General features: G+C 68.4%; 54 protein-coding genes and 1 pseudogene. 20 read left to right on the top strand and 35 right to left on the bottom strand.

Annotated elements, in window-relative coordinates; genetic code table 11:
* The first annotated feature begins 94 nt into the window (after positions 1–94).
* Positions 95–1,330 (top strand): NADH:flavin oxidoreductase, encoded by a 1,236-nt coding sequence (locus DIE22_RS34115; protein WP_124498869.1) that lies wholly within the window; start codon positions 95–97, stop codon positions 1,328–1,330.
* A 52-nt stretch (positions 1,331–1,382) separates the two neighbouring features.
* Here the strand turns inward: DIE22_RS34115 and DIE22_RS34110 are convergent, their stop codons facing one another.
* The gene (locus DIE22_RS34110; protein WP_124607147.1) at positions 1,383–2,510 is read right to left on the bottom strand and encodes a 4-hydroxyphenylpyruvate dioxygenase family protein; all 1,128 of its coding nucleotides are present in this window, start codon (positions 2,508–2,510) and stop codon (positions 1,383–1,385) included.
* Between the two features lie 357 nt (positions 2,511–2,867).
* On the opposite strand from DIE22_RS34110, the gene shiA reads away from it, so the two are divergent.
* On the top strand, positions 2,868–4,175 hold the full coding sequence (shiA, locus tag DIE22_RS34100; protein WP_124498871.1) for a shikimate transporter: 1,308 nt from the start codon (positions 2,868–2,870) through the stop codon (positions 4,173–4,175).
* A 211-nt stretch (positions 4,176–4,386) separates the two neighbouring features.
* On the top strand, positions 4,387–5,688 hold the full coding sequence (locus DIE22_RS34095; protein WP_124607146.1) for a UDP-N-acetylglucosamine 1-carboxyvinyltransferase: 1,302 nt from the start codon (positions 4,387–4,389) through the stop codon (positions 5,686–5,688).
* Positions 5,689–5,876: 188 nt separating this feature from the next.
* Here the strand turns inward: DIE22_RS34095 and DIE22_RS34090 are convergent, their stop codons facing one another.
* Together DIE22_RS34090 and DIE22_RS34085 are read right to left on the bottom strand one after the other, a co-directional pair.
* Positions 5,877–6,290, bottom strand: coding sequence for a PIN domain-containing protein (locus DIE22_RS34090; protein ID WP_124607145.1), 414 nt, complete (start codon positions 6,288–6,290; stop codon positions 5,877–5,879).
* Positions 6,277–6,510 carry an AbrB/MazE/SpoVT family DNA-binding domain-containing protein gene (locus DIE22_RS34085; RefSeq protein ID WP_012366057.1) on the bottom strand — a complete coding sequence of 78 codons (234 nt, stop codon included), beginning with the start codon at positions 6,508–6,510 and terminating at the stop codon, positions 6,277–6,279. Before DIE22_RS34085 ends, DIE22_RS34090 begins: the two co-directional genes overlap by 14 nt.
* 166 nt (positions 6,511–6,676) lie before the next feature.
* Between DIE22_RS34085 and DIE22_RS34080 the strand changes: the two genes are divergently transcribed.
* Positions 6,677–7,447, top strand: a complete 771-nt coding sequence (locus tag DIE22_RS34080) for an IclR family transcriptional regulator C-terminal domain-containing protein (protein ID WP_124498875.1) — start codon at positions 6,677–6,679, stop codon at positions 7,445–7,447.
* Positions 7,448–7,462: 15 nt separating this feature from the next.
* Here the strand turns inward: DIE22_RS34080 and DIE22_RS34075 are convergent, their stop codons facing one another.
* The 5 genes from DIE22_RS34075 to DIE22_RS34055 form a co-directional block, all read right to left on the bottom strand.
* Complete coding sequence (locus DIE22_RS34075) at positions 7,463–9,763, bottom strand: ATP-dependent DNA helicase (RefSeq protein WP_124498876.1); 2,301 nt, start codon at positions 9,761–9,763, stop codon at positions 7,463–7,465.
* On the bottom strand, positions 9,760–11,454 hold the full coding sequence (locus DIE22_RS34070) for a VRR-NUC domain-containing protein (protein WP_124607144.1): 1,695 nt from the start codon (positions 11,452–11,454) through the stop codon (positions 9,760–9,762). The genes DIE22_RS34075 and DIE22_RS34070 overlap by 4 nt, the downstream gene beginning before the upstream one ends.
* Positions 11,455–11,559: 105 nt before the next feature.
* Entirely contained in the window at positions 11,560–12,447 is an 888-nt protein-coding gene (locus tag DIE22_RS34065; RefSeq protein ID WP_124498878.1) for a MipA/OmpV family protein, read from the bottom strand.
* Positions 12,448–12,654: 207 nt separating this feature from the next.
* Positions 12,655–12,966 carry a hypothetical protein gene (locus DIE22_RS34060; protein ID WP_034179544.1) on the bottom strand — a complete coding sequence of 104 codons (312 nt, stop codon included), beginning with the start codon at positions 12,964–12,966 and terminating at the stop codon, positions 12,655–12,657.
* Between the two features lie 300 nt (positions 12,967–13,266).
* Positions 13,267–13,578: a hypothetical protein gene (locus tag DIE22_RS34055; RefSeq protein ID WP_124498926.1), complete on the bottom strand. Its 312-nt coding sequence runs from the start codon at positions 13,576–13,578 to the stop codon at positions 13,267–13,269.
* 101 nt (positions 13,579–13,679) lie between these two features.
* On the opposite strand from DIE22_RS34055, the gene DIE22_RS34050 reads away from it, so the two are divergent.
* The 3 genes from DIE22_RS34050 to DIE22_RS34040 all read left to right on the top strand — a co-directional run bounded on the left by DIE22_RS34050 (position 13,680) and on the right by DIE22_RS34040 (position 15,268).
* The gene (locus DIE22_RS34050) at positions 13,680–13,928 is read left to right on the top strand and encodes a hypothetical protein (RefSeq protein ID WP_124498879.1); all 249 of its coding nucleotides are present in this window, start codon (positions 13,680–13,682) and stop codon (positions 13,926–13,928) included.
* 339 nt (positions 13,929–14,267) lie between these two features.
* Entirely contained in the window at positions 14,268–14,699 is a 432-nt protein-coding gene (locus DIE22_RS34045; RefSeq protein WP_124498880.1) for a CBS domain-containing protein, read from the top strand.
* A 68-nt stretch (positions 14,700–14,767) separates the two neighbouring features.
* Positions 14,768–15,268, top strand: coding sequence for a PRC-barrel domain-containing protein (locus DIE22_RS34040; protein ID WP_124498881.1), 501 nt, complete (start codon positions 14,768–14,770; stop codon positions 15,266–15,268).
* A gap of 46 nt (positions 15,269–15,314) precedes the next feature.
* On the opposite strand, the gene DIE22_RS34035 is transcribed toward DIE22_RS34040, so the two are convergent.
* From DIE22_RS34035 to DIE22_RS34025, 3 genes are read right to left on the bottom strand one after another with little or no spacing between them, the layout of a single operon-like run.
* The gene (locus DIE22_RS34035; protein ID WP_124498882.1) at positions 15,315–15,965 is read right to left on the bottom strand and encodes a DUF4142 domain-containing protein; all 651 of its coding nucleotides are present in this window, start codon (positions 15,963–15,965) and stop codon (positions 15,315–15,317) included.
* Positions 15,966–16,020: 55 nt separating this feature from the next.
* Positions 16,021–16,404 carry a transporter gene (locus DIE22_RS34030; protein WP_124498883.1) on the bottom strand — a complete coding sequence of 128 codons (384 nt, stop codon included), beginning with the start codon at positions 16,402–16,404 and terminating at the stop codon, positions 16,021–16,023.
* A gap of 36 nt (positions 16,405–16,440) precedes the next feature.
* Positions 16,441–18,432, bottom strand: a complete 1,992-nt coding sequence (locus DIE22_RS34025; protein ID WP_124607149.1) for an ATP-binding protein — start codon at positions 18,430–18,432, stop codon at positions 16,441–16,443.
* 373 nt (positions 18,433–18,805) lie between these two features.
* Here DIE22_RS34025 and DIE22_RS34020 point away from each other — a divergent pair.
* Positions 18,806–19,842: pseudogene (locus DIE22_RS34020) on the top strand (sigma-54 interaction domain-containing protein).
* A gap of 53 nt (positions 19,843–19,895) precedes the next feature.
* Here DIE22_RS34020 and DIE22_RS34015 read toward each other — a convergent pair.
* Together DIE22_RS34015 and DIE22_RS34010 are read right to left on the bottom strand one after the other, a co-directional pair.
* Positions 19,896–21,695: a methyl-accepting chemotaxis protein gene (locus DIE22_RS34015; RefSeq protein WP_124607143.1), complete on the bottom strand. Its 1,800-nt coding sequence runs from the start codon at positions 21,693–21,695 to the stop codon at positions 19,896–19,898.
* Between the two features lie 245 nt (positions 21,696–21,940).
* On the bottom strand, positions 21,941–22,195 hold the full coding sequence (locus tag DIE22_RS34010; protein WP_124498886.1) for a DUF3562 domain-containing protein: 255 nt from the start codon (positions 22,193–22,195) through the stop codon (positions 21,941–21,943).
* Positions 22,196–22,294: 99 nt separating this feature from the next.
* Between DIE22_RS34010 and DIE22_RS34005 the strand changes: the two genes are divergently transcribed.
* On the top strand, positions 22,295–22,708 hold the full coding sequence (locus DIE22_RS34005) for a hypothetical protein (protein ID WP_124607142.1): 414 nt from the start codon (positions 22,295–22,297) through the stop codon (positions 22,706–22,708).
* A gap of 83 nt (positions 22,709–22,791) precedes the next feature.
* Positions 22,792–23,202 (top strand): hypothetical protein, encoded by a 411-nt coding sequence (locus DIE22_RS34000; RefSeq protein WP_124498888.1) that lies wholly within the window; start codon positions 22,792–22,794, stop codon positions 23,200–23,202.
* Positions 23,203–23,729: 527 nt separating this feature from the next.
* On the opposite strand, the gene DIE22_RS33995 is transcribed toward DIE22_RS34000, so the two are convergent.
* The 4 genes from DIE22_RS33995 to DIE22_RS33980 all read right to left on the bottom strand — a co-directional run bounded on the left by DIE22_RS33995 (position 23,730) and on the right by DIE22_RS33980 (position 27,788).
* Positions 23,730–24,674 carry a universal stress protein gene (locus DIE22_RS33995; protein WP_124498889.1) on the bottom strand — a complete coding sequence of 315 codons (945 nt, stop codon included), beginning with the start codon at positions 24,672–24,674 and terminating at the stop codon, positions 23,730–23,732.
* Between the two features lie 591 nt (positions 24,675–25,265).
* Positions 25,266–26,294 (bottom strand): DedA family protein/thiosulfate sulfurtransferase GlpE, encoded by a 1,029-nt coding sequence (locus tag DIE22_RS33990; protein ID WP_124607141.1) that lies wholly within the window; start codon positions 26,292–26,294, stop codon positions 25,266–25,268.
* Positions 26,295–26,459: 165 nt separating this feature from the next.
* Positions 26,460–26,966 (bottom strand): cupin domain-containing protein, encoded by a 507-nt coding sequence (locus DIE22_RS33985; protein ID WP_124607140.1) that lies wholly within the window; start codon positions 26,964–26,966, stop codon positions 26,460–26,462.
* Between the two features lie 351 nt (positions 26,967–27,317).
* Complete coding sequence (locus tag DIE22_RS33980; protein WP_124498892.1) at positions 27,318–27,788, bottom strand: universal stress protein; 471 nt, start codon at positions 27,786–27,788, stop codon at positions 27,318–27,320.
* 68 nt (positions 27,789–27,856) lie between these two features.
* On the opposite strand from DIE22_RS33980, the gene DIE22_RS33975 reads away from it, so the two are divergent.
* Genes DIE22_RS33975 through DIE22_RS33965 form a run of 3 tightly spaced genes read left to right on the top strand, consistent with a single transcriptional unit; the run spans position 27,857 to position 30,860 of the window.
* Positions 27,857–28,111, top strand: a complete 255-nt coding sequence (locus DIE22_RS33975; RefSeq protein ID WP_124498893.1) for a hypothetical protein — start codon at positions 27,857–27,859, stop codon at positions 28,109–28,111.
* Complete coding sequence (locus DIE22_RS33970; protein ID WP_124607139.1) at positions 28,108–30,216, top strand: PAS domain-containing sensor histidine kinase; 2,109 nt, start codon at positions 28,108–28,110, stop codon at positions 30,214–30,216. The genes DIE22_RS33975 and DIE22_RS33970 overlap by 4 nt, the downstream gene beginning before the upstream one ends.
* Complete coding sequence (locus DIE22_RS33965; protein WP_006755659.1) at positions 30,213–30,860, top strand: response regulator transcription factor; 648 nt, start codon at positions 30,213–30,215, stop codon at positions 30,858–30,860. The genes DIE22_RS33970 and DIE22_RS33965 overlap by 4 nt, the downstream gene beginning before the upstream one ends.
* A 40-nt stretch (positions 30,861–30,900) precedes the next feature.
* On the opposite strand, the gene DIE22_RS33960 is transcribed toward DIE22_RS33965, so the two are convergent.
* The 7 genes from DIE22_RS33960 to DIE22_RS33930 all read right to left on the bottom strand — a co-directional run bounded on the left by DIE22_RS33960 (position 30,901) and on the right by DIE22_RS33930 (position 38,960).
* The gene (locus DIE22_RS33960) at positions 30,901–31,305 is read right to left on the bottom strand and encodes a lysozyme inhibitor LprI family protein (protein WP_124498895.1); all 405 of its coding nucleotides are present in this window, start codon (positions 31,303–31,305) and stop codon (positions 30,901–30,903) included.
* A gap of 270 nt (positions 31,306–31,575) precedes the next feature.
* Positions 31,576–31,905, bottom strand: coding sequence for a DUF4148 domain-containing protein (locus DIE22_RS33955; RefSeq protein WP_124498896.1), 330 nt, complete (start codon positions 31,903–31,905; stop codon positions 31,576–31,578).
* 296 nt (positions 31,906–32,201) lie between these two features.
* Complete coding sequence (locus DIE22_RS33950) at positions 32,202–33,077, bottom strand: PilZ domain-containing protein (protein ID WP_124607138.1); 876 nt, start codon at positions 33,075–33,077, stop codon at positions 32,202–32,204.
* A gap of 78 nt (positions 33,078–33,155) precedes the next feature.
* Positions 33,156–35,711 carry a penicillin-binding protein 1A gene (locus tag DIE22_RS33945; RefSeq protein WP_124498898.1) on the bottom strand — a complete coding sequence of 852 codons (2,556 nt, stop codon included), beginning with the start codon at positions 35,709–35,711 and terminating at the stop codon, positions 33,156–33,158.
* Positions 35,712–35,917: 206 nt separating this feature from the next.
* Positions 35,918–36,925, bottom strand: a complete 1,008-nt coding sequence (gene lhpH / locus DIE22_RS33940) for a trans-3-hydroxy-L-proline dehydratase (RefSeq protein WP_124498899.1) — start codon at positions 36,923–36,925, stop codon at positions 35,918–35,920.
* A 54-nt stretch (positions 36,926–36,979) separates the two neighbouring features.
* Positions 36,980–38,101 carry a branched-chain amino acid ABC transporter substrate-binding protein gene (locus DIE22_RS33935; protein WP_124498900.1) on the bottom strand — a complete coding sequence of 374 codons (1,122 nt, stop codon included), beginning with the start codon at positions 38,099–38,101 and terminating at the stop codon, positions 36,980–36,982.
* A gap of 121 nt (positions 38,102–38,222) precedes the next feature.
* Entirely contained in the window at positions 38,223–38,960 is a 738-nt protein-coding gene (locus DIE22_RS33930) for a FadR/GntR family transcriptional regulator (RefSeq protein WP_124498901.1), read from the bottom strand.
* A gap of 266 nt (positions 38,961–39,226) precedes the next feature.
* Between DIE22_RS33930 and lhpI the strand changes: the two genes are divergently transcribed.
* The 3 genes from lhpI (at position 39,227) to DIE22_RS33915 (ending at position 41,571) form a co-directional block, all read left to right on the top strand.
* Positions 39,227–40,162 carry a bifunctional Delta(1)-pyrroline-2-carboxylate/Delta(1)-piperideine-2-carboxylate reductase gene (gene lhpI / locus DIE22_RS33925; protein ID WP_124498902.1) on the top strand — a complete coding sequence of 312 codons (936 nt, stop codon included), beginning with the start codon at positions 39,227–39,229 and terminating at the stop codon, positions 40,160–40,162.
* A 204-nt stretch (positions 40,163–40,366) separates the two neighbouring features.
* Positions 40,367–40,774, top strand: coding sequence for a response regulator transcription factor (locus tag DIE22_RS33920; RefSeq protein ID WP_124498903.1), 408 nt, complete (start codon positions 40,367–40,369; stop codon positions 40,772–40,774).
* A gap of 17 nt (positions 40,775–40,791) precedes the next feature.
* Complete coding sequence (locus DIE22_RS33915) at positions 40,792–41,571, top strand: helix-turn-helix domain-containing protein (RefSeq protein ID WP_124498904.1); 780 nt, start codon at positions 40,792–40,794, stop codon at positions 41,569–41,571.
* A gap of 18 nt (positions 41,572–41,589) precedes the next feature.
* On the opposite strand, the gene DIE22_RS33910 is transcribed toward DIE22_RS33915, so the two are convergent.
* From DIE22_RS33910 to DIE22_RS33885, 6 genes are all read right to left on the bottom strand, one after another.
* Complete coding sequence (locus tag DIE22_RS33910; RefSeq protein WP_124607137.1) at positions 41,590–41,928, bottom strand: metal ABC transporter ATPase; 339 nt, start codon at positions 41,926–41,928, stop codon at positions 41,590–41,592.
* Positions 41,929–42,089: 161 nt separating this feature from the next.
* A complete protein-coding gene (locus tag DIE22_RS33905) occupies positions 42,090–42,329 on the bottom strand; it encodes a UDP-glucose 4-epimerase (protein WP_124498906.1) in 240 nt (79 codons plus the stop codon).
* A 16-nt stretch (positions 42,330–42,345) separates the two neighbouring features.
* Positions 42,346–42,636 (bottom strand): DUF1488 domain-containing protein, encoded by a 291-nt coding sequence (locus DIE22_RS33900; RefSeq protein WP_124607136.1) that lies wholly within the window; start codon positions 42,634–42,636, stop codon positions 42,346–42,348.
* A 115-nt stretch (positions 42,637–42,751) separates the two neighbouring features.
* A complete protein-coding gene (locus tag DIE22_RS33895) occupies positions 42,752–43,150 on the bottom strand; it encodes a DUF488 domain-containing protein (RefSeq protein WP_124607135.1) in 399 nt (132 codons plus the stop codon).
* Positions 43,151–43,280: 130 nt separating this feature from the next.
* On the bottom strand, positions 43,281–44,483 hold the full coding sequence (locus tag DIE22_RS33890) for an amino acid aminotransferase (protein WP_124607134.1): 1,203 nt from the start codon (positions 44,481–44,483) through the stop codon (positions 43,281–43,283).
* Positions 44,484–44,526: 43 nt separating this feature from the next.
* Positions 44,527–45,912 carry an amino acid permease gene (locus DIE22_RS33885; RefSeq protein ID WP_124498910.1) on the bottom strand — a complete coding sequence of 462 codons (1,386 nt, stop codon included), beginning with the start codon at positions 45,910–45,912 and terminating at the stop codon, positions 44,527–44,529.
* A gap of 319 nt (positions 45,913–46,231) precedes the next feature.
* On the opposite strand from DIE22_RS33885, the gene DIE22_RS33880 reads away from it, so the two are divergent.
* Entirely contained in the window at positions 46,232–46,705 is a 474-nt protein-coding gene (locus tag DIE22_RS33880; protein WP_077219217.1) for an Lrp/AsnC family transcriptional regulator, read from the top strand.
* A gap of 45 nt (positions 46,706–46,750) precedes the next feature.
* Here DIE22_RS33880 and DIE22_RS33875 read toward each other — a convergent pair whose 3' ends face one another.
* Positions 46,751–47,662 carry an EamA family transporter gene (locus tag DIE22_RS33875; RefSeq protein ID WP_124607133.1) on the bottom strand — a complete coding sequence of 304 codons (912 nt, stop codon included), beginning with the start codon at positions 47,660–47,662 and terminating at the stop codon, positions 46,751–46,753.
* 347 nt (positions 47,663–48,009) lie between these two features.
* Here DIE22_RS33875 and DIE22_RS33865 point away from each other — a divergent pair, with 347 nt between their 5' ends.
* Both DIE22_RS33865 and DIE22_RS33860 read left to right on the top strand, forming a co-directional pair.
* Positions 48,010–49,683, top strand: coding sequence for a phospholipase C (locus DIE22_RS33865; RefSeq protein WP_124607132.1), 1,674 nt, complete (start codon positions 48,010–48,012; stop codon positions 49,681–49,683).
* Positions 49,684–49,792: 109 nt separating this feature from the next.
* Positions 49,793–51,211, top strand: a complete 1,419-nt coding sequence (locus tag DIE22_RS33860) for a cytochrome-c peroxidase (RefSeq protein WP_124498913.1) — start codon at positions 49,793–49,795, stop codon at positions 51,209–51,211.
* Positions 51,212–51,235: 24 nt separating this feature from the next.
* Here the strand turns inward: DIE22_RS33860 and DIE22_RS33855 are convergent, their stop codons facing one another.
* The gene (locus DIE22_RS33855) at positions 51,236–51,967 is read right to left on the bottom strand and encodes a class I SAM-dependent methyltransferase (protein WP_124607131.1); all 732 of its coding nucleotides are present in this window, start codon (positions 51,965–51,967) and stop codon (positions 51,236–51,238) included.
* Between the two features lie 93 nt (positions 51,968–52,060).
* Positions 52,061–52,480, bottom strand: a complete 420-nt coding sequence (locus DIE22_RS33850; RefSeq protein WP_124498915.1) for a type VI secretion system amidase immunity protein Tai4 — start codon at positions 52,478–52,480, stop codon at positions 52,061–52,063.
* Positions 52,481–52,863: 383 nt separating this feature from the next.
* Here DIE22_RS33850 and DIE22_RS33845 point away from each other — a divergent pair, with 383 nt between their 5' ends.
* Positions 52,864–53,979: an HPP family protein gene (locus DIE22_RS33845; RefSeq protein ID WP_124498916.1), complete on the top strand. Its 1,116-nt coding sequence runs from the start codon at positions 52,864–52,866 to the stop codon at positions 53,977–53,979.
* A gap of 310 nt (positions 53,980–54,289) precedes the next feature.
* Here DIE22_RS33845 and DIE22_RS33840 read toward each other — a convergent pair whose 3' ends face one another.
* Positions 54,290–55,309, bottom strand: coding sequence for a 2-dehydropantoate 2-reductase (locus DIE22_RS33840; protein WP_124498917.1), 1,020 nt, complete (start codon positions 55,307–55,309; stop codon positions 54,290–54,292).
* A gap of 133 nt (positions 55,310–55,442) precedes the next feature.
* Positions 55,443–55,619: formate dehydrogenase subunit delta (locus tag DIE22_RS33835; protein ID WP_124498918.1), on the bottom strand; the 177-nt coding region annotated here is incomplete at its 5' end.

Below are 55,619 nucleotides of genomic sequence, written 5' to 3'. Positions count from 1 at the left end.
TCGTCGGCCGGCACCGGGTCGTCCACGTGGACGATGCGGCCCCGCGCCGACTCGGGACAATGGTCGCCGTGCCCATTCCCGACGCCCGCCCGACATGGAACCCGCCGCCCTCGATACCGCGTTCAGCCCGCTGCAGATCGGCCCGCTGACGCTGCGCAACCGCCTGATCAAATCCGCGACCAACGAAGGGATGACGCCGAACGGCGTGCCGTCGCGTGCGCTCGTCGGGTTTCATGAGCGCATCGCCGAAGGCGGCGCCGCGCTGACGACCGTCGCGTACTGCGCGATCAGCGACGACGGCCGCACGTTCGTCGACCAGGCGCGGCTCGATGCGCCGACGGTCCGGCAATTCCGCGCGCTCACCGACGCGGTGCATCGCCACGGTGCGGCGGCATCCGCGCAGATCACGCACGGCGGCTGCTTCACGTTTCTGCCGTCGCTGTCGACGAAACGGCCGTTGAGCGCATCGGGCGGGTTCAACAAGGTCGGCGTGATGAGCGGCCGCTTCCTGAAGCAGGCGATGACGCGCGACCAGATGACCGTCGTCGCCGACGAATTCGCGCATGCGGCGCGACATGCGCGCGATGCAGGCTTCGACGCGGTCGAGATCCACATGGGGCACGGTTATCTGCTGAGCCAGTTCCTGTCGCCGCTGTACAACCGCCGTCGCGACACGTACGGCGGCGATGCGGCGCGTCGCGCGGCGTTTCCCGTCGAGGTGCTGCGCCGCGTGCTCGATGCGGTCGGCCGCGATCTTGCCGTGGTCTGCAAGATCGGCGTGACCGAAGGCGTGCGCGGCGGTGGAACGGCCGACGACGCATGCGAGATCGCGCGGCGGCTCGAGGCCGAAGGCGCGCACCTGCTCGTGCTGAGCGGCGGGATGAACGTCGAATCGGTGTGGCAGCTCTTCGGCAGCCCGCTGCCCGGCGATGCGCGCGCGAACGCCGGCAACGCGATCGTCCGCGCCGCGATGGCGCTGCAAAAGCTTGCCGAGCCGAAGATGGGCGCGTTTCGGGAGATGTATTTCCTCGAGCATTCGAAGCAAGTGCGCGCGGCCGTCCGGATGCCGCTCGCCTATCTCGGCGGCGTGCGCTCGCGCGAGAACATCGCGCTGGCGATGCGCGAAGGATTCGACGCGGTGGCGCTTGCCCGCGCGCTCGTGTTCGAGCCGGGTTTCGTCAACGGACTGCGCGACGGCCTGCTCGCGCAGTCGGGCTGCACGTCATGCAACCGCTGCGTCGTGTCGATGTACACGCCCGGGGGTACCGCGTGCGTGCTCAAGGCGCCGAACGACCCGGCGCCGAACCGCGTGCCGGCCGTGGGTGCTTGAGGTCAGGCCGCGGCGAATCGGCGGCCGCAACGACTGCCGCGCGCCCTGCCGTTCAGCCGGCGTCGCGTGCGCGGGCCAGCGCCGCGAGGTTCCCTTCCCCGAATCCGTGGTGCCCCTGCCGCTGCACGATCTCGAAGAAGATCTCGCCGGGCCGGCGCTTGACGAAGGTCTGGAAGAACAGGCGCGGCACGCCGTCGCTGCCGATCTCGCCGTCGACCAGCACCGCGCGGCGGCGCAGCGCATCGAGATCGACGCCGTGCCCCGGCAGCCGCGCATCGACTTCGTCGTAATAGCGCGCCGGCGGCTCGATGAATTCGACGCCGTTCGCGCGCAGCGCGTCGACACTCGCCAGGATGTCGTCGGTCGCCAGCGCAACGTGCTGGACGCCTTCGCCGGGATGGTCCGGCAGATACGCGTGCATCAGCTCGGTGCGCCGCGTGCCCTCCTCATAGACCGGAATCCGCACCGCACCGCACGGCGACACCATCACGCGCGACTCTTCCGACACATGCCAGTGCGCGTCGATTTCGTGGATTTCGCGGAAGTGCAGCAGGTCGTGGTAGAAGTCGAGCCATTCGCGCATGCGCCCCGCGCCGACCGTCTGCGTGAAGTGGTCGACCTGCTGCAGGCCCGTGCCTGCGCAATCGAGATCGGTATGCGCGGTCGCGATGTCGATCGGCCGGAAATCGATGTCGAAGATCGAGATGTCGCCGACGCCGCCGCGCTGACCGTCCCGCCCGCGCCAGCGGTCGACGAAATAGAGGTGCGAATCGCCGATCCCCTGGATCGCCGGAATCTTCAGCTCGCCGACCCCGACCCGCTCCCCCTCGAACGCCCACGCGCCGAGTTCGATCGCCCGCTCGAACGCGCGCCGCGCGCTGGCCACGCGCAGCCCGATCGCACAGACGCCCATCCCGTATTCCTCTGCATAGCGCGCGGCGAACGAATCGGGTTCGGCGTTGATCAGGAACTGCATCTGCCCTTGCCGGTACAGCGTGACGTCCTTGCTGACATGGCGCGCGATCGCCTTGAACCCGAGTTGCTCGAAGCGTTGCGCGAGCGCGTCCGGCACCGGCGCCGCGAATTCGACGAATTCGAGTCCGGCCATCCCGAGCGGATTGGCGGCCGGATCGGCAACAGGCGGCGTATCGCTGGACAGGGGGTGGGAATTGCCGGGCATTCCAGTCTCCGGGGGCATGCAATCGATGGGGATGACACCCGGTGCGGGCGGCATGCCCGGCCGATGTGACGGCCGGACATCCGCCCGATCCGGGCGCGGTTTTGATGGTCCCGATTTTAACCAGATCGTTCACGGCGGCACACCCTGGCCGAACGGGATATCGGCCCCTCGCCTAGTGCAAACCCGAAAATCGTTCGATAATCGCACACAACCGAACGATAATCGCGCAATTTAACCGATCGGCCAATTGCCGTGATGGGGCGCGCGCCCTATTCTCCGTTCACCCTTCGACTTCAATGCAGCATCGGACGCGGCGCCGCCACGATTCCACGATGCGCCGTGCCAGGAGACTTCGCCATGACCCCAACCTTCGACACCCTCGACGCCGCCGCCGGCGCCCGCGCGCGCAACCAGGCCCGCAAGGCCGCGATCGGCAGCTTTGTCGGCGCCGTCGTCGACTGGTACGACTTCCTGCTGTACGGGATCGTCGCCGCGCTCGTATTCAATTCCGAATTCTTCCCGAAGGTCAGCCCGACCATGGGCACGCTTGCGGCATTCGCGACCTTCGGCGTCGGCTTCCTGTTCCGCCCGCTCGGCGGCGTCGTGTTCGGCCATTACGGCGACCGGCTCGGCCGCAAGCGGATGCTCGTGCTGACCGTGATGCTGATGGGGCTGTCGACCGTCGCGATCGGCCTGCTGCCGAGCTTCGCGACGATCGGCTGGTGGGCGCCCGTGCTGCTGGTGCTGATGCGTGCGATCCAGGGCTTCGCGGTCGGCGGCGAATGGGGCGGCGCGGCGCTGATGGCCGTCGAAAGCGCGCCGAAGCAGAAGAAGGCGTTCTACAGCAGCGGCGTGCAGGTCGGCTATGGCGTCGGGCTCGTGCTGGCCACGGGCATCGTGTCGATCCTGAACCATGCGTTCGGCGAGGCCGCATTCAAGGCCTGGGCGTGGCGTGTGCCGTTCGTGCTCAGCATCGTGCTGGTCGCGATCGGGCTGTGGGTACGCAAGAACATGGACGAGTCGCAGGAGTTCGTCGAGAAGGTCGAGCACTCGAACCGCAAGCTGCGCCTGCCGGTGCTCGAAGCGCTGACGCGCCATCCGAAGGCGTTCCTGCTGATCGTCGCGCTGCGGCTCGCCGAGCTGTTCACGATGTACATCGTCACCGCGTTCGCGCTCAGCTATTCGACGACGAACCTCGGCATGTCGCGCGACCTGTTCCTGAACATCGGCCTGCTGGTCGGCGCGGTGAGCTGCGTGACGATCCCGTGCTTCGCGTGGCTGGCGGACCGCTTCGGCCTGCGCCGCATCTACCTGATCGGCGCGCTGATCGGCCTCGCGTCGGCGGTGCCGTTCTTCGTCGCGCTGGAGTCGCGCTCGATCGCATGGATCGTGGTGTTCTCGATCCTGTTGGCCAATGCCGCGCACGACATGGTCGTGAGCGTCCAGCAGCCGCTCTTCACCGAGTTGTTCGGCGCCGAATACCGTTACAGCGGCGCGGGCGTCGGCTACCAGTTCGCGAGCGTCGTCGGCGGCGGCTTCACGCCGTTCATCGCGGTGGCGCTGGTCAGCATGGCCGGCGGTTCGTGGCACCTCGTCGCCGGCTATCTCGCGGTAGGCTGCCTGATCTCGCTGGTGGTCGCCGCGCGGATGCGGGCGGCGCAGTGACGCAATGACCGGATGGCCGGCCCGATACGCGGCCGGCCATTCCCGCACCGGCTGCCATCTCCGGCCAGCCGGACGGGCGCGGCCCCCGCCCAACGTCAAACACGGTCAATCCCGCGCGCGGAAGCCCTTTTTCCCCTCTGAACATCCCACACCGCCCGCCGACCAATGGCATCATAGGGGCCTACGTCAGTCACCGATACGCCCCCATATCATGTCGAATCTCATCGTCCACGGCGGCACCCCGCTGCGCGGGGACATCAAGCCGTCCGCGAACAAGAACGCCGTCCTGCCGATTCTGTGTGCGACCCTGTTGACCGATCAGCCGCTGCGCCTCGTCGGCGTGCCGGACATCACCGACGTGCGCAAGATCCTCGACATCTTCCGCACGCTCGGCAGCGACGTGTCGGTCGACTTCACGACGGGCATCCTCGAGCTCCACCATCGCAACACGACGTTCGACCCGGCCGTTCACCGCCTGCCCGAGGCGATGCGCTCGTCGATCATGCTGATTCCGCCGCTGCTCGCGCGCTTCGGCGTCGCGCGCCTCGAGAACGACGTGAAGGGCTGCACGCTGGGCGTGCGCGAAATCGATCCGCACGTCGAGGTGTTCGAGCGCTTCGGCGCGCATATCGAGCGCACGCCCGATTCGCTGATCGTCCGTGCCGACGGCCCGCTGACGGCCAACGATCACTGGCTCGACTACGCGTCGGTGACGACCACCGAAAACTTCGCGCTGTGCGCGACGGCGGCGAGCGGCACGTCCACGCTGATGAACGCGGCGTCCGAGCCGCACGTGCAGGAGTTCTGCCAGTTCCTCGCGATGATCGGCGTCGCGATCGAAGGCATCGGCACGTCGCGCCTGTGCGTGACGGGTGGCGGCAAGCTCGGCGGCGGCGAATTCCGCTTCGCCGAGGATTTCCACGAAATCGCGACGTTCCTTGCGCTCGGCGCGATCACGGGCGGCGACATCACGGTGCGCAACTCGTCGCCGGAGCATTTCCCGCTGATCGACCGCACGTTCGCGAAGTTCGGCGTGACCGTCACGCACCGCGACGGCTGGTCCCGCGCGGAACGCGACGGCCCGCTGCGCGTGCGCCGGCCGTTCACGCAGAACATCCTGACCAAGGTCGAAGCCGCGCCGTGGCCGTACCTGCCGGTCGACCTGCTGCCGATCTTCATCGCGCTCGGCGTGCGCGCGGAAGGCAGCGCGATGTTCTGGAACAAGGTCTACGACGGCGCGCTCGGCTGGTCCGGCGAACTGTCGAAGTTCGGCGCGCACGTGCTGCTGTCGGATCCGCACCGGCTGATCACGTTCGGCGGGCTGCAACTGACGCCGGCGCGCGTCGAGAGCCCGTACATCATCCGTGTCGCGATCGCGCTGCTGATGGTGGCCGCGAGCATCGAAGGCCGTTCGGAAATCATGAACGCGCTGCCGATCCGGCGCGCGCACCCGCATTTCGTCGAAAACCTGCGTTCGGTCGGCGCGAACGTCGAGTGGACGAGCAGCGAGTAATGTCATGCCGGATGCGGCGCGCATGACGTCCGCGCCGCGTTCGACCCTCCCGCTCTTCACGTTCGATCGGCGGCGACGTGCTGCGCGGATCCAGCTTCAGCCATGGGCCGTCGGCCGTCGTCGGGTTCGTATCGGCCGTCCGCCCTCGTCATTCCCTTGCGCGCCGGCGTGCCCGGAATCGCCGACGTTCAGGCAAACGGATTTCGCAATACCGGACCGCCCGCCACGCGCAAGCCGTCGTGCATGTCCTCGGTGTACAGGTATTCACATCCTTCGATCGAGGCAGTCGCCACGATGCACGCGTCGTGGAAGGACAGGCCGTGCCGCTCCGCCAGTCTTCGCGCGAGGTCGTGTATATCGACCGTGATCGGCACGACATGGCACAAGCGCCTGACCGGCTCAAGAAACTGCCCCACCTCGCGCCAGGGCATCCGCAATTTGCGGCTGCAAACGCTGGCGACTTCGTTCAGTACCTGAACGCTGATGGTCGGCCGTCGAAGGAATAGCGCCTCAGCACGATTCGCCTTGGTTTCGTCCTCCGACAGCAGATAAAGCACGACATTGCTGTCGACGAACGATTTCGCCGATTCAATCCCGCTCATTCGCGTCGTCCCGGCTGAACTTGAAGTCGGCGGGCAGCTTGCCCCTGAAACGCCTCAACCGCTGCAGCAGCTCGTCGGGCCTCGGCTTGCGACTCACCGCGAAAACGCGCGGGCTGTCGACCACGATTTCGATATCGTCGCCTTCACGAAGCTCCAGTGCGTCGACCACACTCGCCGGAAGACGGACCGCCAGGCTATTACCCCATTTCGCGACCTGCATGCGAGCCTCCATAGATATACGTGAATGATTGAATGTCCTCAATGCGAGTCCGCGCAATTGGCCGAATGGGTGGCTCAGGGGCGTCGTATGTCGCATTACCTCGCAGGTCGCGCGATAATCGCCCACGCCCGCGCGAATACCGCGCATCCACCTGTGCGCACCGACGATGAAAAAGCCCGACCTCGACAGACGCGACTGGATTGCCGGCCTCGAAAAAGGCCTGATGATCCTCGAGGCGTTCGACAGCCAGCACGCGCGGATGACGCCCACCCAGGCCGCCGCCCGCACCGGCCTGACGCGCACGGCCGCACGCCGCTACCTGCTGACGCTCGAATCGCTCGGCTACGTGTACACCGACGGCAAGCTGTACGGCCTCACGCCGCGCGTGCTGCGGGTCGGCTGGTCGTACTTCGATTCCGCCCGTCTGCCGCGCACGGTCCAGCCCTATCTGCAGCAACTGAGCGCGTCGCTGAACGAATCGGCGTACGTGAGCGTGCTCGACGGCTGGGAACTCGTGTTCATCGCCCGCAACGGCGTGTCGCGCGTGATGACGACGGGCTTCGTGCTCGGCGCACGCGTGCCGGCCCCGCTGACGTCACCCGGTGTCGTGCTGCTTGCGCATCATCCGGATCGGGAGGCCGTCCGCGCGTGGCTCGACGACACCGAGCTCGCCCCCTTCACCCCGCACACGATCACCAACAAGGCACGCCTGCTCGAACAGGTCGACCATGCGCGCGACGCGGGCTTCGCGGTGATCGAGCAGCAACTGCAGGTCGGCGTGCGCGGCATCGCGGTGCCGCTGAAGAACCGTCACGGCGAAGTCGTCGCCGCGCTGAGCACGAACATGCCGATCGGCGCCGAATCGACGGACGCGGCCGTGCGGCGCGTGCTCCCGCATCTGCAGGAAGCCGCGCTCGCGATGCTCAACGTGCTGTAGGAACGCCGGTGCCGGTCACCCGATCCGCCACCACCTCGGCAGCAGGTCGCGCACCTCCCGCCGCCGGTAACGATCGTCGATCAGATGCACGACGCCCTCGTCGTGCTCGGTGCGGATCACGCGCCCGGCCGCCTGCACGACCTTCTGCAAGCCCGGGTACAGGTACATGTAGTCGTACCCGTTGCCGAAGCGCGCATCCATCGCGCGCCGCATCTGTTCGTTGACGTCGTTGACCTGCGGCAGCCCGAGCGTCGCGATGAACGCGCCGATCAGCCGCTCGCCGACGAGATCCACGCCTTCCGAGAACGCCCCGCCCAGCACCGCGAAGCCGACCCCGCGCCCGCCCGCGTCGAAGCGCGCGAGAAACGCGTCGCGCTCGCTTTCGGCCATGCCGGGCGCCTGGGCCCACACGGGCACGTCCGGATGGCGCGCCTGCATCAGCGCGACGATGCGTCCGAGATAGTCGAAGCTGCTGAGAAAACCGAGGTAGTTGCCGGGCCGCGTCGCGTATTGCGCGGCGATCAGGTCCACGATCGGTTCGAGCGAGCGGTCGCGGTCGCGCCAGCGCGTCGATACGTGGCTTGCGACGCGCACGGTGAGTTGCTCTGCGCGAAACGGTCCGTCGACGTCGAGCCAGCCCGTGCCGGTCGGCAGCCCGAGCGTGTCGCGATAGAAATGAAACGGGCTCAGCGTGCCGGAAAACAGCACGGTCGCGCGCGCGGCTTCGTAGCGCGGCGCGAGAAAGCCGGCCGGAATCACGTTGCGCACGCACAGCGTCGACTGGATGCGGCGCCGGCGCCCGGCCGGCGCGACGCCGTCGAGCCCCGACTGGCGCGGCAGCGGCTCGCCGTGCAGCGTCGCGTCGAAGATCGACGCGCTGTCGAACGCATCGGCGAGCACGCCGAACTGGATCGCCTCGAAATGAAAGCGCAGCAGCGCGTCGCCGTTCGCGCGCGGCGCATCGGTCAGGTGTTCGCCGATCGCCGCGACGAGGTTCTGCACGGCCGACACGATCGGCCCCGGAATCTCGGGGTACGCCGCGTAGCGCCCGGCCTGCGCGCGATTGACCGTGCCCCACGCGCGCGCGAGCCGGTCGAACGCCTTGCGTAGTGCCGCCGGCGCCGCCTCGCGCGCGGCCGCGAACGCGAACGGGTCGAGCGATGCGCTGTACATCTTGCGTGCGCGATCGAGCAGGTTGTGCGCTTCGTCGACGAGCACGCCGACACGCCACTGGTTCTGCTGCGCGAGCGTGTGCAGCATCGCGCTGCCGTCGTAGTAGTAGTTGTAGTCGCCGATCACCATGTCCGACCAGCGCGCCAGCTCCTGCGCGAGGTAGTACGGACAGACGTCGTGCGCGCGTGCAGCCTCGCGCACGGTGTCGCGATCGAGCAGCCCGGCGCCGATCGCCGCGTCGCGCGCGGCCGGCAGCCGGTCGTAGAAACCTTGCGCGAGCGGGCACGATTCGCCGTGACACGCGCGGTCCGGATGCTCGCACGCCTTGTCGCGCGCGACGAGCTCCAGCACGCGCAGCGGCAGCGCCGGCGTGCCGGCGCCGAGCGTCGCCGCCGCCTCGAGCGCAAGCGCGCGGCCGGGCGTCTTCGCGGTCAGGAAGAACACGTGATCGAGCTCGCCCTCGCCGCACGCCTTCAGCAGCGGGAATACCGTGCCGAGCGTCTTGCCGATGCCGGTCGGCGCCTGCGCCATCAGGCAGCGTTCGTCGCGCGCCGCCCGATAGACGGACACCGCCAGCTCGCGCTGACCGCTGCGGAATTGCCCGTGCGGAAACGTCAGCGCACGCAGCGCCGCATCGCGGGCCGCGCGATGCGCGGTCTCGCGCTCGGCCCAGCCGACGAAGCACGCGCACTGCTCGGCGAAGAACGCGGCGAGCGCGCTCGCGCCGAGCGTTTCCGTCAGCACGGTCTCGCGCTCGGACACGATGTCGAAATACACGAGCGCGACGTCGATTTCAGCGAGGCCGCGCGCATCGCACATCAGGTGCGCATAGACCTTCGCCTGCGCCCAGTGCAGTGCGCGATGATTGGCCGGCATCGCCTCGAGGCTGCCGCGATACGTCTTGATCTCCTCGAGCCGGTTCGCGACCGGGTCGTAGCCGTCCGCGCGCCCGCGCACGGTGAGCGTGCCCCAGGTGCCGCACAGTGCGATCTCGGTTTCGTAGCGCGCGCCGCGCTTCGACGTGACGGCGCCGTGGCCGGCGATGCCCTCGAGCGCGGTCGGCGCGGGCGTGAAGCGCAGGTCGAGATCGCCGCGCCGCGCGGTGAACTCGCACATCGCCCGCACCGCGACGACATAGCTCATGCGGACAGCCCCGCGGCTTCGGCCTGCGCGACGTCCGCGCCGGCCCATTCGACATCGACGACACGCACCGGAATCCCGTGCGCGATGCAGTACGCGAGCCAGCGTGTCTGGTTGTCCTGCAGCCGGTCGCCGGGGCCCTTCACCTCGATCAGCTCGTAGCGCCGCTCGCCCGGCCAGAAACGGACGAGGTCGGGCAGCCCCGACCGGTTGCCGCGGATATCCGTGAGCAGGCGCGTGAACCACAGCCGCAGGTGCTCCGGCGGCAGGCAGGCGAGCGCGTCGTCGAGCAGTTCGTCGGTCAGCACGCCCCAGAACACGAACGGCGATTGCAGCCCCGTCTTCGTCGCGAAGTGCCGGCGAATCGTGTCGCGGTACGCGCCCGATTCGAGCTGCGCGAAACAGGCGGCGAACGCGTCCGTGCGACGCACCGCGAAATCGGGCGCGTGCAGGTCGGCCGGGCCCCGCTGGAACGGGTGGAAGAACGCGCCGGGCACGGCCGCGAACACCGGCTCCCAGCACAGCAGCCCGAACAGCGAATTGATCAGCGTGTTCTCGACGTAGTGAACCGGCGCATCGGGTTGCGCAAGATGGTCGCGCACCGCGAATTCGACGCTGACGAACGCTTCGGGGCGCACCAGCACGAGTGTTTCGCGCGGCACGTCAGGCGCGCGGCCCGCGCGTTCGACCCGCTGCCCGAGACGGCGCTGCAGGCGCGGCAGCATCCGCTCGACACGCTGGCGCTCCTCGTCGCTTTCGAAGCCGCCGCGCGCCTCGAGCGCCAGCGCGAGCGCATCGCAATCGCGTCCGCAGCGTTCGAGCACGCGAATGCGCCGATGCCGGCTGCCCGGCCAAGCGCTGCGCGCATACGCGTCGAGCGCGGCGGTCCAGTCGGCGCGCCGCTCGCAGGTCTGCCCGAGTGTGAACAACAGCTTCGCGCGGCGCGTCGCGAGCCACGGCTGCGCGCAGCCGACCGCGTCGATCGCCTGCAGCAGGTCGTCGAACGGCAGCTCGTCGGGCCACGCGTCGAGTGCTTCGCGGCAGGTCTGCAGCGCGAGATACGCATCGACGTCGGCGCGCTGCTGGAACGCGCGCGACGACGGCGCGAACGGCACGCTTTCGTACTGGAACACGCCGAGATCGGCGAGCACGAATTCGCTCCAGTCCTGATGAAGATTGCCGAAGAACATCAGCCGCAGCCGGTCGCACAGCGCACCGACCGTCACGCGCAGCACGCGATCGCCGGCCTGCGCGCACCACGCGTCGAGCGGCTGCGCGACGTCGTGCGCGGGCCGCAACCGGTCGAGCCAGGCGGGCTTGCGCTCGCCCGCGTGCGCGGCGAGCGACGGGAACACCTTCAGCAGATCGGCCTTGGTCGACAGCGCGAACAGCGCGTCGAGCGTGAGCGCGGGCGCCGGATCGACCCAGCCGAGTTCGACGAGCGGCGCGGCCGCGTCGAGCGTGCCGCCGATTTCGTCGTACACGAGCTTGCTCGCCCGGAAGTCGGATCCGCTACGCATCAGCATCCGCACGAGCAACGCGCGCGACGCTTTCGGCAACTGCGCGAACTGCGCGAGAAACGCGTGTTCGTGCGCGTCGAGCAGGTCGTCGTAACGCTCGCCGAGCCAGGCCAGCGCGCGTTCGAAATTGGTCAGGTAGTAAAACGCCGGGGGCGTCGGCGAGGCTGGCGTCACGGGGATCGATCACTGTACGTTTGTACAGGTCGGAATCATATCAAATGTGACGAAGAATGCCGCATGCCGCGCACCGCCCGGGCGCCCCGCAGGGCTGCTGTCCGATCAGAACTGGTAATTCACCGACATGTCGAACACGCCGTTCGTCGACTGCTGCGTGATCGGGCTGCGCCTTGCGCGGCCGACGAGCTGTTCGATCGCGCCGTCGATCGTCACGAACCAGTGCTTGTTGACGAACCACACCATCGTCACGCCGGCGCCGAACGACTTCATCCCTGCGCCCGACGAATAGGCCGGCAGCCCCGAGCGCGCGGACGCTCCCGGGTTCACGCCGAACCAGCCGTTCATGTAGCGCGAATCGGCGAACGACACGGTCGGTCCGGCGAACCAGAAGAAGCGCTCGTTGCTGCCCGGCATCGGCATGTACGCGGAGAAATCGCCGACCCAGCCGTTCGAGCCGCCGATGCTGCGCCGGACATCGGCGCGCAGCACGAGCGGGAAATCCTTCGAGATCACGTAATCGGCCGCGAGCTTCATCACCGGCGCCGCGTTGATGTTGTCGAGCCCGTTCAGGTGGTCGAGATCGTCGGCCGAGCGGCGTCCGAGGTCATAGCCGACCGACACGCTCACGCGCCAGTTGGGCCCGCGCAGCACGTTCGCGCCGAGCCCGTCGCCCGTCGACAGGAAGAACAGGTCGCGATAGCGCACGTCGAAGTTCGGGCCGCCCATCACGCGGTAGCGATCGGAGCCCGCGTAGCGCGGCTGCAGCGTCATCGCGGCGCCGACGCTGACCTGCCACGTGGGGACGGTCGGACTGAACAGCTTCTGCAGCGGGACGCCCGCCGAGTATTGCCATTCGCCGAGCGGCGAAGGCGTCTGGGCCGACGCGTCGCGGGCACCGGCCGCCGCCAGTGCCGCCAGTGCCGCGAAGGCCGACAGGCCGGACACGAACCGGCGGGTGCCGGGTGACAACAACGGGCGGGCAACGATCATCAAGGCGGCCTCCGTCGGTTGCGCGAAACGAACCTGAGGGAAAGCGCGTCGCAGCCCGACCGGCTGCAACGGCAGGCAGCCGACGGTGCGAACGTAGCGTGCGCTGAATTAACGAACATCCTACGCGACGCGCGCGAAGCCGCAAAGCGCCCGTTGAGCACGGGCACTTTGCCGGTTTCAGGAACACGTCGGCGGATGGTTGCGGAATCAGAAACGCTCGACGTGATAGTCGCCGGCGAGCGCGGCCGGACTGCGCGTCGACATCATGCGCGAGAAACCGTCCGCGAGCCGCCCGAGCGCGAGCTGCTTCTGGCTCGCGTCCCAGTGCGTGTAGGTGTCGTAGGCGGCGTCGTCGAACGACACGGTAACGGCGACCGGGCGGCCGCTCGCGCGAAAGCCGATATGCAGCACGCCGCCCGGCAACTCCTCGATGTGATAGCGCAACGAACGCGACTCGAAATAGCGGCCCAGCACCTGAGCGATCGCGCGCTTGTCCGGCGATTGCACGTGAATGTCCATGATGGTCCTCCTTTCAGTGATCGCGCGGCCGGCCGCGGTTCGCTGCGCCCGCCCGGCATCCGCATCGGCGGCGGCCGCGACGGCGGATCGCCCTGCGGCAGGCCCGGCGGCACGGGCGGATCGACCGGATCGTCGTGCTCGGGCAGCGCCGGGTCGGGATCGACGTCGGGCGTCGGTTCGGGACGGTGCAGCATGGATCGCGTGTTCATGTCACTCCTGCGCGGCGGCTCGCGCGTGTCGATTGGCGCGGCGACCGTGCGCAAGCAGCGTGCCTGATCGTCGGTGCAGCCGCTCGGCCGGTCATGCGTCGTAAGCCGCCATCACCCGCCGGAGCGGGCGCCCTTCGGCGGCGAGCCGCACCGCGAGCGCGAACGGATCGGACGGCGCACACGGCGCGACCCGCGCCCGCTGCACGCACTCCGGCCTCGCGTACACGGCATGGTTCAGCGCGCGGACTGCGTCCTTCCCGTCGAACATGCGCCGCTCGGGCCGATAGACCCGCGATTCGCGCTTCCTGGTCGCGAACCGCTCGCACACTTGACTGCGCACGTGACTGACATCGCCGCCGCACACGTTCGCGTCGTAACGTATCCTTTCCTTGGGTGCGTTCATCACGATGCCCTCTCGTCCACGCCGGCGGCTGCAAGCGTCATGCCGCGCACCGGCACGGGTATGGCGCTTGCACCCGTCGTTACCAGCAAGGAGGTCCGAACATGACCGTTTTCGCCACCGGCCGCCGCGACGCCGTGTCACCGGCTGCCGGCCTGCTCCCCCGCGCCGCGCCGCGCAAGCCCTCCGACGACAAGACGGAGAAGCGTATCGACGAAGGGCTCGAGGAGACGTTCCCGGCCAGCGATCCGCCCGCCGTTGGCGGTGCGACCCGTATCGACCCCGCCAGGCCGTCCGGCAAACGCGACCGTCGCGTGCCCGACGCCCCGCCACCGCCCCGCGATCACGGCTGACGGCGGCACCCGGCCCCCGATGCGCGGCAGCGCGGCCGGGCCGGCACAACAGGAGTGAACTGATGAAACGCATGGAACGTGCATGGCACGAGGTCAGCGGCGCCGCGGGCGTCGCGGCGCTCGCCGCGATCGAGAGCGCGCTGGTGCTCGCCATCGTCGTGCTGACGGGCGTCGGCCACTGACATCATCGCTCGCGGCCCGGCCGCGGCTGCCGCCGTGGAAGATGTACAAGCCGACTGGCAAATTTCTCCGTGGCCCGGCCGCGCAGGGCCGGCGCGTGCCGCTTGAACGCGGCACGCGTCCTGCTTCCGGATCGTCTCGCTCACGAAGGAGGCGTTCATGTATCGCGTCAACGAGATCATGTCGCGCGACGTGGTGTGCGTCGCGCCGACCGACACGATTCGCCATGCAGCCGGATTGATGCAGCGATTCGATATAGGCGTGCTGCCGGTCTGCGACGGCACCGAGCTCGTCGCGATCGTGACGGACCGCGACCTCGCGGTGCGTGCACTGTCGCACGGGCATTCCCCCGACACCCCCGTGAAGGCCGTTGCATCCGCGCCCGTGCAGTGGTGCGTCGAGGACGACGGCGTCGGCGACGTCCAGCAGCGGATGGCCGACGTGCAACTGCACCGGATGCCGGTGCTCGACGCCCAGCACCGGATCGTCGGCATCGTGTCGCTCGGCGACATCGCGACGCGCGCGGGCGGCCCGGCCCGCGACGAGCTGGCGAATACGCTCGAGGACGTGTCGTTGCCACGCCGCCGCTGACCGGCTGCCTGTCACCCATGCGGCCCGCGATTCTCGCGCACCGCGCCGCTTCGACCAGGAGATACGCGATGACAACGGACAGACCGTCGCGCACGCATGCGCGCATTGCTGGCGACAGCGGCAGTTCGGCCGGCGGGCCGGGGCCGGACGTGATGGCCGCCGGCACACTGGAGGACGACCACGTGCTGACGATGGACGGCGACGACATCGGCAAGGTCACGAACATCATGCTCGACGTCCGCTCGGGCCGGATCGCGTATGCGGTCGTGTCGTCGGGCGGCTTTCCCGGGATCGGCGACAAGCTGTTCGCGGTGCCGTGGAACGTGCTGACGCTCGATGTCGAGCGCCGCTGCTTCGTGCTGCCGGTGCCGACCACGCGCGTGCGCGAAGCGCCGGGCTTCGACAAGGACCGCTGGCCGGCGATGGCCGATCCCGCGTGGGCCGACGCACTGCACGCATACTACGGTGCGGCGCCGTACTGGCTGATCGAGGAAGGAGAAACGGCGCTCGACGCGCCACCTTACGAGGCGTCGCCCGGTGGCCCGGAGAGCGACACGCGGCGGCACTGACCGACGCGCGGGTTTGCCGCGCGGATCAGTGCGCTGCCTCACTGTCTCAGTGCGCAGCCGCGATCGAATGCTCGAGCGCGCGCGCGGCGCTCAAGTGCGCCTTCAGCGTCGGCAGCGTGCTGGCCGCGAACGCGCGAAGCTGCGGGTCGCGCCCGTCGCGCGCCTCGGCCTGGTAGAGCCTGATCGCTGCGTCCTGCGCGTTCGGTCCCGCCAGCGCGATATAACCCTTGTCGAACGCACGGCCATTCCGGGTGCGCAGCACCGTCACCGCCGGATCGACGAGCATGCGTGTCTGCACGGGCACGCCCTTTTGCGCGCCGAGCCGGCGCAATTCCATGCTCATGCGCCCGTGATCGTCGAGCATCCGGCGCGCGAAGGCCTTCACGTCCGGATTCGACGACCGATCGAGCGCGAGCTGGCTCGCCTGCGCCACCGTCTTGCCGACGATGGCGGCCTTGTCGACGAATTCGGCGTCGATGCCGCTCGGCCGCCGCGTCATGTCCGCCTCGTCGGCGGTCTCGCCGGGGCGGATGACACCCGGCGCGACATGAACGGACGACGCGGGCGGCGCCTGCGCCTGCGCCTGCATCGGCATGAATGCGGGCGCGCCGAGCACCGCGAGCACGCCCGATACCAGCATGCACGCGGTGCCGGCCAACGCGACGACTCGGCGCGGGTTCCCGTCGTTCGCTGTCATCCGGACCTCCGTATCCGTCGACGAACCGGCCCGGCCGAACGCTGCTGCCGGTCCGTCATGCGGGACGATGCGCGGACGTGAGGAAATCGGTCCACGCACCCTCGACGTGCTCGATCGACAACGCACCGAGCCAGAACAGCGCGGCCACGCGGCCGTGAACCTGCACGTCGATGTCGCTGGAGGTCAGCCCGCGCCCGGCGACGCGCGCCGCCCGGATCCGGGACGCGAGGGTCGCATCGCGGATCCAGGCGCCGACGGCCGACGCCAGGCTCGCGAGCTTCGTCCGCACGTTCGCGTCAGCCGATGCGTGGCGAGGCGTCGCGATCCACGCGCACGACAGCCTCGGCATGCTCGCGATCGGCACGATCGGCGGCATGCGCCCGAGGCGCGTCGGCCTGCCGCCGGTGCCGTCGCGCCGCGTATGGTCCGATCCCTTCATCGTGCCTCCTCGTGGGTGTGCGGATGCCGCTGCGGGTCAGCGGCGCCGTCCGGTTCGCGCCGCCGCATCGGCAGACGACACGTCGACGATCACGCCGGCGAGCGTCGGCATGTCGACCGGCTTGCACAGATACGCGTCGAAGCCGGCGGCCATCACGCGGTTCCGGTCCGCCGTGCCCGCATGCGCGGTGACCGCGACGACGGGCAGGCGCCCGCCGCCGCCCGGCAGATGGCGGATGTGGTCGAGCAGCCAGTAGCCGTCGCCGTCCGGCATCGCGAGATCGGACAGCACGACGCTCGGGTGCTGCTGCGCGACCACGTCGAGCGCGTCGTGCCCCGATTGCGCGGTCGACACCTGGGCGCCGAGCGTTTCGAGCGCTGCCGCAAGGCTCGCGCGCGACGTCGCGTCGTCGTCGACCACCAGCACGCGCCGGCCGTCGAGCGCGACCGCCGTGGACGCACCGCTCGGCCGCACCGGGTGGTCGGCCGGATCGTCAGTGCCCCAGTCCACCGGCAGCATCACGGTCACGGTCGTGCCGCGTCCCGCGCCCGCGCTCGTCGCCTCGACTTCGCCGCCGTGCAACCGCGCGATGTTGCGCACGATCGACAGGCCGAGCCCGAGGCCGCGTTTCGGCGACGCGGACGCACCTTCCGGCCGGTTGAACGTATCGAACAGATGCGGCAGGCGTTCCGCGGAAATGCCCTGCCCCGTATCGGCGACCGACAGCCGCACGCGCGCGCCGGCCCGGGTCAGCGACACCTTGATGCGGCCGCCGGACGGCGTGAACTTGATCGCGTTCGACAGCAGGTTCGACAGCACCTGGCGCAGACGCTCGCCGTCAGCGGAGATCACGCAGTTGGACATCGCGCACTGGGTCGACAGTTCGAGACCGTTCGCCTCCGCCGTCGCGCCGAGTTCGCGCACCACCTGACGCACGACGCGCACGAGGTCGACAGGCGTGCGTTCGAGCCGCATCCGGCCGGTCGCGAGCGACGACGCGTCGAGCAGGTCGCCGACCATGCGCGACAGCGACCGCGCACTGCGATCGATCGCGTCGATCGCCTGATGCGCGAGGTCCTGACCGTCGGCGCTGCGCAGCACCTCGACCCAGCCGTAGATTACGTTCAGCGGCGTGCGCAATTCGTGCGACACGGTGGCCAGCAATTCGTCCTTCAGCCGGTTCGACTCGTCGGCCTGCACGCGCGCGTCGCGTGCACCACGCAACGAGCGCAGGTCGCGCCGCTCGTCGCGGCGGCGTTCGTGCGCCTCGCGCAGCGTCATCGACAGGCCGGTGCAGTTGCCTTGCGCGTCGACGATCGGCGACGCCGCGAAGGTCGCGCGAAAGCAGCCGCCGTCGCGGCGCAGGCACAGGATGTCGAGCGGCCCGGCGGGCATGCGCGGGTTCGCGAACGACACGGGAACGGGATGCAATCGCAGCCAGCGCGGCGCGATCAGTGTCGTGACGTCGTGCCCGATCGCCGCCGCCGCATCGATGCCGAAGAGCCGCCGCGCGGCCGGGTTCCAGCTCGTGATGCGCCGTGCGGCATCGAGGCCGATGATCGCGTCGGGCGATGCATCGACCACGCGGCGCAGCAGGATGTCGTCGAGCGAGCGCACCGCGGGCGCCGGTTCCCGGCGCGGCGTGCGCGTGCCCGCATCGTCCGCTTCCGCACCCTCGGCCCCGCGCAGCCGGTCGTTTGCGAACAGCGGCCTGACGGCCATCACGAGCACGCATTCGACGAAGCTGATCGCGATGAAGGCGCCGGCCTGCGCGAGCCATGCAGGCAGCGGCGCATCGCGCCACCACAGCGCGCCGACCACGGCCACGCTCGCGGCGGTCGCGGCCAGGCCGCCGGCGAACGACGTCAGCCACGCCGCGGCCGCGACACCGACGTAGAAAGGCAGCGGCGCAAACGGTTCGTGCACGCCGACGAAGTGAATCGCCCACGCCTGCAGCGCGGACGCCAGCCCGACGGCCAGCACGACCCATGCGCCCTGCCGAAACAGCCCACGGGTAAAGGTCCTCATCATTTCCCTGCATCGCGCCGGCAACCGTCGCCCGACGGGATGCCGCCTCGGCGGTCGGCATCCGTCAAGCGTGCCGCGCGAGCCTAGTGGCTGCCGCAACGCGCGTACCCGCGGTATGACGATTGACGACTTCGCCGCGCAAGCCGCACCGGCAGCCTCGCTGCCGCGTCGCCTGGCCGCGTGCCGCCTGCGCGCGGCACGGGCTTGCAGGCGCCTTTCGATTTTTCATTCGGCGGGTGTAAAAAGGCATCGATGGGCTATGCCGGCCGCGGCATGCCGGCATCGCGATGCGGCGATCGCGTATTTCTTCCGGTGTCGCAGCGGGAATTGGAATTTTCTATATTGCGGCACCTTCCGGGCCCTTCCGCTGTCGATAATAAATATTGCAACGAGGGAATGCGCGATGCCGATTTTCAAAACGGCCCGCTTACGCCTATGGCTGAATCCGCAAACCGTCCGAAGCAACGCGCCGACGCGCGCCGGCTGTCCGGCCGCTCCACGGCGATGCGCACGCTGCTCGGCCGTATCGAGAAAATCGCTCCGACCCGCGCCAGCGTGATGATCGCCGGCGAAAGCGGGGTCGGCAAGGATATCGTCGCGCGACGGCTGCACGACCTCAGCGCGCGCCGCGACGGGCCGTTCGTGCCGGTCAACTGCGGCGCGATTCCGGCTGACATCGCCGAAGCGCAATTGTTCGGTCACGAGAAAGGCAGCTTCACCGGCGCCATCGCGCAGCGGGAGGGGGTCTTCGAAGCCGCGTGCGGCGGCACGCTGCTCCTCGACGAGATCGCCGAAATGCCCGCGGCGCTGCAGGTGAAGCTGCTGCGCGCGCTCGAATCGAACGCGATCGTGCGCGTCGGCGGCACCGAGTCGGTTCCGCTCGACGTGCGTATCCTGTCGGCGACCCGCCACAACCCGGCCGAAGCCGTGCGCGACGGCCGGCTGCGCGAGGATCTGTTCTACCGTCTCGCCGCGTTCGCGCTGTATGTGCCGCCGCTGCGCCAGCGCAACGGCGACGTCGAGGCGATCGCGCATGAGTTCGTCGAGGCGCTCAACGCGCGGCACTGCTCGCACAAGCGGCTGACCGACGCCGCGATCGCCGCGCTATGCGCGTATTCGTGGCCCGGCAACGTGCGCGAGCTGCACAACACGATCGAGCGCGCGTACATCCTCGCGGACGACGGCATCGACGTCACGCTGCCGAAGCCGACGATGCTGCCCGACCAGACGTCGGACGACGCGATGGCGCTGCCGCTCGGCGCGACGCTGCACCACGCGCAGCAGCGCTTCATCGCGGCGACGCTGGACCACTTCGACGGCAACAAGCCGCATGCGGCGAAAGCGCTCGGCATCAGCCTGAAAACGCTCTACAACCGGCTTGCGCTGATGCGCGACGGCGGCCACGCCTGAGCGTCGCCGCGCGCGTGGCGCGCACCTGCCCGACTTGCGTCACCCGGCACGGGTCACGCGACCTTGAACTGCCCGACCGTCGTCGCGAGCGCGTTCGCCTGCGACTGCAGCGCGGTCGCGGCCGCGGTCGACTGCTCGACGAGCGCCGCGTTCTGCTGCACCATTTCGTCGAGCTGCGTGACCGCGCGGTTCACTTCCTGAATGCCGCGCGTCTGCTCGTTCGCCGCGTGCGTGATCTCGGAGATGATGGTCGTCACGTTGGCGACGTTCGACACGATCTCGCGCATCGTGTCGCCGGCCTGGCGCACCTGCCCCGACCCGGCCGACACGCTCGCCACCGTCGACTCCACCAGCACCTTCACCTCGCGCGCGGCCTGCGCGCTGCGTTGCGCGAGGCTGCGCACTTCCTGCGCGACGACCGCGAAACCGCGGCCCTGCTCGCCGGCGCGCGCCGCTTCCACGGCCGCGTTCAACGCGAGGATGTTGGTCTGGAACGCGATCCCGTCGATCACGCCGATGATGTCGCCGATCCGGCCCGACGCTTCCTCGATCTTCTCCATTGTCGCCACCACGTCCGACACGACCACGCCGCCGTGCGACGCGATCCGCGATGCCGCGGCCGCGCGTTCGTCGGCCTGGCCGGCCGCCGCCGCCGACTGGCCGACCGTCGCGGTGATCTCCTCCATCGACGCGGCCGTTTCCTCGAGGCTCGCCGCCGCCGATTCGGTGCGCGACGACAGGTCCTGGTTGCCCGCGGCGATTTCGTTCGCGGCCGTGCGCACGGATTCGCTCGCGTCGCGGAGCTGCCGCATCACGTCGTTCAGCTTGTCGACGAAGCTGTTGAACGAGCGCGCGATATCGGCGACCTCGTCGCGGCCTTCGACCGGCAGGCGCTGCGTCAGGTCGCCCGTGCCCGAGCCGATCGACGCCATCGCCTGACGCACCTGCGACAGGCGGCGGAACGCGGTCGTGGTAATCGCCCCGACGATCAGCGACGCGACGCCGACGATCACCACCAGCGTGATCAGCGACGCGGTCAGCAGCGAGCGCATCCCGGCTGTCGCTTCCGGCTTGTCGAGCAGGACCAGCGCATACCAGTCGGTGCCCGGCACGGCCCGCGCGCGCACCAGCTTCGCGTCGCCGCCGACGCGCACTTCGACCGGCGCGGTGGCCGCGGCCAGCGACGCGGCGCCCATGCCGCCGAGCTCGGGCGACACGTCGGCGACCGGCTTCAGCGTGAGCTTCGCGTCGGGATGCGCGACGACGTGGCCGCTGCTGTCGATCAACATGCCGAAGCTCGCGGGCGTCGGGTGGATCGACTTCACGTTCGCGATCACGCTGTCCATCGCGACGTCGGCCGCGACGACACCCTTCAGCGCGCCGTCACGCAGGATCGGCACCGCGAACGTGACGACCAGGTTGCCGGTGCCCGCGTCGACGTAAGGCGGCGTGACGACCGGCTTGCCGGCCTGCGCGGCCTGCTTGTACCACGGGCGGCCGGTCGGATCGTAGTCTGGCGGGATGCCGGTCGGGTCGGAGAAATGGAACGCCTTGTCCGCGTAGCCCGCGTACACGTTCGTGAAGCCGCCGGCCGCGGCCATCTGCTTGAACACCGGCAGCGGATCGGGCGATAGCGCGGCATCCTGCAGCGACGCGATCATCCGGCTCCTTGTCGCGACCCAGTCGCCGATGCCGACCACATGGCCGCTTGCGACGGATGTCAGGTTGCGGTCGATTGCGTCGTCGTTGTACGCGTGTGCGATGAAGTAATTGATCAGCGTGGTGGCAACGAGCGCGAATACGACGATGGCGACGCACGCCGCAAGGATGCGGGTCCGGATGGACGAGAACATGGCAACGACTCGGTGAGGGAGCGCGAACGCCCGGTGAACGAATTCACCGGGTAAACGGCATCCGCGCCGCTTACTTGAGGCCGTTGCGTCAATTCAACGAAACATGTGAAGAAAAAGGCTGCCGGCACGCAAGCGCGTTGCCGGCACGTGCGTGCGGCGGTTGCCGATGCCCGCTGCACGCCCTACATGGACGAAGCCGGCCGCGGTCCGGGAGCGCCAGTGGCGTTGGCCGCGGCGAGCGTTTCTCACAATCGGTGGCTGGGACTCGTATCCGGCTTCTCTTGCGGCGTGCCGGGCGATGTGTCGCGTTCGAGTTCATCCTGTCTGCGCATCCGCTCGCGCAGGTGACGAATCGCGAATACGTGGATGTAGTCGTGCACGCGGGCATCGGACGACAACGCACGTACTTCGTCGTCGAGCATCGTACGCAACTGGTCGTCGCCGATTGCGCGTTGTTCGGCGACGGCCTTCAAAGATTCAAGCAAATTGTCCTGTGACATCGACGGGCTCCTGACGGTCGAGGAACGAAAGGAAAAGATGACGCTACCGGAAGCTTAGAGACTGGATGGCCGCCCGGCGTGCGATGCGCCGAAGCGTGTTTGCGCGCGATCAACGGCACATTGCGTGCCGCCGCACCGATCCGTCGCTGGATCGGTCCGCGCGCGGAATTCGCGGCCCACATGACCCGCGAACGACTGGAAGGATTGCCGCGCCACCCCGGGGCGCGGCACCACGCGACCGCGCAGACGATTGACCGTCTGCGCGACGCTGATGCATTGACGACGTTAGACCGGCCGAAATCCTGCGTCAAGCGACGCGCGCAGGCCGCAATTCGTCTGCTCGAAGGCACCGGATCGCGGTGCCGGGCATCGCCCGCCGGCCCGCCGCCCCCCCCACCGGCGCGGCCGATCGCCGGTCCGGCGTGTCAGCGGATTCCGATACGCCGCACGCAATGCCTGACAGCGACTTCAGCGCGCGCCGATTGGCAGCGCAGTGTCGCTGACGGATACTGATGTCATGAACGATGCGTTCATACCCGGTCATCGCTCAGCCGGCCGTCGAGCCGGCACGCGGGGTCCGACGCAGGAGACCAATCATGGCTCATCGCAACTTCCCGGCCCGGGACGGACAGCGGCGCACGCGCACGCTGTCCGCGCCCGGCGTGCCGGCCGGTATCCGCCCGCCCGCGGATCTCGACGCGTTGCTCGTGCTCGCGCGCGAATCGGGCCTGCTCGTCACGCTCGACGGGCAGATCGGCCGCGAAAAATACCAGAGCGTCGCGGGGTCGGTGCTCGCGCTGCAGCGGTTCGCCGCTGCCCTCTGCGCGCGGGCCGACGCCAACGTGCCGGTCGTTGCGGGGCCGCGCCGCAAGACGCGCCCCGGCTGGCCGCGGCTGCGCAATCGCATGCCGGGCGGTCGAGGACGGCTGCATGGCGTGCGTCGGCGCGCACGCGTATGCCGCGGCGCCGGCCACCGGCGCGACCAGCGAGCGCCATGCGCCGCGTGAACGCCTGACGGCAGCGCCTGAACACAGCCGACGCGGCACGGGGCCGCGTGATGGCGCGCCACCCGGTCGGTAGCGAGCGCCGCGCGCGGCAACGCATCGCATGCCGCGATCCACGCCGATCCGCGGTCGTGCGATCACGTGTCATCACTGCCGTTCCACACGGCGGCATCGACGGGAAAAATACCTGCGAGGAAAGTAGTCTGCACGGGGCCAGGAAAGCGGACGGGGTGGAATCCACCCCGTCCGTCGTTCCAAGGCAGCCGCCGGCTGCCTACCCTCGTGCCGGAGAGTGCTTGATCGGCTCACGCGCCGCGCGATGCGTGGCGCGGTGCCGGAAATCGGTTGGTCGCACGGCGCCGGACACGTGTCGGTTCGTGCGTCTCGGACCCGACGCATCGCAGCGCACGCCGCGTACGGACGACAGCGGGTCCGCCAAGCGGACGCCGTGTCAGTGTGTCACGCAAGGCGCACGACGTTTCTGATGCAGGTCAACGAAGGTCCGCTTCGCATCCGCCGCAGCGCGATCCTCACGCCTCGCCGCGCACGAGCAGCACCGGCACCTGCGCGAGATGCGCGACCCGGCGCGCGACGCTGCCGATCAGCCAGGCGGCGATGCCGCGCCGGCCGTGCGTGCCGACCACCAGCAGTTCCGCATGCCAGTGCACCGCATCGCGCATCAGCGCATGGGCGACGTCGTCGCTGGTCGGACGGGTTTCGACGATGCCGCGCTTGGTCGGGTTCCCCGTTGCATGGAACAGCGGGCCGATCCGCGCCAGCGCATCCTCGCCCTCCGCGCGATACGCATCCTCGAGCGCGCGCACCGGCACGATATCCGTCAGACGAACCGCGCGATCGACGACATAGGCCGCGTACAGGAGCGTCGTCGGCGCCGCGAAGCCGAGCCCGACGCGTACCGCGTGCAGCGACGGCTCGCTGCCGTCGACCGCGAACATCAGGCGCTGCAGCGGCCCGTCCGACGGCCGCGCGTAGTCGGCGGGCACGATCAGCAGCGCGCAGCGTGCCCGCGTGGCCAGCGTGTCGGACACCGCGCCTTCGACGAGCCGAAGCAACCCGTGGTGCGGATTCGCACCGACCACGAGGACATCGGCATGCCATGCCGACGTGTCGTTCGCGAGTGCATTGGCCACCGTGCCGCCCGTGACCGACGTATCGACGATCACCTGCTCGACGGTCACGCCACTGCCGGCGAACTGTGCGGCGATGCGCTCGAGCGTCGCCTGCGCTTCGCGCATCATTTCCTCGCGCGCCGATGTCAGCAGCGCGTCGACGCGCGGGATGTCGGGCAGCACGAGACGCGGATTGTCGATCGCGCAGACGATGCGCACCCGCATGCCGGGACGCAACAGCGTTCGCGTGTAGCGCGCGGCGGACAGCGACTCCGGCGTCAGGTCGACGGCCAGCGCGATTCGCTCGAGCGGCATGATGATCGGAATGGTCGGGGTGGATTGCATGGCGAAGGTCTCCTTGCGGACGCGTCGTCGCGGCCGACGACCGGAGCTTCGCGCGGCAGCGACACGCGGCGGCCGGACGGCCGCCGCGGTCGCAGGGATCGGCGGATGGCCACGCGAAGCGCGGACAAGCGATTCAGACAGCATATGACGTCCGGCCCGCGCGTGCATGATCGTGATCAAATACCCGTGCGGGCCGCGATGCGCCGCGTGCGCGTGTACGGCGCGCGGCGCGGCGACTTTCGCTTACGACTTCGTCGACGCGGGTGCACCCGCGCGGTTCGCATGGCGTCACTCCGACTGGAATCGCCGTGGATTATCGGCATTTTCCGGAGCAATCCGGAAAACGGACCGGGCCTTTCACGGAATACGCCCGTGCGGCCCGTGCGACGCGGCTGTGCGCGTGGCGGGCTGCAACGGGATCAATCGCTTTCGGCGCGAACGAACGCGCGTCGAATGTGCGCAATCAAGCGCCCGCGATATGGAGGCGGGACTATAAGAATAATCGGAGGTTTGGCGCCAGCCGATTTTGCGCGAATGAGAAGCGTGAAATCGGCGGCGGAATCGGGACGTGCGCGCCATGCCGCGCACGATTTATTTGGACAACGTCGCGCGCACCGTATATTCGCCTTCGATCGCGACGCCGTGGTCCGGCCGCACGAAATACCGCGACGCATCCAGATCGGCCGGCAGCGGCTCGACCGGATAGCCGTGCTTCTCCCACGCGTCGAGCCCGCCCTTCAGCGCGCGGATGTTGTGGAGCATTTTCTTGCGCTGCATCTTCGCGATCAGGCGCTTCGCGGTGGCCTCGTTCGGGCACACGCAATACACGACGATCGGCCGCTTCAGCAGCTCGGGATCGAGCAGGTCCGGCGAATCGAGATCGACCGGCACCGCGCCGGCGATCCGGTACGGCTCGCGTTCGCGAATCGCGCGCGGCCGCGCGTCGAAGATCAGCGGCGGTTCGTTCGACGTCATCATCTCGACGAGCTGCGGCGGCGAGATGCGCACCTGCGCGAGGTAGCGGCGGAACTGCACGCGGCGCACCCAGCGGTACAGCAGGAACGTGATGAAGATCGCGAGGAACGCATCGAGGATCGTGCCGCCGCTTGCGCGCACCCACAGCACGAACTGCACGATCTGGTCATGCACGGCCGCGCCGCCGACGAGCCAGAACGCGGCCCACAACGACGCGCCGGCCAGATCCCAGAACAGGAACACGCCGACGCCGATCGCGGTCGTGCCGAGCAGCGGCGCCGACACGAGGCCGAGACCCGGCAGGAATTTGGAGAAGACGAGCAGCGGCGCGCCGTATCTTTCGAACACATTACGCGCGAAGCGCAGCGTCGTGTCGAGCGACAGCGAGAAGCGCACGAGACCGTTCAGCAAGCGCCGGCCGCGCGTGCGGCCCATGAAGAACCACATGGAATCGGCGAGCATCGTCGCGCCGATCGCCGCCGCGAACATGCTCGCCCAGGACGCCTGCCCCATCGCCGCCATCGTACCGCCGAGGATCAGCATCGGCACGGCCGGCACCGGCACGCCGAGCTGCGTGATCAGTACGCTCGCGAACACGGCCCACGGGCCGAGCGACGAGGGAATCGCAATGGGAAAGTGCCACACGGAGGCGCTCCTGGAAGACATGCGGACCGTGCGACGGAGGCGCCGTCGATACGGCAGGCAGCGATCGCCGCGGCACGCCCGCGGCTGATCCTGCACCACGGTGCATTCTAAACGGGTTTGGCCGGGACCGCGCGGAACGGCCGCCGTCGGAGGCGGCCGCCACGCTCACGCGTCGGGGCGCTGCGCGAGTCCCGCGACGTATTCCGTGTATTCAGGAAACGCGGCGGCCAGTGCCGTCGCGTCCGCGAGCTCGAACTCCGCAAACTCGAACCCCGGCGCGACCGTGCAGCCGACGAGCGCGACGTGTTCGGGCGACGCGCAGCGCGCGCCGAACCAGCGCCCGGCCGGCACGACGGCCTGGAACACCGTGCCCGGATGCGTGAGCGGGTTGCCGAGCCGATGGATCGTCAGGCCGTCGTACTCGTCGAGCACCCACACTTCGAGCGGATCGCCCGCGTAGAAATGCCAGACCTCGTCGGAGCGGATCCGGTGCCACGACGAATACGCACCGTCGCACAACAGGTAGTAGATCGCGGTCGACGCCGCGCGCGGCGCGCCGTCGGCCGGACGCACGACCGTATCGGCCGCGCGGTAGGTTTCCCGGAAATAGCCGCCCTCGGGATGCGGCTGAAGATCGAACTGGCGAATCAGATCGGCGGCGGAGATCGGCATGGCGGATGACGTCGGTGAAGTAGGAAACCGGGCACGCGACGCACGGCACGGCCGATCGGGAATGCGATCGGCCGGCGGCGCGTGCCGCTGCGTCGATCGCCGCGGCCATGCACGCGGCGACTGGATCGCGCGCGAAACGCGGCGCGCGACGATGAAGCGAACACCGGTCGATGCTGCCAGAAGTGCGGGTCACGATGCAACCGTCGCGACGCGGCAACGCCCCCGCCGGGCGGCGGATGCGCGGCACGTCGATCAGCGCGCCGGACGCATCGCTGCCCTCGCCACCCAGCCCGAATCCGCGCGGCAGCCCGCTGCCCGCCACCGCTCACACTTCAGCGCCGCACCGCTTCGTCACGCGGTTGCCGCCGCGGCCGGCTCGTCGTGCCGCACCAGCAGCACGGGCCGGTCGGCCGCGCGCAGCAGCGATTCCGCGACACTGCCGAGCAGCAGCCGGCGCAAGCCGTGCCGCCCGCTCGTGCCCATCACGATCAGATCGGCGCCGGCCTCGGCCGCCGTGCGCATCAGCACCGCGGCAACGTCCTCGCCGTACGCGTCGAGCGCGCGCACGGTGCCCCGCACATGCTGCTGCGCGAGCACCGCTTTCGCGTCGTCGAGCACGGGCGTTGCCGCAGCGGCGGCCGCCGCGTCGCCGTCGCGTTCGGCCGCAAAGCCCGCATCGACGTCGACGAGCTGCGGCCGGTGCTCGACGACATACGCGCATGTGACCTCACCGCCCGACGCCGCCGCGATCCGGATCGCCTCGTTCAGCGCGAGACGCGCGCTCGGGCCGCCGTCGAGCCCGACGAAAATCCTCTTGTACATGGTCCGCCCTCCCACCGGGCACGCGTTGTGCATCGCGCAATCGCGGCCCGTCATCGCAAGCCGGCCCGATGCCGGCTCGCCTGCCGAACAGTCTGCCCCACGTGCCGACGCGCCGCTTGATGCGCGTCAAGCGCGGCCGGCACGCCCGCTTCGTGGCCCGGCCGCTGCATTTTCAGGTGACCCCTATTACAAAAAACGTGCAAAACGCGCACAATTTCATCTTGAAATTTGACATCGCACGCGGCCGGTGCGAGTTTTTACCGGTTTTGCCGCGCTGCCCGCGTGCCACGGGCGGCCCCGACACCAGAATGGCCATCGAATGACCGCCAGTGGAACCCAATCGCGTGACGCCAGAGGGCCCACGCGCTTCCAGACCATGTTACGCCAGCCGCTTGCGGCCGGCGTCGTTACGCTGTTCGCCGGTGCGGCGCTGTCGCTCGGCGTCGCGCTGCTCGTGCGCGAGCAATGGCAAGGCGCCGTCCATACGCGCTTCGAACGCCGCACGACGCACGTGACGGCGATGCTGCGCCACGAGCTGCAAGCCGGCGTCGCCGTGCTCGAAAGCGCACGCGGCGCATTCACGCTCGCGCCGCGGATGACGCCCGAACAATGGCGCCGGTATGCCGACACGCTCGATCTCGACAGCGGGCGTTCGCCGGTCCGGCAGCTCGGCTATGCGCCGCTGTCGCAGGCGACACGCAGTGCGCTCGCCGGCCATGCGCCGATGCCGGCCGGCCCGCTCGCGGTGGCGGAGCTCGGTGCGCCGGTGTCGAGCTCGGCCGCCGTGCACTTCGGCGCTCTGGATCAGGCACCGCTGGCGCGCGCGCTGCGAACCGGCGATGTCGCACTCGGGATCCACCCGGCCGACGACGATACGTCCCGCGATTCGCGCATCCTCACGCTGTTCCTGCCCGCGGCGGCTTCGTCGCGCACGGCCGTCACGCCGGCCGGCGCCGGTGAAACCGGCGCCGACGGCGTGCTGTTCGCGGAAATGAGTCCGAATCGCATGGTCGAGCGTGCGCTCGACGCGGAACGCGGGCTCGACCTGCGGATGACCGCCGGCGACGACCCGCACCCGATCGCGAGCGCCGAGACGACGACCGACGAGGCATTGGCCTCGCCCGACCTGATGCGGCGCACCGAGCGGCTGAACTTCGGCGGCACCGTGCTGACGCTCGCCTATTCCGCGGACGGCCGGCCGAGCGCGACCGGCGCGCAGCGGGCGGCGGGCACCGTGCTCGCCGCGGGGCTGATCGCGTCGTTCGCGTTCGCGGCGCTCGTCCATGCCCTGCTGCGCCGCACCGGCACCGCCGATACCGGCGCCAGCAGCCGCGGCATCCTCAACGAGGCGCGGATGATGGGCATCATCCGCTCGTCGATGGAGGCGATCATCACGATCGACGAGAAGCAGACGGTCGTGATCTTCAACCCGATGGCCGAACAGGTATTCGGCGTGTCGGCGATGGAGGCGATCGGCGCGCCGCTGTCGCGCTTCATCCCCGAGCGGTTTCGCGCCGCGCATGCGAAGCACGTCGACCAGTTCGGCGTGACGGGCGTGTCCGAGCGGCAGATGGGCCGCCAGCGCGTGCTGTTCGGGCTGCGCGGCAACGGCGAGGAATTCCCGATCGAGGCGTCGATCTCGCAGATTCGCGATGCGTCGGGCAAGCTCTATACGGTGATGCTGCGCGACATCACCGAGCGGCAGCGCGCCGAGAATGCGCTGAAGCAGTCGCGCGAGGAGCTGCGCGAACTGTCGGCGAACCTGCAGAACGTGCGCGAAGAGGAAAAGACCCGCATCGCGCGCGAACTGCACGACGACCTCGGCCAGCAACTCACCGCGCTGAAGATGGACCTGTCGGTCGTCGAGCAGCAACTGCGCGTGCCGGGCGATACGCAGCCCGACGTCGGCGTGCTGTCGCACCTGCAGGGCATGCGCCGGCTGATCGACGCGACCGTCGCGTCGGTGCGGCGCATCGCGGCCGACCTGCGCCCCGTGATGCTCGACGATCTCGGCCTCGTGCCCGCGATCGAATGGCTGGCGAACGACTTCACGAACCGCTACGGCATCGACGTCGAACGCCACATCGAAACGGGCGGGCTCACGTTCACCAGCACGGGCGCGACCACGCTGTTCCGGATCGTCCAGGAAGCGCTGACGAACGTCGCGCGCCATGCGGATGCGACGCGCGTCACGCTGCTGCTCGACATCGAGGAAGGCTTCTGCGTGCTGCGCGTGGCGGACAACGGCCGCGGCGCGGCGCCGGGCGGCACCGCCCACGAGGACAAATCGTTCGGCCTGATCGGCATTCGCGAACGCGCACACATGCTGGGCGGCAGCGTGACGATCGATACCGCGCTCGCGTGCGGCTTCTCGATCACCGTCGCGTTCCCGCTCGGCTCCGTTCAACAGGAAACCACCCTCACATGATCAAGGTGCTCATCGCCGACGACCATACGCTCGTGCGCGACGGTCTGCGGCACATCCTCCAGAACGCCACCGGATTCGAGGTGGCCGGCGAAGCGTGCGACGGCCCGTCGACGATCGCGCTGGTTCGTTCGACGCCCGCGCAGGTGCTGGTGCTCGACCTGTCGATGCCGGGCCGCAATGGTGTCGAACTGATCAAGCAGATCAAGGACGAGAAGCCGGCGCTGCGCGTGCTCGTGCTGACCATGCACGCGGAACAGCAATACGCGGTGCGCGCGTTCCGCGCGGGTGCGTCGGGCTATCTGACCAAGGAAAGCGCGAGCGCCGAACTGGTCGGCGCGGTGACCAAGGTGGCATCGGGCGGCGTCTACGTGAGCCTCGCAATGGCCGAGCAGTTCGCGCAGAGCCTGAACGAGCCGGCCGAGACGCTGCCGCACCAGCGGCTGTCCGATCGCGAGTTCGACGTGTTCCGCCGGATTGCCGCCGGACAGACGCTGACCGAGATCGCGCAGGCGCTGTGCGTGAGCGCCAAGACGGTCAGCACCTACAAGACCCGGATCCTGGAAAAGATGCAGATGCCGCACGAAGCGGCGCTGGTCCGCTACGCGATGCGGCACAAGCTGCTCGACGAAACGGACGACGTCTAGGCAACCGAACCGGCGAACCGTGCCGGCTGCGGCGCAGCCGTTACTTCGCCGACACCGGGCACGCCAGGTCGCCTTCCTCGCAGGACAGATAGCCCTTCAGCGTCTCGTTGCGGGTCTTGCTCAGATCGTCGAGGCAGGTCGACACGACCATCGGATACGCGCTGCCGCCTTCGGCGTTCGCGCTGGAGAAGTTGCATTCGGCATCGCGGTAGGCGATCCATGCGCGCTGCGCATTCACGAGTTTCTCCGCGAGCGGCTTCGCCTCGCGCAGCCGCGCAGTGACGGCCTGGTAGGTGCGGTTCAGCTCCGCGTCGGATTTCCTGTACGCGCGATCGGCACACGCCGTCATCGTCGCCTGATCCGTCGCGTCCGCACAATTCGCCTGCGCATGGGCAGCGTTCGCCGTCAGCGCCAGCGCGCACAGCAGACCGGTCAAGACACGCATGGATGCTCCTGTTTGTTTTCGTCGATTCGTGGAACGTGGTGCCGGGCTTGCCGCCGAGCCTCGGCGCGCGGCGTCGCAGCCCCGCCGGCGCTACCCCCTCCGCCGCGGCTGCCGTAGCGTGGCGATACCGACCGCGATGCTAGCGCACGCGCGGCGGCTTGTCAGCCGTCGCGACACTGGCCTCGGACGCAAGAAAGCCCGCACTCGGCATCGAGTGCGGGCTTTCCGATACGGTCTCGCCGGCGGCCCGGAGGCTGCGCTGCGAACGGCTTAGCGACCGAAGTACACCGACGAACGGTCGGCCGCGGCCGGCACCGTCACGCGCTGGCCCGACTGCGACGTCGCGGCCGGGTTCGAGCCGTAGCCCGTTGCGTCAGCCTGCGCGCCGGTGTTCCGTGCCGCGGCGATCTTTGCCTGGGCGGCCTGGATGTTTTCCGGATAGTTCATCCAGTCGTTCGGGTTGTAGCCGGCCTTCTCGAGCTGGACCAGCTCGGCACGCACTTGCGCGCGCGTCAGCGGCTGCTGGTTCGATTGGGCGAACGAGACGACCGGTGCGGCCACCAGAGCGGCCAGTGCAACTGCCTTGATCAGCGATTTCATGATGCGTTACCTCCAGATTGTTTTGTCAGGCGCTTCGGACTCGGTGGTCGTTGCGCATGAATGAAAGTCTAGGCGGCTCAGCTATCAGGGTAAATACTTAAATCACAAATTCACTGTTGACCGAATCCGTACAATTGCCGCGCATTCGGTCGAATGCGTCAGATGATTATCGTCGCATCCGCAACCAATAAGCTGCGGCAGGCTTTCGCATGCCCCGCCCGGGCGGAGCGAGCCATCGGACCGCGGGCAACCGCCCCGCGGCTGCCGCGACTGTCACGTTTGCCCCGTTCGAAACATCAGCGAACCGGATCGGCCTCCGCTGCTCCCAACGACGCGTCGAACAGCAGCGCCTTGAGGCAAATCCGGTCGGCGGCGGCCATTTCGCCGAAGGCAGCGTGGTGAAGCGTCCAGCCCGGCGTCGCCGGATCGACGTGCGCCGCGCGCACCGTGCCGTCGAGCGTCAGCAACGCGACGCGATCCCCGTCCGAATAGGGCAATTGCACGCTCAAAGGCTCGCCGGCCGCCGCGAGCGGCCGGTCCACCGCGATCGACAATCCGTTCAGGCTCAGATCGCGAACGATCCCGATGCCGTCGGCCTGCGCCGGCCCACCCGTGCAGCAGGCCGCGATCCGTACCGGCACGCGCGGCTCCGCGCGCGTGCGCAACCGGTCGACGAAGCCCGGCGGCGACAGCACCATGTACGGCGCACCGCCCGAGGCCTGCACCGCTTCGACCGTCGCACCGAAGCGCGACACCGCCGACCGGCCGATCGCGACCGCCTCGACGTCGTCGCCGCGGGCAAAATCGAGCACGACCGCCGGCTGCGGTTCGACGAACAGCGCGCCCGATGCGCCGACCCCGATCAACCGGCAGCGCTGCAGCACGCGCGTCGTGCCGACCCGCCGGCGGACGCCGATCGCGGCGCCGGCCGACAAGCCCATGCGCATCGCCGCCGGCGCCGTGTCGTGCGTCGGCGCAGCGGGCTCGGCGTCATTGCACCGGCGGACGGGCCGGAAGTGATCGAACAGGAAGGCATGCTGCGCGGGATCGCGCAGCGTGGTGCCGGCGGGCAGCAGCGCGGCGCCGCCCGCATCGTAGAGATCGAAGCCAAGCGGGACGCCGGTGCAGACGTCATCGCGCGCGAGCGCGACGTGATCGGTGATAAGCCGCATCGGAAAGGCGCGGAGCGACCGCGCGAGCTGTCGTGACAACGTTATTACGGCAGCATCGCGCGAAATCTGAACGGCTCGTTACTCCGAACCGCTGGTCGCGCCGGGTGAAACCGGCGTCGGGGCCGGCGCCGGCGACGGTGCAGCCGCGGGCGGGACGGCCGGTGCGGAGCCGACACCGCCGCCCCCCGTTGTGCCCGAACTCGTCGCGCTGCTCCCCGCCGCCGGCGGCTGCACGGCCGGCGGTTGCGACGCGCCCGCCGACATCGCGGCGGCCGACGCCGCCACCTCGGACGCCGGAACCCATTCCTCGACGATGCCGCCGGATGCCGCCTCGGGCGCCGACGCAGCGGATGCGGCCGACGCAGCCGCTGCGTCCGCCTCCTCGGGCTGACGCTCGATACGCTGCGTCCTGACCGGCGCCGGTGCCGTCTTCGGCTCGGGCCCGAACCATCCGTCGACCAGGTCCGTCACCCGTTCGCGCACGGACGCGAACCAGCCGGGCGACGGCTCGGTATCGAATCTCAACTTCGTGTCGACGATCCGGGCGCGTTGCGCGCGCTGGAAAAAGTCGCCGACGATCGGCAGCGCGCTGTGCGCGCCTTGCCCCCAGTAGTCGCTGCGCAGCGTCACGCGGCCGTCGTCGAAGCCGACCCACGCGCCGGCCACCAGCCCGGGCTGCATCAGGATGAACCAGCCGTCCGCGTTGTCCTGCGTGGTACCGGTCTTGCCTGCCACGTCGCCGCGAACCCCGAAGCGCGTGCGGATGCTGCTGCCGGTGCCGCGCGTCACGACATCGCGCATCACGTCGAGCAGCGTCTTGTCGGTTTCGGCGTCGAGCGCGCGCTCGGGCGGCGCCGGCGCGTATTCGGCGAGCACGTCGCCCTGGCGGTTCTCGATGCGCGTCACCATTTGCGGCTCGGCGTACAGCCCGCCGTTCGCGATCGTCGCGTACGACGCGACCATCTCCTTCAGCGTCACGGGGCTCGTGCCGAGCGCCAGCGACGGCACGCGCTCGAGCGGGCTCTCGCGCACGCCCATGTCGCGCGCGAGCCGTGCCACGGCCGCCGGGCCGACCTTCTCCATCACCTGCGCGGTGATCCGGTTGCGCGACAGCGCGACCGCGTCGCGCAGCGTCATCGGCTTGCCTGACGGCGGCGCGTCGTCGTTCGGCCGCCAGATCTCGCCGCCCTTCAACGGAATCTCGACCGCCTGGTCGATGAACGTGTCGTCCGGCTTCATCCCGTTCGCGAACGCGGCACCATAGACGAACGGCTTGAAGGTCGAACCCGGCTGGCGCCGTGCCTGCGACACATGATCGAACGGCTCGTTCGTGAAATCGCGGCTGCCGACCCACGCGCGGATCTGGCCGCTGCGCGGATCGATCGCGACGAAGCCGGCCTGCACGTCGGTCTTCGCCTTGCACAGGGCGCGCATGAAACCGCGGTCGGCGGCGAGCTGCTTCATCGCGGCCGCATCGTTCTTGCCGGCATCCTGCGCGGCCTTGTACTCGGGCGACTCGCGCATGAAGATGCGGAACACCTCGTTGTCGGTGCCGCAGCCGTCGCGGCCGCTCCAGGCGTTGTTCGCGATGCCCTGCAGCTGGTTCGCCTGCTGCGTCAGCGCCTGGGTCGCCATCTGCTGCAGCCGGGAGTCGATCGTGGTGCGCACGATCAGCCCGTCCGAATAGATGTTGTAGTCGTTGCGGTCGGCCCAGCCGATCAGCCATTTGCGCAGTTGCTGCGCGAAGTGCGGCGCGGGCCCCGGCGGTTCCTTCTGGCGCTCGAAATCGATGCGCAGCGGCCGGCGCTGCAACGGCGCGAACTGCGCCGGCGACAGCTTGCCGTACTTCACCATCTGGCCGAGCACCGTGTTGCGCCGCTGCAGCGCGCGCTCGGGGTTCAGCACCGGGTTGTAGTAGCTGTTGCCCTTCAGCATCCCGACGAGCGTCGCGCTGTCGAGCACGTCGAGTTCGTCGGCCGACTTGTCGAAATAGGTGCGCGCGGCCATCTCGACGCCGTACGCGTTGTACAGGAACGGCACCGTGTTCAGGTAGGTCTCGAGGATCTGGTCCTTGCTGTAGACGGCCTCGATCTTCAGTGCGGTGATCGCCTCCTTCACCTTGCGCGTGAGCGTCGGCGCGCGGCCGATCTCGTCCGGATACAGGTTGCGCGCGAGCTGCTGCGTGATCGTCGAGCCGCCCTGGCGGTTGCCCGAGAACGTATGGAGCGCGGCCGACGCCGTGCGTTTCCAGTCGAGGCCGTGGTGCGCGTAGAAGCGATGGTCCTCGGTCGCGATCAGCGCATCGACCATGTGCGGCGAAATCTGCTTGAGCGACACCCATTCGCGGTTCGACGGCTTGAATTCCGCCAGCAGCTTGCCGTCGGCGGACAGCACCTGCGCGGGCTGGTCGACGCGCGCCTTGCGGATGTCGCCGATGCCGGGCGTGAACGGAATCAGCAGCAGCACGTACAGCAGGAACAGCGCCGGCACGGCGGCGGCCGCCAGCAGCATGCCGCGGCGCGTCGGATGACGGAGATGGTGCCAGGCGGAGGCCAGGACACGCTTGACGGGCACGGCGGCAGCGGCCGCGACGGGTTGGGCGCGCGCAACCCATTTGGCACAGAGGTCACGCACTGACGACACGTTTCGGCGATTCACGCGGGTGGGGGATCTGCTGGAAAGGCTGCATCGTACCAAAACTCGCGCGGCACACCGGCCGGCGGCCGTCCCGGGGCCGCCCGAACGGCATCCGGTCGCGCATTTTTACAACAAAAAAGGCGCGCGCCCCGCACCGGGACAACGCGCCAAGCCTGGTACAACCGGGTGCCGTGCGCCGGCGTTCAGCGCACGAGGAAACCGTAGGTCAGCGGATCACGCTCGTCGACGATCCAGTTCGCGAATCCGCAGATGTGCGCGCGGCCCTCCACTTCCGGGATCACGGCCGGGATGTCGCCGACCGTCGTCTCGCGCAGCACGCGCCCCTTGAACACCGTGCCGACGATCGACTCGTTGACGAGCGTGTCGCCGGCCGCGAGCAGGCCGCGCTGGTACAGCTGCGCGACGCGGCCGCCGGTGCCGGAGCCGGTCGGCGAGCGGTCGACCTCGCGATCCGCGAACACGCAGCAGTTCGCCTGCGTCGAGCCCGGATGGCGCGGCGCGTTCGCGATGATCGTGCCGTAGATATGGTTGATTTCGGGAATCTCGGGATGCACGACCGGATATTTCGCGTTCGCGGCGGCCTTCACTTCCGCGCCGAAGCGGATCAGCTTCTCCACCGCCGCCTCGCGCACCGGCAGGTCGAACGGCGCGCCGTCGACGTAGAAGTAGAACGCGCCGCCGTACGCGATGTCGCCGGTCACGGTGCCGAACGACGGCGTGTCGACCGACACGTCGCGCTGCCAGATGAACGACGGCACGTTGACGAAGCGCACCGGCCCCGCGTGCTCGCCATCCCATTTCACGAACGCCTCGATGAAGCCGCACGGCGCGTCGATGCCGACGCGCGTCTCCGGCACCGTGCGCTGCACCCAGCCGAGCTCGACCGCGGCGGTCGACAGCGCGATCACGCCGTGTCCGCAATGGTCGCTGTAGCCCTCGTTGTGCAGGAAGATCACGCCGAAATCCGCGTTCGGCGACACCGGCTCGGTCAGGTAGCCGCCGTACATGTCGGCGTGGCCGCGCGGTTCGAACATCAGCGCACGGCGGATCTCGTCGGCATGCTCCTTGAGCCACGCGCGGCGCTGGACGATCGTGTCGCCGGGCAGGCGCGGCAGCCCGCTCGTGACGATGCGGAACGCTTCGCCGCCGGTATGGACTTCGACGGTGGAAAGGGATCGGGAAATTTTCATGAGGATCGCAAGCGTGAAGACGAAGGACGGCGCGCCGGCGCCGTCCGGTGGCGGTTACTTCGCGTACGGCTCGGGCAGCCCGTTGCGGATCACGTAGACGGTGGTCGGCGCGCCCTTCAGGTCGCCGTGTTCGTCGAACGCATAGGTGCCCGCGACACCCGCATGATTCGACTTCGCCAGCTGCGCGATCAGCTTCGCCTTGTCGGTGATCGTGCCGGCCTTGACCATCGCATCGGCGAGCAGCTTCACACCGTCGTAGTAGTTGACGCCGTAGACCTGCGTGTCCGTGTGGTAGGTGTCGTGGTACTTCTTCAGGAATTCGCGGCCGGCCGGCGTCTTCTCGAGCGCGACGCCGCCCTGCGCGCAATAGACGATCGACGCGGCCTCGCCCGCGACCTTGCCCATGTCGGCCGAGCAGATGCCGTCGCCGCCGAGCAGCTTCGCGCGCAAGCCGCGCTGCTTCATCTGCTTCGCCATCGGCGCGCCCTGCGCCGCATAGCCGCCGAGGAAGATCACGTCGGGATTGCTGGCCTTGATCTTGGTGAGAATGCCGAGGAAATCGGTCGCCGACGAGTTCGTGTACTCCTGGTCGACGATCCGGATCCCGTTCGCCTTCGCGACGTTCGCGAACTGCTCCGCGACACCCTGCCCGTACGCGGTGCGATCGTCGATGACCGCGGCGGTCTTCGCGTTCAGCGTCTTCGCGGCGAAGGTGGCCATCGTGCCGCCGAGCTGTTCGTCGCTTGCGCCGATCCGGAAGATGTTCTTGAAGCCCTGGCGCGTGAGCGCCGGGTTCGACGCGACCGGCAGGATCGGCACGCCGGCGTTCGCATACACGCGCGACGCGGGAATCGCGACGCCCGAGTTGTACGGCCCGAGCACCGCGACGACGCCCTTGTCGACCAGGTTCTGCGCGACCTGCACGCCCGCCTTCGGGTCGGCCTGGTCGTCCTCGGACACCAGCTTGAACGTGACCGTCTTGCCGGCCACCTTCACGCCCGCCTTGTTGAGCTCGTCGACGGCGAGGCGCGCGCCGTTTTCGTTGTCCTTGCCGTTCGCGGCCTGCGGGCCGGTCAGCGGCGCCGAATGGCCGATCGCCACGACTTCCTGCGCGTGGGCGGATGTCAGCGCGCCGGCGGCAACGGCCACCGAGAGCGCGGTAACGAGGTGTCGCATGGTGTCTCCTGATTGGTTTTGTGCGAAACCAATGTAGGACACGTTTGGTTGCCACGCAAGCAGTTTCAAAATAATTTTTGCGATTCTGGTCAAATTTCAGACCAGAACGATGCGGCCTGCACTACTTCGGCGTGATGTCGCGCCGCACGCGGAGAATATGCTGCTCGACGTAGAACGCGGCTGCCTCGGCGTCACCGGACACGATCGCCTCGTAGATCAGCCGGTGCTCGGACACGTAGAGCCGGATCCGGCCCGCGTCATAGATGCCGTCGTCCTTCAACCGCTTCCACAGCGGCTGGTCCATGGTCTTCGCGACTTCGTCGGCGATCTTCACGATCAGCGCGTCGCCGGTCATCAGCGCGAGCTGCCGGTGGAACAGCCGGTCGCTCTCGTTCCACAGCGCGCGCTGCCGCGGGTCGTCGACATCGGTGATGGTTTCCATCTGCGCGAGATAGCCTTCGGCGACCGGATCGGCGCGGCCGTGCGCGGCCGCGAGGCGAGCGATCGCGGGCTCGAGGATGAGCCGCACGTCGAGCGTCGACGTCGGGCTGAAGTCCGCATCGGGCGCGCTTCGCGCGTCGCCGCGCCGCGCGAGCACGTCGAGCGGCGCCGGCACGACATAGGTGCCCGAATTGCGCTTCGTGAACACCAGCCCTTCGTTCTGCAGCGCGCCGAGCGCCTCGCGCACCGCCGGCCGGCCAACCTGGAACAGCGCCGCGAGCTCGCGTTCCGACGGCAGTCTCGAATCGGCCGCATAGCGTCCCGCGCGGATCTCGTCGCGGATCTTCTCCGCGACCTGCTCGTAGATCTGCAGCGGCCGGAAACCGGCTTCGAGGGATTCGTGACGCGCGGACATCATCTGGGGCTCCTGCCCGGTCGGGGTCGTGGTTCGGGACGGGGTGCGCACCATACCGGAGCGGCACCGGGGCCGGTATTGTACGACGGCCCATCTGGACCGATATTAGAACCAAAATCGGCAATCTGCTTGATTTTCCGGCTTGCCGGACGGCCAGCAACTGGTATAAATTTGATCCAGCCTGTCTGCCGGCGCGATTTCCGGCAACTTCCGTGGCGAGCGCGCCATGCGCCCGTCGTCCACGCCCACCGACACAACCGACCGACACGATGACCGCTCACTCCCGGATTCCCGCTTTCGATGCCGCCGAAACGGCCGCGCTGCTCGACTACCCGGCGCTGCTCGCGACGCTCACGCACACCGTCGCCGAGTATGCGGCCGGCGAGATCGTCAGCCCCGAACGGCTCGTCGTGCCGCTGCAGGCGGGCGGCGTGATGCTGTCGATGCCGTCGAGCGCGCGCGACCTCGCGAGCCACAAGCTCGTGAACGTGTGCCCCGGCAACGGTGCGCGCGGGCTGCCGACGATCCTCGGCCAGGTCACTGCATACGATGCGACCACGGGCGAGATGCGCTTCGTGCTCGACGGCCCGACGGTCACCGGGCGCCGCACGGCGGCCGTCACCGCGCTCGGCATCCAGGCGCTGCACGGCGCCGCGCCGCGCGACATCCTGCTGATCGGCACCGGCAAGCAGGCGGCCAATCACGCGGAAGCGCTCGCGGCGATCTTTCCGGACGCACGCCTGCACGTGCGCGGCTCGCGCGCCGACAGCGCGGCCGCGTTCTGCGCCGCGCACCGCGCGCAGGCGCCGCGGCTCGCACCGCTCGGCGGCGACGCGATTCCCGATGCGATCGATGTCGTGGTCACGCTGACGACGAGCCGCACGCCCGTCTATCGCGAAGCGGCGCGCGAAGGCCGCCTCGTGGTCGGCGTCGGCGCGTTCACCGCGGACGCCGCCGAGATCGACGCCGACACCGTGCGCCACAGCCGGCTCGTCGTCGACGATCCGGCCGGCGCGCGCCACGAGGCCGGCGACCTGATCGTCGCGCAGGTCGACTGGCAACAGGTCGCGTCGCTCGCCGACGTGCTGCGCGGCGCATTCGAGCGCAGCGGGCCGCTGCTGTTCAAGAGCGTCGGCTGCGCCGCATGGGATCTGGCCGCGTGCCGCACGGCACGCGATGCGCTGGACGCGCGCCAGCGCGGCTGATGCGCCCGCGGCGACGACCGGCAGCCACCGACTGCCCGCCGCACGACGCACCACGCACCACGCACGCCGGGCATCGCGGCACCGGCGTCGCCATCCCTTTCCCATACGCGTTGTAGGAAACGACCTACAACGCGCCGAAGCGGCCTACACAAACTTCCAGTTCGGCCGATTTCATTTTTGGCGGCACAACACGATACTGCCGGCATGAATGCCAGCCTGTCACCCGCCGCCGCGCTCAGGGTGTTTCTCGTCGATCACGCGCTTGCCGTCCGGCAACGGATTGCGCTGCTCGTCGGCGCGATCGACGGTGTCGCGGTCGTCGGCGAAGCGGAGGACGGCCAGGACGCCTGGACGCACATCCGCAGCAGCCACGCGGACGTCGTGCTCGTCGATCTGCGGCTCGCGGACGGCAGCGGCCTCGACCTGATCGGGATGCTGTCGAAGGCCACGCCGCGCGTCGTCACGATCGTGCTGACGAACCACTCGGCGCCGGCATTCAGAGAGGCATGCGCGACGGCCGGAGCCGACTACTTCTTCGACAAGACCGTCGAATTCGACGCCGCGTGCCACGTCATCGAATCCCTGGTGCACGCTCGCGCGCATCACCCCTGACCGAGCCGGAGTGACTCATGTCCACAGCCACCGCCTGCGCCGCCGCCCCATCCGTCGCGCCTCGGCCAACGATTCCGCTTCCCGCGGTCCCACGCAACGACGGCGCGAAACAACCCGCCGCGCGCTGTTCGGCTTGCCTGATGCGCTCGCTGTGCCTGCCGCCGCAACTGACCGCCGCCGAGTACGGCCGACTGGACGCGATCATCTGCTCGACGCGCCAGGTTCGCCAGGGCGACGCGCTGTTCCGCACCGACGATCCGTTCCACAGCTTCTACGCGGTGCGCGCGGGCTCGTTCAAGACGGTGATGATGCATCGCGACGGCCGCGAGCACGTGACCGGCTTCCAGATCGCCGGCGAAACGCTCGGCATGGACGGCATCGGCGGCGGCCAGCACTGCTGCGACGCGATCGCGCTCGAGGACAGCGTCGTGTGCGTCATCCCGTTCGGCGCGCTCGAGGCGGCGTGCCGTGAGATGAAGCCGATGCAGCATTTCCTCTACCAGATGCTGAGCAGCGAGATCGTTCGTGAATCGAGCCAGATGCTGCTGCTCGGCACGATGTCGGCGGAACAGCGGGTCGCGCATTTCCTGCTGAACCTGTCGTCGCGCTTCGAGGCGCGCGGCTATTCGGCATCGGAATTCAACCTGCGGATGACGCGCGAGGAGATCGGCTGCTATCTCGGCATGAAGCTCGAGACCGTCAGCCGGATGTTCTCGCGGTTCCATCGGGATTCGCTCGTCGAAACGCGCGGCAAGCGCGTGCGGATCATCGACGCGCAGGCGCTCGCGCAGGTCTGACGCACGGCGCGGCGCCCATCATTGCGCGGTGGCGCGCGTCGCGACCGCTTCAGGTTCGCCCGCCCGCCACGCGGACAGCACCCGCTCGGCCTGCGCGAACGCGCGGCCCATCGCCTCGATCACGTCGTCGCCCGTGCTGCACGGCAGCGATGCCGGCGCGCGATCGCGCATCAGCAGTTCGAGCAGCACGTCGTAAGTGCGGCTGCCGTCAACGCTCGCGTGCGACTCGATCAGCAGACGGCAATCTTCCAGCCGCGCGCGGAATCGTTCCAGCCGCACCAGTTGCACTCCCGCTTCTGCTTCCAGCGCGGCGGAACCCGCGAATCCGACGCAGACGATCTGCATGCCCACGCCCATGGCGCTCCTCCTGACGGGGTCGCCACTCGCCGACCGCGTGCCTGTCCCTGTGTGTCTCTGTCCTACGCGCGGCGCATTCCTCCAGCACGCAGCGCGATGACGGCCGCGGCGGTGATTGCCCTGGCGGCAGTGCATCCGTGCCTCCATCGGCACGATGCGGTTCACACGCTGAATGTCTGCGACGTCTTCATTTCGATCCACGTCATTCCGGCCCGCAGCCCTTCGATCGCAGCCTCGTGCTCGGTCGGATACGCGTGACTGTGCTCGAACGTATGATGAAAGCGCGCCGCGCCCGTGCCGTGCTCGACCGACACGCGGCAGCGGAACTCGCCGGATTCGCACGGCCGCGTCTCGACTTCGACCGACCAGTCGCGCTCATGAATCGTGCCTTGCAGTGTCATGCATCCTCCTGCGGTATCAGTCGTCCATCCGGAAGTGACCGCTGTGCAGCAACACCGGCCGGCCGCCGATTTCGTCGAGCATCCGTCGTGCCTTCGCCTCGATCGCCGGCCGGTGCGTTTCGAACGCATGCAGCAAATCCCGTTCGAGCAGCGACGGCGCACCGAAATGGTCTTCCAGCGCTTCGGCCGTGATCGCGCACTGCACGCAGCGGCCGTCGACCAGCGCCGAAAACGCGACGACCAGATCGCGCGCGCAGTATTCGGGCGGTTCCGGTGGAAAGACTATCTGCATGTGTCCGCCTGTCATCGTCGGGACGATTCATGACATGAGCATAGCGGCGCGCGCCACCGCACGCTTGACCCACGTCAACCGGTTCGCTGCGCCGCACGACGCGGCGCCCCGTCGCACGGCAGGACGGCGCTCAGCCTGCGTCCGCGTCGATCGCCGCACCGCGCTCCGCCAGCAGCTCGCGCAGCACGCTGCGATGGCAGCGGCGCTCGTCCTCGCAGTAGCAGCCGATCGAGAACGCGCTCGTCGCCGACAGCGCGGCGAGCAGGTCGAGCACCTTCGGCGCGTCGCCATGCGCCATCTCCGCGCGGAAGTGGCGCGTGAACGCGCGCCACTCGGCGTCGGTCTCGGCAGCCAGCGCCTGCGCGACGAGCTCGGGGCTCGGCGACAGCGTCGGCAGCCATACATCATAGTAGTTGCGCGACGCGAATTCCGCCTTGGGTACGCCGCGCGGCGGCCGCCGCACCGTGCCGATCCTCAGGCCCTCGCCGGCCGCGCGCGGCGTGCCGAGCCGTACGATTCGAATAGCCATGCCGCTCCTTCGTATGCGTTCGATTCCCCATCGTACCGCCGCCCCGCCGCCGCGCAACAAAAAACCGGCTGCCTCCACGGGGGGGACAGCCGGTTTCGGCGATGCGCCCGGGCGCCCGGAGGCGCGCCGGTCAGACGCCGCTCTTCAGCACCTTGCCGATTGCATCCGCGACGATGCCGACGTTCGAATCGTTCAGGCCCGCGACGCACATGCGGCCCGAACGCAGGATGTAGACGCCGTGCACGTCACGCAGCGCGTCGACCTGCGATTCGGTCAGGCCCGTGTACGTGAACATCCCGCGCTGCTTCACGTAGCGCGTGAGTGCTTCACCGCTGACGTGGTCGCGCAGGCCGTCGTGGATCGACTGGCGCATCCGCGCGATGCGGCGGCACATCGCGGCGAGCTCTTCCTCCCACTGCTTGCGCAGCGCGGGCGTGCCGAGCACGGCCGCCACGACCTTCGCGCCGTAGGTCTGCGGGTTGCTGTAGTTCGAGCGCACCGCGCCGGCCAGCTGGCCCAGCACGCGCTCGGCCGCGGCCGCATCCTCGCAGACGACGCTCAGGCCGCCGACGCGCTCGCCGTACAGCGAGAAGTTCTTCGAGAACGAGTTCGCGACGAGCGCCGGCACGCCGCGGCGGGCCAGCTCGCGCACCGCGAACGCATCCGCGTCGAGACCCGCGCCGAAGCCCTGGTACGCCATGTCGACGAACGGCAGCAGCCCGCGCGCCTCGATCACGTCGATCAGCTTCTCCCACTGGCCTTCGTCGAGATCGACGCCGGTCGGGTTATGGCAGCACGCGTGCAGCAGCACGATGCTGCGCGCCGGCAGCGCATCGATCGCCGCGAGCATCGCGTCGAACTTCAGGCCGCCCGTCGCTTCGTCATAGTACGGGTACGTGTTCACCGTGAAGCCCGCGCGCTCGAAGATGAAGCGGTGGTTTTCCCAGCTCGGGGCGCTGAGCCACACCTGTGCGTCCGGGAAGTAGCGCTTCAGGAAATCGGCGCCCACCTTCAGTGCGCCGGAGCCGCCGAGCGTCTGCACGGTCGCGATGCGGCCGGCCGCGCGCGCCGGGTGATCGGCGCCGAACACGAGCGCCTGCACGGCATCGCGATACGCGGCGAGGCCGATCATCGGCAGGTAGGGCTTCGGGCCGAGGTCGCGCTGCAGCGCGATTTCGGCTTCGCGCACGGCGCCCATCACGGGAATCCGGCCTTCGGCATCGAAATAGATGCCGATGCTCAGGTTGACCTTCTGATCGCGCGGATCTTTCTGGAAGTTCTCGTTGAGCGTCAGGATCGGATCGCCCGGGTACGCGTCGATGTGTTCGAACATGGCTATGTCGGTCTCGTTTGGGAGAAGGGTCGTGTTGCCTGTGTCAGCGGGCGGACGCGCCCTCGCGCATCGCGTAGTCCGCATTCTTCTGACGGAAGCGATACCCGATCGCGAGCACCGCGAGCCATACGGGGATCAGGTACACCGACAGGCGGAGATCCGGTGTCAGGTACATCACGACGAGAATGCCGGCCATGAACGCCAGGCACAGGTAATTCGTGAAAGGATAGCCCAGACTGCGGAAGGAAGTCTGCTCTGCCGCGATGCGCTTGGCCTGGCGGAACTTCAGGTGGATCAGCGTGATCATCGCCCAGTTGATGATCAGCGCCGACACGACGAGGCCCATCAGCACCTCGAACGCCTTGCCCGGCATGAAGTAGTTGACCAGCACGCACGCGCCGGTCGCGAGCGCCGACGCGCCGAGCGCGGCGAGCGGAATACCGCGCTTGTTCACCGAGCACAGCACCTTCGGCGCGTTGCCCTGCTTCGCGAGGCCGAACAGCATCCGGCTGTTGCTGTACACGCCGCTGTTGTAGACCGACAGCGCGGCCGTCAGCACGACCACGTTCAGCACGTTCGCGACCAGGTTGCTGCTCAGCGCGTGGAAGATCAGCACGAACGGGCTGCCGCCGGTGACGACCTTCTCCCACGGATACAGCGACAGCAGCACCGCCAGCGCGCCGATGTAGAAAATCAGGATCCGGTAGATCACCTGGTTGGTCGCGCGCGGAATGCTGCGCTTCGGATCGTCGGCCTCGGCCGCGGTGATGCCGATCAGCTCCAGGCCGCCGAACGAGAACATGATCGCCGCCATCGACATCACGAGCCCGGATACGCCGTTCGGGAAGAAGCCGCCGTGCTGCCACAGGTTCGCGATGCTCGCTTCCGGCCCCGCATGGCCGCTCGCGAGCAGCCAGCCGCCGAAGCCGATCATCCCGACGATCGCGGCGACCTTGATGATCGAGAACCAGAACTCCGTCTCGCCGTACGACTTCACGCTCGCCAGGTTGAGGAGGTTGATCGCGACGAAGAACACCAGCGCCGACACCCAGGTCGGCACGCCGGGCCACCAGTACTGCACGTAGATGCCGACGGCCGACAGCTCGGCCATGCTGACGAGGATGTACAGCACCCAGTAGTTCCAGCCGGACAGGAAGCCGGTGAAGTGACCGACGTACTTGTCGGCGAAGTAGCTGAACGAGCCGGCGACCGGCTCGTCGACGACCATCTCGCCGAGCTGGCGCATGATGAAGAACGCGACGACGCCGGCCACCGCGTAGCCGAGCAGCACGGACGGGCCGGCCATCCTGATCGTCTGCGCGATGCCGAGGAACAGCCCCGTGCCGAGCGCGCCACCGAGCGCGATCAGCTGGATGTGCCGGTTCTTCAGCCCCCGCTTCAGGCCGTCCTTCTCGTTTCCAGAAACCATGTCTTCTCCATTCTGCCCGCCTCCGCCGGAAGCGGTGCGGCGCGCCTCGGTGTGCCGGGCGCTGTTTTGCTGTGCCGGCGGCCGTTCGTGGAGCCGCCGGGTTGGGGACTGCAATCTTCGCGCGGCAACGCCCGATTCCGGTCGGCAGGCCCGCCAGACCGGCCGCCGGCCGTCGCCCTCGCCCGCATTGCCGCGGACGCACACGAAAATCCGGCGTCAGTTTAGCGTCGCGGCGGCGAAATCGGGTTGCGTAACCCGCTCATGCAAACCCTACATTATGAGATAAGATTGCATCCAGGAGACAAATGAGGAAACAAAAATGCCTGAACCGGTTCTCGACCGCATCGATCGCCACTTGCTGTCGGTGCTGCAGGAGAACGGCCGCGCGTCGAACCTCGACCTGGCGAAGGCCGTCGGCCTGTCGCCTGCGCAGACGCTGCGGCGCCACCGCCGGCTGGAGGAGATCGGCGCGATCCGCCGCTACGAAACCCGGTTGTGCCCCGATACGCTCGGGTTCGGCGTCACTGCGTTCGTGCACGTGACGATGGAGCGCGGGCATATCCGCGACTTGTCGAAGTTCCAGAAGCTCGTGTCGGATCTCGCGCAGATCCAGGAATGTTTCTCGGTCACGGGCGATATCGACTACGTGCTGAAGGTCGTCGCGCACGACCTGAAGGGGCTCTCCACGTTCCTGCTCGAAACGCTGATGCGCATTCCCGGCGTGAGCGGCGTGCATTCGAGCGTGTGCCTCGATGAAATCAAGTGCACGAGTGCGATGCCCGTGGAAGCCTGATGCGCTGCCGCGCGATACGCCGGGCGGCGCGCGCGGCAGTCATGCTCAGCGCACCGCCTCGAACGCGCTGATCAGCAGCGCCCCGCAAGCAATCACCAGACACCCGATCGCGCGACGCGGCGTCAGCCGCTCGCCGAGGTACGCGCGCGCGATCAGCGCCGCGAACACCACGCTCGTTTCGCGCAGCGCCGACACCGGCCCCATCGGCGCGCGATCCATCGCCCAGATCACGATCCCGTACGCGAGCGCCGCGCACACGCCGCCGCAGGCGGCCTTCGCCGTTTCGCCGACATCCCGCGCGAGCCGCAGCGGCCCCGCGCGCAGGCGGTAGTACGCGGCCATCAGCAGCCCGGTCAGCGCGAACATCCATGCGGCATAGCCGACCGTGCTGCCGCTTTCCCGCACGCCGATCCCGTCGACCACGCTGTATGCGGCGATCGACACGCCGGTCGCGAACGCGGTCGGCAACACTTGCGTCATCCGGTGTTGCGCGCCGCGCCCGCGTTCGAGCCCGATCGCCATGATGCCGGCGCAGATCAGCACGAGTCCGCCTTGCGCGCCCGCGTTCAGGCGCTCGCCCGCGAACGCCGCCGCGCCCAGCGTGACGAGCAGCGGCGCGGTGCCGCGCGCGACCGGATACGCGACGCTCAGGTCGCCGTGCTCGTACGCGCGCACCAGCAGCAGCGTATAGACGACGTGGATCACCGCCGACGCGACGACGCAGGCCCAGCTCGCGGGCGTGATCGGCGCGGCGGCCGGCAGGAACAGCAGCGCGAACAGCCCGATCGCGATCTGCAGCACCGTGGCCGAGCGCAGCCGGTCGCCGCTGCTGCGCACGAGCGCATTCCATGACGCATGCAGGAAGGCGGCGCACAGGACGGCAAACAGGACGGGAATCGGCACGTTGAATCCTCGCTGACGGCCGGCAACGCGAAATCGTCGCCGCGGGCCGATCATCGTATGAATGCGTCACCCGATTGTCAAAAAAGCGCGCGGCGCGACATCGCGGACGAACCGGCCCGCCGCGCACTGCGGGCCGCCCCGCGCGGCATTCGCGGCTCCGGCCAGGCATGCCGCCGAATGTGTCGCCGAGGTTGCATCCGCTTCATCCCTTTCCGCTTTCTTTCGCCGCGCGTCGCGCCGTAATGGAACCGATACCGCGGCGCAACCGTCGCGAAACCGCTCCGCCCCCATATCTTCATGCCGTGCTGTTTCAATGCTGGTGCGCTGTCACGCGCTCCGCGCCGAACCGACACGGCGACGGGGCCGATCTCCACCATCGAAAACCTGCCTGGAGTTTCCCGATGTTTCGTCAAGCCTTGCTCGTCACCGCCTGCGCCGCCGCAGCGCTTGCGCTGTTCGCCTGCGGCGGCAGCGACGATCCGACGTCGACGCCCGCCGTGTCGTCTCAGGATGCGCTGCGGACCGCCACGCCGATCAAGCACGTCGTCGTGATCTACGGCGAAAACGTGTCGTTCGACCACTACTTCGGCACCTACCCGAACGCATCGAACCCGGCCGGCGAACCGGCGTTCACCGCCAAGTCCGGCACGCCGACGGTCAACGGGCTGACGGGCACGCTGCTCACCGCGAACCCGAACTTCACGAACACGGCCAACGGCACCGACGCCGCGAACCCGTTCCGCCTCGACCGCACGCAGGCCGCGACCGCCGACCAGAACCACGCGTACACGGCCGAGCAGCAGGCCGAGGACAACGGCCTCGCCGACCTGTTTCCGAAATACACCGGCAAGGGCTCGTCCGGCGGCGCCGGCGCGTTCGGCACGAAGGGCCAGGTGATGGGCTATTTCGACGGCAACACCGTCACCGCGCTGTGGAACTACGCGCAGCGCTTCGCGATGAGCGACAACGCGTATACGACGGTCTACGGCCCGTCGACGCCGGGCGCGCTGAACGTCGTGTCGGGCCAGACCAACGGGATGCAGATCGTCAAGGCGTCGAAGCAGCCGTCGACGCTCGCCGCCACCTCGTACTACGTCAACGACGGCCAGGGCGGCTTCACGATGATCAACGACGTCGACCCGGGCTACGACGTGTGCTCGAGCACGACCGACCAGGCGATGATGAGCGGCAAGAACATCGGCGACCTGCTGAACGGCGCGAAGATCACGTGGGGCGGCTTCATGGGCGGCTTCAACCTGTCGACGACCAACGGCAACGGCACGACGGGCTGTAACCGCAGCACCGTCGCCACCGCCGTGAACGCCGCGACGGCCGACTACATCCCGCACCACAACTGGTTCCAGTACTACGCGTCGACCGCGAACCCGCAGCACACGCGCCCGAGCGCGGTCGCGGCGATCGGTTCCAGCCTCGAAGCCGACGGCAAGACGGCCGAGCCGGCGAACCACCAGTACGACAGCGACGACTTCTTCGCGGCCGTGAAGGCCGGCAACTTCCCGTCGGTCAGCTTCCTGAAGGCGCCGGCCGCGCAGGACGCGCACGCGGGCTATTCGGATCCGCTCGACGAGCAGGCATTCGTGACGAAGGTCGTCAACTTCCTGCAGCAGCAGCCCGACTGGCAGAACACGGCCGTGATCGTCACCTATGACGACTCGGACGGCTGGTACGACCACGCGTACACGGCACCGACCCGTGCGTCGTCCGATGCAGTCGACCAGGTGAACGGCGACGGCAAGTGCGGCTCGGGCGGCACGACCGGCGTGAACGGCGGCACCGTGAACGGCCGCTGCGGTCCGGGCGTGCGCATCCCGCTGGTCGTGATCTCGCCGTATGCGAAGCAGAACTACGTCGACCACACGATGATCGACCAGGCGTCCGTCGTGCGCTTCATCGAGGACAACTGGCTCGGCGGCCAGCGCATCGGCGGCGGTTCGTTCGATGCGACGGCAGGCGACCTGCGCGGGCTGTTCGACTTCGCGTCGAAGCCGAATACGGCGCCGCTGTATCTCGATCCGACGCAAGGGACCGTGCTGAGCGCGGCGCCGTCGATCTGACCGGCAGTGCATGACCGGTAGCAGCAAGCAGCAGGCCGGCGCATCGTGCGCCGGCCGTTTCCATTTGACGCGCCGCCTTCTACGCGGCGCCCGACTTTCGACCGACAGCATGACAGCTCGTCCCGCGTTCCCGCCTCCCGACGCATCCGGCGCCGCCGCGCCGCGTTCCCCTGCCCGCGTGCTGCGCCGCGCGGCGTTCGTGCTCGGCGCGGCCGTACTCGGCTACGGCGTGTTCGCGATCGCGTTCCCGGCCCGCACGCCGGCGGCGATCGGCGACGTCGTCGCCGGCTGGACGGGCGCGAATCCGCATCCGGTCGTGCTGCAGCGCCCTGCCGCGCAGCCGCTGTCCGCGGTCGCGCGGCTCGGTCGTGCGCTGTTCTTCGATCCGTCGCTGTCGGCCTCCGGCAAGCAATCGTGCGCGTCCTGCCACAGCCCCGATCATGCGTACGGGCCGCCGAACGCGCTGGATGTCCAGCCGGGCGGCCTCGCGATGACACAACACGGGTTTCGCCCGCCGCCGTCGCTGATGTACCTGTACCGCCAGCCGAACTTCAGCATCGGCCCCGATGCCGGCGAAAACGACGCCGCGCCGAGCGTCGCGCAGCAGGCCGCAGCCGCGGCCGGCGTCGTCAAGGCGCAGAAGGTGGCCGGCGCGTCGGCCGCGCCGCAGCTCGTGCCGCAGGGCGGGATGTTCTGGGACGGCCGCGCCGATACGCTGCAGCAGCAGGCGTTCGGACCGCTGCTGAATCCGGTCGAGATGGCGAATGCGGGCATCGACGACGTCGCACGCAAGCTCGCGCAGTCGTCGCATCGCACACGGTTCGAGCAGTTGTTCGGCGCGCGCGTGTTCTCCAGCCCGCAGCTTCTGGTGTCGGAGGCGATGTTCGCGATCGCGCGGTATCAGGTCGAGGATCCGTCGTTCCATCCGTACGACAGCAAGTACGACCGCTGGCTCGAGGGCCGTGCGCGCTTGACGCAGGCCGAGTTGCGCGGGCTGCGGCTCTTCAACGATCCGGACAAGGCGAATTGCGCGGGCTGCCACCTGTCGAAGCCCGGCAAGGACGGCCTGCCGCCGATGTTTACCGACTACCAGTACGAGGCGCTCGGCGCGCCGCGCAACCAGGCGCTCGCGCAGAACCGCAACCCGGCGTTCTACGATCTCGGCGTGTGCGGGCCGTTCCGCGACGACCTGAAGGACCAGACGCAGTATTGCGGGATGTTCCTCACGCCGACGCTGCGCAACGCGGCGACGCGCCACGTGTTCTTCCACAACGGCGTGTTTCATACGCTCGACCAGGTGATGGCGTTCTACAACGAGCGCAGCATCTCGCCGCAGAAGTTCTATTCGCGCGGCGCGGACGGCAAGGTCGACGAATACGACGACATTCCGGCGAAGTACCGTGCGAACGTCGACGTGACGGATGCACCGTTCGACCGCAAACCCGGCGAGAAGCCCGCGATGACCGCGCAGGACATCAAGGATATCGAAGCGTTTCTCGGCACGCTGACCGACGAGCCGGCACGCTGAGCATCGGCCATCCGCCGCGCTTCGTCAGCAGCGCGCGCGGATGCAGAGGAAGGCCGGCGCCAGCGACAGCTCCGCGTGGAGCCGCGCCGACACGGCCTTCATCCCGGGCAGCGACGTGGGTTCGACGAACCGGTCGAGCCGCCAGCCGGCGTCGGCGAGCGCGTTCAGGATGTCGCCGAGCGGCCGGCGCCACGCTTCGACATAGGGCTTCGGTTCGCCGAAACCCGACCAATGGAAGCCGAAACGGCTCGTCTCGAAGTACGTGCCGTCGCCGCGCGTGCGCTCGTCCATCCAGTCGCGCATCGGATGCGCCATCGAGAACACCAGCGTCGCGCCCGGCCGCGCGACGCGCCGGAATTCGCGCAGCGTCGGCGCGAGATCGCGCACGTAGTCGAACGCGAGCGAACACAGGATCTTGTCGAACGCATGGTCGGGCAGCCAGTCGAGCGGCGCCGCGAGATCGCCCTCCGCGACGTCGACCGCGAGCCCCGCACAGCGCGTTCTCGCAAGCGCGACCATCTCGGGCGTGAGGTCGAACGCGCGGACGGTCGCGCCGTGGCGCGCGAGGTGCTCGCTGCAGATGCCGGGCCCGCAGCCGGCGTCGAGCACCGTCAGGCCGTCGACGTCGCCGAGCAGCGCCAGCGTCGCCGGCCGCTCGTAGAGCGCGTTGTGCGCCTTGGTCGGCGCGATGTCCGCGTAGCGTTGCGCGAAGGCCGCATACACGCGGCGGGCGGAAGGTTCGTTCGGATCGGTCATGCGGCATCCGTCGGCGGGAATCGGGGGTTCGATTCTGCACGATCGGGGGGCGGATGGCGATGTTCGGCGTGCCGGTGCTGCGGCGCCTGCGGACTAGCGCGGGTTCTCGGCCCGATACGTGCTGTTCGGGCGCAGGACGAGTTTCTTCGCGGCGGCATCCAGTTCCTTGCCGTGATACAGGTCCATGCACTTCAGGTAGTCGAATTTGACGTCCTTGATTTCCGATTCGACAACCGGATTCCGGTAATCGCGTCCAAGGTACTTCGCCAGCAGCGCATGAACGACATCTGGCGCACGCTCCATGTCGTAGTAGGTCCAGTCGCGCAACGCATTGACGCTACTACCGATATCCTTGCCCACCCCAGGCGCCGGCTTGTATGCAGTAGCCAGGCACTCAGCAAGCACCATGTCCTTGAAGTTCTGGAGGTAGGTGCGTGAGCCTGCCTCCGGCGAAGCGTGAGCCACTTCCTTCCCTGAAACCATCGCAGGTTGAATCGCAACGCATGCCAGCATGACCACGATCCTACCCACATTTGGTGCGGCGGCATTCTAATATCGGCCGCGAACGTCGCCTGCCGATCGCGCGGAATATCCAGATCCATTGCCGCCGAGCGCTCCGTTGCTCGTGCCATTCGCGCGTCGTGCAAAAAGCAAGAGGAAACGGCAAGCCGCGAAAGTTTACAAGCCGCTCACGCCGGCTTGTGTGTAATGGAATGGGTAAATGGAGACCTCTGAGCGCCCACAAAAACAAGCATAACGCATGCATTATATTTTCCATCAAAAACATCAATTGTTGATATTTCTTGCCGGAGGCTATTCTGGCCGCACCCGACGCGTGACGGTGGTTACTGTTCAACAGCTCGGGGGATGATTGCCAACCAGTCCTGCCGACGCTTATGTCACATTCTGAGATTATCGAATGGCTTGCGCGCTTCGCCCCCCATCCGGCAGCGCCGCAATGGCGGGAGCGCGTTCGCCGGTGCGTCGGCGCGCTCATCGGTATCGCATTTACAGGCCTTGCAACCCACGTGTTGTTCGGCCAGGCGGGGAACATCCCGCTCCTCGTCGCCCCCATGGGCGCGTCGGCCGTGCTTTTATTCGGAGCCTCGGACAGTCCGCTGGCCCAGCCGTGGTCGATCATGGGGGGCAACCTTGTTTCGGCCTTCGCGGGTGTGGCCTGTGCGCGATGGATTGAAGACCCTGTCACCGCTGCGTCTGTCGCCATTGCACTCGCCATCTGCGCGATGTTTGCCTGCCGATGCGTGCATCCTCCTTCGGGTGCCGTCGCATTGACCGCGGTGCTCGGCGGTCCCGCCGTACATGCGCTGGGCTTTAGCTTCGTCATCGTGCCGATCGCATTCCAGTCAGCCGCATTGCTGTCCTTGGCGCTGGCCTTTCATGCGCTCACGAGACATCGCTACCCGCGCGCAATGGCAGCCGCGGCGCTCGATGCGAACCATACAGGTGCACCAGGTCCCGGGGCGACGATATTGGGAGCGTCGCCCCAATCCGGAAGGGAGACGTTCATTGGCGCGCGTGGCAAGACGTTCGAAGAACTCACCTGCGAAGACGTCATGTCCACAACAGTCCGCGCTGTGCCTGCGTCGATGGAACGAAAAGCAGCATGGGAACTGCTCAAGCGTCATCGTGTATCGATGCTGCCTGTCGTTGACGCGATGAATCGCGTGGTCGGCATGGTGACGCACCACGAACTTGCGGATCTGCCTCCGGCCGGCATCTCGCGCGCATGGCGTGCACTGCGCCGAGATTTTGTGCGCCGTTCGGGAATCGTCGAAGAAACAGTGGAGGCCGTCATGGCCGACTGTATCCATGCGGTTCATCTGGCGACGCCGCTGGCTAGCCTCGTACAAGTATTCACAGACCATGCGTATCACGATGTGCCCGTGTTGAACGATGACAGACGGCTCGTCGGTGTGGTCAAGCATTCGGATATGATCCGGTGGCTCCATCGTGAAGCACGAGCCGCTCGATTTCTCGTCGATGCCGGTTGAGCGTGCGTAATGTGATCGCCGTAGAAGTGTCCGAGTCAACCGTCGACCGGCATCCAGTCGAGCCGCTCTCCTCTACCGCGCCCACGCCCCCCGCTTACTGCTACACCGCCTTCAATGCTGACGGAGGTGAAAATACAGCACTACATGGCGGCGCACGCTCGAGTTAAGCATAAAGCGACCAATCACAAGCGGCCCTTGTGGCCGCCGGTGGTCCGTGAGTTGTTTCAGAACGGGAGGTCGATGTCATCGGGCCCCGGGGCGATCGTTGCTGGCGCCCCGGGTCAGGAGGTTGGAGCAGATTCCATTTCCCTCAGGAGACGCTGGCAACTTCCGGCGTCGCACGAGCAACCGGCAACGGCCGCTGCTGCGCAATCTGTTCGCGGAGCTTGATCAGCGCCAGCACCGTATCGATCGTCGGCGTCGCCTGTCCAACGAGCCGGCCCATTTCCTGCACGACGGTCAGAAGCGGGTCGATCTCCATGGGACGGTTGGCTTCGAGGTCCTGCAACATGGACGTCTTGTGTGCCCCCACCGCACCAGCACCGTCGATGCGCCTTTCGACGTCGACACGGAAATGCACGCCGAAGCGATCGGCGATCGTCTTGGCTTCAAGCATCATCGTCTTCGATACTGCTCGCGTCGCCGGGTGACTGGTAATGACGTCGAGCGTTGCATGGGTCAACGCGCTGATCGGATTGAAGCAAAGGTTACCCCAGAGCTTCAGCCAGATCTCATCGCGGATATTGTCGCGGATAGGCGCATCCAGATCTGCCGCAGTCATGATCTCATGCAGTTTCTGGATTCTGTCGGTGCGCTCGCCGCTGGCCTCGCCGATCGGGAATTTGTTGCCGTAGACATGGCGAACCACGCCCGGTTCGACGATTTCCGCTGCCGGGTACACCACACAACCGATCGCACGTTCCGGCCCAAGCACGTTCCACTGCTTGCTGCCCGGGTCGACGCTTTCGAGCGTGGTACCGGCAAATTCGCCACCATGCTTGTGGAAGTACCAATAGGGAATGCCGTTGACTGCGGTGACAATCGCCGTGTCGGGCCCCAGCAGAGGCTGCATCAGGTCAACCACGCCCGCCACCGAATGCGCTTTCAGTGCAACGATCACATAATCCTGCGGACCAAGCTCACGCGGATCCGATGTACAACGCACCCTCACGACGCGTTCGTCACCGCCGATCTGCAAACGTACACCGTTTGCCCGCATGGCGGCGAGGTGGGGACCACGCGCCACTAAACTTACCTCCGCGCCGGCAGACGCGAGTTGCGCGCCAACGTACGCACCGATCGCACCGGCGCCATAAATGCAGACCTTCATCTGTCTCTCCTTGCTCCAAAGTCACGAATGTTGTCTCTTCAATTCAGCTCGTGCCTTGCACAGGCTTTCAGCGGCAAGCGCAGGCTGCGCATCATGTTGCAGTCACGCTTCGCACCGCTGCTGGCCTACACGTCTATGTTTGAGCGGGCATCAGCTCGGAGCGATACCCCGCAAGCGCCAGTCGCACGATCGGACACAATGCCTGACCGTTTGCCGTATCGAGCGCCGCCAGCAGCGCACGCCGCATCCGCGGCTCCCAGAAGCGCCGGATATGCTCGGCGATTCCGGCCAGCGCTTCTTCGCGATCGGG

Source organism: Burkholderia sp. Bp9142 (assembly GCF_003853415.1).
Classification (GTDB): domain Bacteria; phylum Pseudomonadota; class Gammaproteobacteria; order Burkholderiales; family Burkholderiaceae; genus Burkholderia.
Note: the sequence above shows the minus strand (reverse complement) of the source record. Positions and strands in the feature narration are given on the sequence as shown.

Excerpts from the sequence above, each read along its gene's own strand:
- DIE22_RS34025 (WP_124607149.1), bottom strand. The coding sequence starts at position 18,432 with ATGAGGACCTTTACCCGTGGGCTGTTTCGGCAGGGCGCATGGGTCGTG.
- DIE22_RS33915 (WP_124498904.1), top strand. The coding sequence starts at position 40,792 with ATGTCCACAGCCACCGCCTGCGCCGCCGCCCCATCCGTCGCGCCTCGG.
- DIE22_RS33860 (WP_124498913.1), top strand. The coding sequence starts at position 49,793 with ATGACAGCTCGTCCCGCGTTCCCGCCTCCCGACGCATCCGGCGCCGCC.
- DIE22_RS33920 (WP_124498903.1), top strand. The coding sequence starts at position 40,367 with ATGAATGCCAGCCTGTCACCCGCCGCCGCGCTCAGGGTGTTTCTCGTC.
- DIE22_RS34015 (WP_124607143.1), bottom strand. The coding sequence starts at position 21,695 with ATGTTCTCGTCCATCCGGACCCGCATCCTTGCGGCGTGCGTCGCCATC.
- DIE22_RS33930 (WP_124498901.1), bottom strand. The coding sequence starts at position 38,960 with ATGATGTCCGCGCGTCACGAATCCCTCGAAGCCGGTTTCCGGCCGCTG.
- DIE22_RS33905 (WP_124498906.1), bottom strand. The coding sequence starts at position 42,329 with ATGACACTGCAAGGCACGATTCATGAGCGCGACTGGTCGGTCGAAGTC.
- DIE22_RS34050 (WP_124498879.1), top strand. The coding sequence starts at position 13,680 with ATGACCGTTTTCGCCACCGGCCGCCGCGACGCCGTGTCACCGGCTGCC.
- DIE22_RS33850 (WP_124498915.1), bottom strand. The coding sequence starts at position 52,480 with ATGCTGGCATGCGTTGCGATTCAACCTGCGATGGTTTCAGGGAAGGAA.
- DIE22_RS34035 (WP_124498882.1), bottom strand. The coding sequence starts at position 15,965 with ATGACAGCGAACGACGGGAACCCGCGCCGAGTCGTCGCGTTGGCCGGC.
- DIE22_RS33960 (WP_124498895.1), bottom strand. The coding sequence starts at position 31,305 with ATGCGTGTCTTGACCGGTCTGCTGTGCGCGCTGGCGCTGACGGCGAAC.
- DIE22_RS33985 (WP_124607140.1), bottom strand. The coding sequence starts at position 26,966 with ATGCCGATCTCCGCCGCCGATCTGATTCGCCAGTTCGATCTTCAGCCG.
- DIE22_RS33935 (WP_124498900.1), bottom strand. The coding sequence starts at position 38,101 with ATGCGACACCTCGTTACCGCGCTCTCGGTGGCCGTTGCCGCCGGCGCG.
- DIE22_RS34085 (WP_012366057.1), bottom strand. The coding sequence starts at position 6,510 with ATGCAGGTCGCGAAATGGGGTAATAGCCTGGCGGTCCGTCTTCCGGCG.
- DIE22_RS33845 (WP_124498916.1), top strand. The coding sequence starts at position 52,864 with ATGTCACATTCTGAGATTATCGAATGGCTTGCGCGCTTCGCCCCCCAT.
- DIE22_RS34115 (WP_124498869.1), top strand. The coding sequence starts at position 95 with ATGGAACCCGCCGCCCTCGATACCGCGTTCAGCCCGCTGCAGATCGGC.
- DIE22_RS33865 (WP_124607132.1), top strand. The coding sequence starts at position 48,010 with ATGTTTCGTCAAGCCTTGCTCGTCACCGCCTGCGCCGCCGCAGCGCTT.
- DIE22_RS33880 (WP_077219217.1), top strand. The coding sequence starts at position 46,232 with ATGCCTGAACCGGTTCTCGACCGCATCGATCGCCACTTGCTGTCGGTG.
- DIE22_RS33975 (WP_124498893.1), top strand. The coding sequence starts at position 27,857 with ATGCCGGCTCGCCTGCCGAACAGTCTGCCCCACGTGCCGACGCGCCGC.
- DIE22_RS33970 (WP_124607139.1), top strand. The coding sequence starts at position 28,108 with ATGACCGCCAGTGGAACCCAATCGCGTGACGCCAGAGGGCCCACGCGC.
- DIE22_RS34060 (WP_034179544.1), bottom strand. The coding sequence starts at position 12,966 with ATGGACATTCACGTGCAATCGCCGGACAAGCGCGCGATCGCTCAGGTG.
- DIE22_RS34045 (WP_124498880.1), top strand. The coding sequence starts at position 14,268 with ATGTATCGCGTCAACGAGATCATGTCGCGCGACGTGGTGTGCGTCGCG.
- DIE22_RS34080 (WP_124498875.1), top strand. The coding sequence starts at position 6,677 with ATGAAAAAGCCCGACCTCGACAGACGCGACTGGATTGCCGGCCTCGAA.
- DIE22_RS33965 (WP_006755659.1), top strand. The coding sequence starts at position 30,213 with ATGATCAAGGTGCTCATCGCCGACGACCATACGCTCGTGCGCGACGGT.
- DIE22_RS34000 (WP_124498888.1), top strand. The coding sequence starts at position 22,792 with ATGGCTCATCGCAACTTCCCGGCCCGGGACGGACAGCGGCGCACGCGC.
- DIE22_RS34075 (WP_124498876.1), bottom strand. The coding sequence starts at position 9,763 with ATGAGCTATGTCGTCGCGGTGCGGGCGATGTGCGAGTTCACCGCGCGG.
- DIE22_RS34065 (WP_124498878.1), bottom strand. The coding sequence starts at position 12,447 with ATGATCGTTGCCCGCCCGTTGTTGTCACCCGGCACCCGCCGGTTCGTG.
- lhpI (WP_124498902.1), top strand. The coding sequence starts at position 39,227 with ATGACCGCTCACTCCCGGATTCCCGCTTTCGATGCCGCCGAAACGGCC.
- DIE22_RS33950 (WP_124607138.1), bottom strand. The coding sequence starts at position 33,077 with ATGCGGCTTATCACCGATCACGTCGCGCTCGCGCGCGATGACGTCTGC.
- DIE22_RS33955 (WP_124498896.1), bottom strand. The coding sequence starts at position 31,905 with ATGAAATCGCTGATCAAGGCAGTTGCACTGGCCGCTCTGGTGGCCGCA.
- DIE22_RS33840 (WP_124498917.1), bottom strand. The coding sequence starts at position 55,309 with ATGAAGGTCTGCATTTATGGCGCCGGTGCGATCGGTGCGTACGTTGGC.
- DIE22_RS34010 (WP_124498886.1), bottom strand. The coding sequence starts at position 22,195 with ATGTCACAGGACAATTTGCTTGAATCTTTGAAGGCCGTCGCCGAACAA.
- DIE22_RS34030 (WP_124498883.1), bottom strand. The coding sequence starts at position 16,404 with ATGAAGGGATCGGACCATACGCGGCGCGACGGCACCGGCGGCAGGCCG.
- DIE22_RS34095 (WP_124607146.1), top strand. The coding sequence starts at position 4,387 with ATGTCGAATCTCATCGTCCACGGCGGCACCCCGCTGCGCGGGGACATC.
- DIE22_RS34040 (WP_124498881.1), top strand. The coding sequence starts at position 14,768 with ATGACAACGGACAGACCGTCGCGCACGCATGCGCGCATTGCTGGCGAC.
- DIE22_RS34110 (WP_124607147.1), bottom strand. The coding sequence starts at position 2,510 with ATGCCCGGCAATTCCCACCCCCTGTCCAGCGATACGCCGCCTGTTGCC.
- DIE22_RS33995 (WP_124498889.1), bottom strand. The coding sequence starts at position 24,674 with ATGCAATCCACCCCGACCATTCCGATCATCATGCCGCTCGAGCGAATC.
- DIE22_RS34090 (WP_124607145.1), bottom strand. The coding sequence starts at position 6,290 with ATGAGCGGGATTGAATCGGCGAAATCGTTCGTCGACAGCAATGTCGTG.
- DIE22_RS33910 (WP_124607137.1), bottom strand. The coding sequence starts at position 41,928 with ATGGGCGTGGGCATGCAGATCGTCTGCGTCGGATTCGCGGGTTCCGCC.
- DIE22_RS34055 (WP_124498926.1), bottom strand. The coding sequence starts at position 13,578 with ATGAACGCACCCAAGGAAAGGATACGTTACGACGCGAACGTGTGCGGC.
- DIE22_RS33885 (WP_124498910.1), bottom strand. The coding sequence starts at position 45,912 with ATGGTTTCTGGAAACGAGAAGGACGGCCTGAAGCGGGGGCTGAAGAAC.
- DIE22_RS33855 (WP_124607131.1), bottom strand. The coding sequence starts at position 51,967 with ATGACCGATCCGAACGAACCTTCCGCCCGCCGCGTGTATGCGGCCTTC.
- DIE22_RS33900 (WP_124607136.1), bottom strand. The coding sequence starts at position 42,636 with ATGACAGGCGGACACATGCAGATAGTCTTTCCACCGGAACCGCCCGAA.
- lhpH (WP_124498899.1), bottom strand. The coding sequence starts at position 36,925 with ATGAAAATTTCCCGATCCCTTTCCACCGTCGAAGTCCATACCGGCGGC.
- DIE22_RS33875 (WP_124607133.1), bottom strand. The coding sequence starts at position 47,662 with ATGATCGGCCCGCGGCGACGATTTCGCGTTGCCGGCCGTCAGCGAGGA.
- DIE22_RS33895 (WP_124607135.1), bottom strand. The coding sequence starts at position 43,150 with ATGGCTATTCGAATCGTACGGCTCGGCACGCCGCGCGCGGCCGGCGAG.
- DIE22_RS33980 (WP_124498892.1), bottom strand. The coding sequence starts at position 27,788 with ATGTACAAGAGGATTTTCGTCGGGCTCGACGGCGGCCCGAGCGCGCGT.
- shiA (WP_124498871.1), top strand. The coding sequence starts at position 2,868 with ATGACCCCAACCTTCGACACCCTCGACGCCGCCGCCGGCGCCCGCGCG.
- DIE22_RS33890 (WP_124607134.1), bottom strand. The coding sequence starts at position 44,483 with ATGTTCGAACACATCGACGCGTACCCGGGCGATCCGATCCTGACGCTC.